The organism is Lysinibacillus sp. Y5S-8, assembly GCF_036894365.1.
In the GTDB taxonomy this organism is placed as follows: Bacteria; Bacillota; Bacilli; order Bacillales_A; family Planococcaceae; genus Lysinibacillus; species Lysinibacillus fusiformis_D.
This window is the reverse complement of record NZ_CP145889.1, coordinates 177,672-235,342: the sequence shown is the minus strand read 5'-3', so window position 1 is coordinate 235,342 and position 57,671 is coordinate 177,672. Positions and strand designations below refer to the sequence as shown.

Sequence of the window (57,671 nt, the reverse complement as noted above, 5' to 3'; positions counted from 1 at the left end):
AGGACCGAAAATCTAGCTCACCCCAACAAATAAAGAAAGGCCGAATCCAAAATATTTTTTTGGATCCGGCCATGAATGTAAAGGTCTAGTAATTGCACACGACATATGATGCAATAGCTTCTTAACTTTCCCACGCTGGTATGAGCCAGATCAGGTCCAAAGGGTCAAGAAACTTCTAAGCGTTTCCCTCTCAGCCTGACTCATCAGACTCCCCTAGTTAATACTATTTAGTTTGATGCTAGTGTAGCAGATATTTCTAAGAGATGGAAGTTTTCCATTCAATATTTTAAAATTTTCATCCAACTAAGTAAATAATACTTCCGCAAGATAAATCACGATCGTTACTGTTAGACAGCTCACAATGGTTGAAAATAAAACAGTTTGAGCAGCTGTAGCTGATTCCACATCGTATTCTAATGCTAGACTAGAGCTATTGCGAGATGTTGGGAAGGCACTGGCTATAAACAGAGATTGTGCGACAACTCCATCTAACCCCAATACATAAATAATGACCAATGCTACAGCTGGTCCAATAACTAATCTTGTAAAACAGCTAACAAAAACAGTTTTATTAAACATAGATTTGATTTCAAGCTGTGATAATTGTGCGCCTAACGTAATTAAGGCTACAGCAATAAATCCATCTGCGACATGCTCTACAGGTATTTTGATAAACTGCGGTATACCAATATTAAAATAGTTCATAGCGACACCAATAATCAGCGCATGAATAATGGGCATTTTAAAGAAATCTTTGATGATTGTCATACCCGATTTCGTAGAGGAAATTAAATTGTACAAACCATATGTATAAGTTGTCATATTTTGAAATATAACGAGCATGACCTGAATAGCTACACCAATAGGTTGTGTTACAAAAATCATTTGGGCCACTGGAATACCATAATTTCCAGAGTTAATGAGCACAACACTATTTTTAAAGACGGCTGCCTCCGTTTTGGCTAAACCAAGCCCTTTCGCTAAAAAATGACTGAGTATCATTTGACTCCCAATAAAAAGCACAATAAATAACCCGACTTCTCCCAGAACAGACAGCTCTACACGTGTTTCATATAAATTAACAAAAACAGCAGCTGGCATAAAGCAATATGTAATAAGCTGAGACAATGCTTTTAAGTTAAAACGAAATTTCTTTTGTAGTATAGCGCCAAGTACAAGCAACACTAAAATAGGTGCAACAATTTGAAAGAAAATCATTCCGAGATACATCATATTGATGCCCCCCTTCCCTTCATTATAGTAGTGCTGAATGGCTAACAGGTCAATGTCTCTTCCCTTCACCATTAAGAAAGACTGCCTATATATTTTAGGCAGCCTTTTTCTTTACGCTAGCTTAAATCGATTTACGACTTCTTGCAGTTCATTTGATATATCATTCATATTTTGAATAGACTCTGCTACTTTTTGTAACTCTGCTTGTTGATCCATTGCAGAAGCACTTACTTGTTCAGCAGAGGCAGCTGTTTCCTCTGAAATAGCAGAAATACTTTGAATGGCCATAATTGCTTGATTTTTATGCTCTAACATACTAGATAGCTTACTCATTAGTTCACTAATGGAAGCTGCAATTGAACGTGACAAGTCACTACTATCTTTAAAGGCCATTTGTGTGCTTTGTACGGACTCATTTTGAGAATGCATTAAATCTGCATTCGAAGCAATAACAGCTACTGTTTGCTGGGAATTTTCGAGAATACTTTCTACCGTACTCTTAATAATTTCTGTTTCATTTTTAGATTGCTCTGCTAGCTTTCTTACTTCCTCTGCTACTACTGCAAACCCTTTTCCATGTTCGCCAGCACGAGCTGCCTCAATGCTTGCATTTAAAGCTAACAGATTCGTTTGCTCTGTAATACTTTGAATCGAAGCGATGATCTGATTAATATTGGCAATGTTAGAAGCTAATGATTCCATTTGCTGTTGAATACGCCCATTCATCTCATTTGTTTCTATATTATGTTCTCGTAAACTATTAACCTCATGCAATCCCTTTTCTGTCGTTGCACTTGTTTTATGAGATAGCTCATCCATCTCATTGGATAGTGACGTAATGGCATCAATCTGATTAGATAGATCCATCATTCGATAATTGGTTTCTTCAGTATCCTCTGATTGCTTCGATGCACCTTGTGCAATTTCATTGATTGCTACTGAAACCTCTTGACTTGAAGCTACTATTTCATTAAAGACCTCATGTACTTGATTAGAAGATTGGTTCAATAATGTTGTAGAATTTAGCACTGTTTGTATTGCACTATTGGTTTTATCCAGCATATTATTATAAGCCAGTGCAACTGCACCAATCTCATCAGACTTAATATATTTCTCCTCTACTCTTTGTGTTAAATCCCCTTTTGCAGCTGTTTCAATGGACGCACGCAAAAATTGGAGTGGCTTTAACTGTTTGTAAATGAATAGCACACTTGCAACTGTCATCAAAACAACCATAATAATAGAAGAAATAATTGTAAATACAAAGACGTGGTTGTATGTCTCTAAAATTTTTGATTCAGGCAATACAATTTGAACAGTCCACGTCTCGTCAATATCCTCTAAAATCATTGGAGCAAATACATTAAATGCCTTTTCCTTAAACTGTTTAGAATCAACGTACATACTTGTAAGCTCATCATTTTCCATGGTCTTACTAATGCTTGTCCAAGCCGGGTCCTCTTGCATATTGCGCCCATCTAGCTCTTCACCAAAACTGTTGGCTGTCAGTACACCCTTATTCGTAATAATGCCCGCATAACCACCCTCTGGTGCAACAGATTCTGTTAATCCATTTAAAAAATCTATCGATACATCCGCCGTCAATACACCAAAAAACGATCCAGAAGCATTGACTAACGGCACTGAAATGGTTGTCATTAAAACGTTCTTTCCATTTACATTGTAATCATACGGCTCCGTTAAAACTGCGCGTCCGTCTTCTTTTGGCACCCAGTACCATTCAGAAACACTTTTATCATCGACCCCTTCAATTAAAGTGGTGCTGATCTTATTATCATCTTTGCTTAGGTATGGTCCAAAACGTTTTTTGGAATCAACTAAAGTAGCCTCTGCATTTGCATCTAACATAATAGAACCCTGCTCAAAGATAGCTCCAACACCAAGTAAATCATCATTGTTAGCTAGATTATTTTCCATAATGTCTAAGACACCCTTGGAAGATAAAGCATTATTCTTCTGCATGCTTTCAATGATTTGCTTTGTTGTTTGCAATGCCGTATTTGCTTTCTTGAAACGTTCACTCATAATAGCAGCCGAAGATTCAGCAGCCTGCACCGTTGCATATTCTGAGTCTTCCACACTTTGATTTTTTATAATAATTCCCGTTGTCACTGTATAGGATAAAAATAAGACTAGAAATAACCCTATAATTAGGGAAGATAGTTTTAATGCAATACCTTTAGATTTTTTCATAACTAACACCCCCACTTTTATAATAATGATAAAGGATGAAAGGTTGTATCACAATAAAATATTTAGCGAATAAAGTAGAATTTTACAGAGTTATAGAGAAAAATACGTACAAATCTACAACCAATATAAATTTCATAATAAGGGTCTTATGAACTATTAAAAACAAAAAGCTCTGTCTATGACAGAGCCCCTCATAACAAAATCATATAGTTGAACTAAAGGTTTGAGCATGAGGCACAGCATTTGCTTGTTTCCAGCTTTCATACCAACTCTCAATTTCCTCGCTTGGTTCCACTGCCAAATGCTCCTGAAGCATTTTTTTTAATAACCAGTATTGCTCCTCAACGGCAGCTGTATTATTTAGAAGATCGTATAGCTTCATTAAAGTGAAGTAGTTTTCCTCTGCATCAGAAAAAAGTACCTGGACTTTTTCCTGTACCTTTACTGCAGCCATGTAGTTCTCATTTTTTATATAAAACTCGCTTAGCTGATGAGCATGGTGTAACCACAATCTCCTCAAGCGCTCTCGCTCACTTTCCGCCCATAGATAATCGCAATCTCCTAAATAATCTCCTGTATACATTTGGAATACTTTTTCATGTTCATCAACTGATGTCTCTTGCAATGGGGGTAATGATTTTAAACAGGACAGCCACTGTTCTACATCCACTACAACATTTTCAACTAAGAGCTTATAGCCAGAATTCAGCAAAGGACTTGAAATTTGCACACCATCCATTCCATACTGTTTTAATGTTTGACGGATTGTATAAATAGCTGTATAAAGCTGTTTAGATGCTTTATCGATATCAGACTCTGGCCAAAATAACTCTAAAATCGTATCACGATAAATCATTTCATCACGGTGATTTAGCATGAAGGCAAATAGCTCTTTGGCTTTAGATGTACGCCATTTCATGAGCTGTGTATGACCATCTGGTGTAACAACATTAAGACCGCCAAAAAGCTTAATAATTGTATGTTTAGGTGGAACTTTTTTATGTTTATTATTTATGTGTTCTAGACGTTCTAAGGTCTTTTCTAAACGGACATTTTGTACAGGCTTTAATAAGTAATCAATAGCATGTAGATTAAATGCATCTATTGCGTATTGATCAAACCCTGTTGTAAAAACGATTTCTACATCGGGCAATAACTCTTGAATTTTTTCCCCTAATGCTAAACCATCCAAATCGGGCATCACGATGTCTAAAAATACAACATTTGGCTGTAGCGTTTGGATCTCTTCAATTGCTTTTAGAGAATCGGTGTATTCTCCTACTATTTCAATTTCCGGGACATTACTTTTTTCAAGTAAGGTTTTTAGTCTCGTTAATGGTAAAATTTCATCATCTACTAGCACGATTCTCACATTGACCCCTCCTAAAAAACTATTCCTTTACTTATTATCGTATAATTATTAAAAGAATTGATAGAAAAACCATTACTTTTGAAGGAGAAATAACCCTATTTGTCGAAATCTATTATTTATGATGAAAAAGAAAATACTTTCCAAAAATTTTACTATTTTTCTAATTGCCGGGTTATTCTTTTGTTTTCTAACTTTTATACGCTTCACTTGGATGAATTTCACAAATATTTCAACAGGAATCGATGCTATCCAAGGGACTGTTAATTTAAGAAATATTGATACAAGCCATAATTTTATAATTAAGTTACAAAAAGAATGGGAATTCTACCCTAATATCCTTCTTGCTTCAGAAAATACCCAATCAGTGGAACAACATAAAGTTTATACAAATCAACCAGAATCTTGGGATCAGTATTTTCAACATAATGATGGGGTTCATTATGGTTCTTATCGTTTAAAAATTCTCAGAGAACACACTGCACCTCAGATGTATGGCATTACGATTCCTGAAGGTTTAGCACCCTATGAGCTTTACATAGATGGTCAATTCATTGGTGGGCTAGGGAATCTTACAGCGGATTATACTCAAACTGCTCCTATTGGCAGACCTGTAACCCATTATTTTATGCTTAATAATAATGAAAGTGAAATTATTATCCAAGGTGCTCAAACAAACCCATATGTACAAGGCGGGTTTCAAAAAGAAATTATTTTTGGCGATTTGCACTCTATGGAACAATCAAAAACCTTTTCCATTACAACTCAAATGGCGGTTTGCTTAGTCTTTATTTTTTATCTTTTATTTACGATTCTAATTTGGATTATCGGTATTCGGGATAAATCTCTTCTTTATTTTGCCTTCATTATTATTTCAACCTGTGTAACCGTACTCGTTTCTAGCAATAAAATTTTATTTAGCTACATACCTATCAATTGGATTTGGGCAAACAAATTATTTTATTTTTCTTATATTAACAATATGATGTTTTTTGTTTTGTTCCTACGTGAATTGATGAAGGAATACGCTAAGCCCAAAATATTAACGATTGTTCCTTTGCTATGTGCTACCTATTTATTATTTATTGTAGTAACCCCGATAGAATACATTTTTAAAGCAAAAATGATATTCACAATACTTTTCATCGTCTCGCCTATTATTATAACGATTTTCACATTGTCTATCGTGATAAAAGGTCAAAAAGGCGTAATATTTTTATTATTAACGGGGACAGCAGTAGTCACAAATTCATTATTTTTTTCTATAAGACAAAATGCTACATTACCTTATAGTCATTATCCTTTTGATTTATTAATTGGTATAACGGCATTATCCGCATTTTGGTTTACACGCTATTTTCAATCAACCTTACAAACTGAAAAGCTTTCTGTGAAATTACAAAAAGAAATAAGTACAAAGGATGATTTTCTAGCAAATACCTCTCATGAGCTGCGAAACCCTTTGCATGGCATGATGAGCATCGCCCAAACTTTGTTAGCAAAACAGGAAACTAAAGAAGATCAAAGTGATTTAAAACTATTGGTAAGAATCGGCAATCACATGACTCATATGCTAGATGATTTATTAGATCTAGTAAAGCTAAAAGAAAAAACGCTTCGACTGCAGCCCAAACCTTTGAATGCTTATAATCTCGCAAGTGGGGTTAGCAATATGTTTCGTTTTATGCTGAAAGGAAAACCAATTGAGCTTATCATACGGATACCTACTAATTCACCATTTGTGTTAGCAGATGAGACACGATTAATTCAAATTTTTGCCAACCTAATTCATAATGCCATTAAATTTACAGAGCAGGGCTCCATTACAATTGATGCCGAAGTGATTGGTAAAAAATTATATATTTCCGTTACAGATACAGGAATTGGCATTGAAAAGGATATGCAAGAAAGAATATTCGACCCTTATGAGCAAGTTGATTCAACAATGACGTCGGTAAGTGGGGGACTCGGATTAGGCTTAAGTATTTGCCAAGAGCTTATATCTTTGCACGGTGGGACAATATCGTTGACTTCCACTCTTGGGAAAGGCTCATCCTTTACGTTCTCCTTACCCATAGCGAAGACACAAACAGTGGAATACAGTGACTCAAATACTGAGATGGATACAACATCATTAAAATTTACGTCATTGTTAAATGATTTATCACAAATGAAAGAAAGCTTTGCCGCTTCCACTGAAGAAACTACTTTGGTGACCAGTCAGGCAAGAATTCTTGTCGTGGATGATGATGCTGTAAACTTACAAGTTCTCGTTAATGCATTTTCAACTGAACCCTTTGAAATTGAAACAGCTTTAAGTGGGAACGAAGCTCTTAGAAAACTACAAGAGAGTAGCTTTGATTTAGTTATTTCCGACATTATGATGCCGCATATGTCTGGCTATGAATTGGCAAAGTACATTCGTGAAAAATTCTCAATTTCAGAGCTGCCCATATTATTTTTAACAGCTCGACAGCAAAGTGAAGATATTCGACTCGCCTTTTTAAGTGGAGCAAATGACTACATTAGGAAACCAATGGAATACATGGAGCTTAAATCACGTGTTCAAGCACTCATTCAGATGAAGCAATCTAGTGAGGAACGTCTTCGCATTGAAGCTGCATGGCTCCAAGCACAAATTCAACCTCACTTTTTCTTCAATACACTGAATTCTATTATTTCTTTAAATGGAGTAGATGATGAAAAAATGGAGGAATTACTACTGGCCTTTAGTGATTACCTACAAATGAGTTTCGATTTCCAAAATGTCGATTTAGTCGTGCCTATCGACTATGAATTAAAGCTTGTACGCGCCTATATTGCAATTGAACAAATTCGCTTTGGTGACAGGATACGAGTTGTGTGGAATATTCCTAATCAGATGAGTCTGTTTGTTCCTCCACTGTCGTTACAAACCTTGGTCGAAAATGCTATCCAGCATGGTATTTTACCTCGTCGGGAGGGTGGCACTGTGACCATCTGCATCAAAGAGACGGAGAAGCTTTTTACAATAATCATTTCTGATAACGGTGTTGGCTTTGAACATAGGATACCTGAAAAGAAAACAAGCGTAGGTCTTGTCAATACGGAACAACGTCTAAAGCAATTATTTGGCGTGGAATTAACGATAAACAGTGTCATTGATCAAGGCACAACCATCTCCTTCTCCATTCCAAAAACTTAAAGGCGAATGATGTCGTTCTAACCGCCAGTTTGGAAGGTGAATCCGTCACTTTATGAGCTCTATTCATTTCTTCCAGAAATCCTATCCATTGCACGAACAAAAAAGACTAGGCTTACAAAAGAAGCCTAGTCTTTCTTGGTTTGCTTAAAGTTTAAGACATTGACAAGATTACATAAAATAGCTTACTACATGGTACTGAACAAATCCTGAACATCCTTGAATTATTCAGGTATCACATCCGTAACTTTTGACAGTTCAGCTGCTTTAATTTTCTTTTCTGCTTATTTTGCCTCTATTTTGCTTGTAACCGTTCACTTCTTGGCTCTCCATCTACTGTTAATCTGTTCAATGTCTACATACCACCCAAATTAATACTTCATCACATCATGAATATTTTCAGCGATTTGTCGATTTTCTTATGTACCTGCTACAACATAATACTTTGATGAATTGTTCATTTTCTTCTTTTGAACAGTACCTAGTGATGCATTTTTAACCTTCGGGATCAATTGTAACCAATTGACTCACCATGCTCTCTACTCAACATCACCTGTTTTTCTCATTAAATTTCTATTATCTTTACAAATATAACTTCCTCTATAGGTACTGAAGTTATATGATGCTCACATAAATTTTATAACCAATCTACCTAATCATCTAAAAAATGCATAAAAAGATCCTAGGCTATGATAAAATTGATTTAACACCAAATCTTGGATAGATTCCCACTGCATCTACCATGAAAAATAAAATAGGAGGCTTCTCTTAGTATGAAAAACAAAAAAAGATTGGCTTTGCTGTCTTTAGTTGCTATCCCTTCACTTCTTTACAGTGCACCAGCATCAGCAGCTGAAGTTACAGAGCCATCAAAAATAGCCTACACATACAATAATAACTACTACTACAATTCTAATGTCTGGAATGTTGTTCAGCTCATATCAATCATTGATGATCGATATTCCTCATTCCAAACAAGATTGGAATCGGCTCTCAAAGCTTATAACAACTTGACTGAAACAGAAAAACAGTATGTTACTAATTATGACGTACTTTCCAATCATCAACATACTAGAATTTTATATCGTAAACTCGCTTCACAAATTGAAGAAAAACTAGCTTCTGTTGAACCTACCGCAGTTAATTATTATGAAAATGTTTTGGCTACAAGGGAGTGGTTCAATTCTTTAAACGCTGCACAGAAAACATTTGTTAATGCTGAAACACAGAGAATACTATCATCATATATAAGTCCAAATACGACAATTGACAAAGTAGTAACGAAAATACAATTATTAAATTCTTCACGCTTAAGCTTCCATCAAGAAGTTGAGGCAGCACGTGCTGAATATAATGCATTACGAAAATTTACAAATGCTTATTTACCATATGGTACAGAGCAACTATTATTAGAGGCTGAACGACTTGTCGTAAAGGATAAAACTGCTGCCAAAGATGTAGAAAATGCCATTGCTGCTCTATCACCTAAAACATCTACAATTAAGGATGTACAAAAGGTTAAAACTGCGTTTGAAGCGCTAACACCTGTGCAGCAACAAATAGTTCCAAATGTGTCTATTTTAATTGATTTTGTAAATGGTAAATATAAACTTCCAACACAATCAGTTGAAAATACGAAGCCTAATTTTTCCAATATCGCCGCATTGCCTGGTAAAACAACGGCTATGTCTAGAAATAGAAATGATTATAGTGCAAAAATAAATGTCACTGACCCAGGAGTTCACACAGAAAGATTTATCTTAACTACCAAATCCAATATGACATTAATTATTCCATCTCTCTCAACTTTAGTGGATAAGGATACTACTGGTGTCATAGAAATTCAGCTTAAAAGAAAATTAAATAACATTACATTCAAGGTGACACTCAATAATAAACCTATAGAATTCGAGGAAAACATCGAATTAATTATTAACAATTTGCCTAAAAATGCTTCCATTATTCAAAGGAACGATCTAGGTGAGAAGTTGCATACTAACTTTTATGTTGATGGAAATCGCCATATTGTTCAAGCAACTACGTCTGGCACATTCCAAATTATAAGAAAATAAGCATGACGCTTCTGAAAGAAGAAACAACTAAATTCAAGTTAGTTGTTCTTCTTTTTTCTATCTGGTATCGATGGAGACTTATGATGAATTGACTAGCACATATTCTACAAGATTGGATTATCAACAGATACTACATCATTATTTCTCATAAAGAAGTGATGTCAACGGCAGAAACAGCTATTTTGAAAGGCAATGGGTTAATCAGCGTTCTTTCCAGGGAGCGTCCGATGAGCGGCTTCACTCACTATGTTCGCTCTGATCAACCATGTGCTAAAGTGTCTTTTCCTTATCTTTCATACGAGCCGTAGCCCATTATTTGTATGATTAGAGTAAGGATAGCCTCTTATTTTCAATGTGGAGAAGTGATCATGACAATACCCCTTCATAAAGAGTAGTGAATACCTTCACTTTATTTGAAAACCTTTGCTAAAAAGAAACATCTTTATGGAGTGGAAGGCTATGGGATAGGGAGTCAGGTGAGCCCTGCACGAAGCGGCTCAGCGCTCTCTCACAGGAAAGCAAGTAGCCTGCAACAAATTCCATTTCCATCTTTCACAAAAATTCTATGTTTTCAACACTATGAAGTGCCCCATAAACGATATTTATGGGGCACTCTCTAATGTTTATACTATTTTGTCGTAGCTACTAGGTTGTCCACGATGAAATCTAGCTGCTTTGTTAATGAATAAATGTCGTTGTAGTAACAAAAACCAAAATCCATTTCAATCAGTCTTCCTTCTTTAATGGCTGGAATATTAGACCAAACTGGATGATCTGTTAAATCCACCATTCCTTCGTAGGATGAACGGAACACAAAATCACCTGCATAATCTGTTAGTACTTCTAAAGAAACATTGATTGCCTCATCCGTGTTGTTTTTGTCATCAATTTTCTTTTGAATAATATCAGGTGCTTTCAAACCTAAATACTCATAAATAGCTTGGGAACCACGTCCATAGGTATAGCTTGTCACTACGGACATTTGTCCTTTGCCACCTTCCATAATACTAACTGTTTTATCTAAAATACCTGCCTCTTTCAGCTTCTCTTGACTGTTCTCTACTTTTGTATAGAAATTAGCTAAAAGCTCTTTTGCTTCTTTCTCTTTCCCTAATACTTCACCAATCTTCGTTAAACGGTCATCCAGTGATGTAGAGAAATCGATCATGACAGTAGGTGCAATTTTTTGCATTTGCTCATATAGCTCATCCTTACTTGGGATAATGATGACGTCAGGTTTTAATTGGATTACTGCCTCCACATTTGGTTCGAACCACTCACCTAAACTTTCAACTGTTTTTAATTCTTCCTCAAATGCTGCTCCCTCTTGTATTTTAGAGGAGCCCACTGGTGTCACATCAAAAGCTAGTACATCACCTGTATAATACATCACCACTACTCGCTCAGGATTTACAGGTATTTCTACATCTCCTTTCATAGTGGATACAATTTTTGTTTGTGATTCGCTGACTGCTTGTGCCGTAGAGGCCTGTTTTTCCCCGCTTCCAGTATTTGTTGTTGCTCCACTACTGCAAGCACTTAATAAAAGTGTCAGACATAGAAAGAGTGTTGCAATAGCTGATAATCCTCTTTTATTCATTGGTTCATACTTCCTTTCATTATATTGATAACCATTCTCAATATAATCTTGGAAGCTCCAATCGACAATGGAGTATCTTTCAGACATTGTAGGACTATCTTTTACTAGACGATTCAACTGTTCCCTTTGACGAAATTTTGTGGGGGAAACGCCTACTCTCTTTTTGAATAGTCTACTAAAATAATAAACATCGTTATAACCGACACCCATTGCGATATCGCGTAAGCTAGCATTTGTCTGCTCAAGCAAAATAGAAGCTTTTTCAATGCGGAGCTGAATTAAATACTCAATCGGACTACAACCTATTTGTTGCTTGAATTGAATGGATAAATGGGATGGACTATAGCGTAATGCCTTCGCAATTGATTCTAAAGTCAATGGCTGTGCATAATTTTCTTCTAGATAGGCTTTAATTTGATTAGAGACATTCAGCTTTTGAATGTCGATACTATCTTGTTCTAACTGCTTGAAAATCTCATTTAATAATTGATAGAATAGCGATTTAATGGTAAATTTGCTGAGATTATTAGCATTTCCCCATTCTATATACATATAATGTATTTTTTTAAACATAGTAATAGGTGAGTTAGGTATAAGACTGTATTGATAGTTGAAAGGATTATTGCTTTGCATGGCTCTTGCTATCATTTTATTAAGGGTTAAAGGAATGGAAGCTCGATAAAATACCATGTAGTATTCAAACCCTTTGTCTGTTGCCACGATTTGCAAAGTGGAGCCTTTTCCACCGTGAATAAGATGAAAGCCCTCTAGTGTATAGTTTGTTAAATCGATCTGGATTTCTGCACCTCCACCTGTGGCATAAAGAAACATATTAGCAGGCAATTTATATAATTTCCCAATCTCTTCAGGTTTAAATAGTTCATATCGTATATCGAGTACTTTAATCGTTGCATGATTCCAAAGAAAAAAAAACTCCTCTTTTGGCAGCATCCTACATCATTCCTTCCAATTATCACTATCTCCCAGTTTATTATAATTGATAATCGTTCTCAATATAATTTTCTACAATCATGCATGAAACATAGAAAAAATCACTCAAACATCCAATGCTTGAGTGATTTTATGAAATCCCATTTATTTTGCTTTTGCATGCTGTACTAGTATTTCTGTCACTTCTTCAATCTGACCTCGGATTGAAATAGGATCTGAAAACCAGAAACTCCAGCCATCAATTTCAAAAATTTGATCATTTTGCACAGCATCTAGCGTTTTCCAAACTGGTTCGTTTTTATAATCATATGTTTCTGTCGCTTTATCAACAGCCACAAAAATATAATCACCTGCATAATTTGGAAGTAATTCAGGTGATAATTCCAGCCACGGCTTTTTAGGATCAATTTCCTCTACTACTTTTGCGGGTGGCGTTAGCCCAAGCCCATCATAAAATGATCGCCCTGTATAACCATTACCGTATAATGTTATATTCTTTGTTGCTCCACCATCAAAAACCGTCACCGTTTGATCCTTACCAATGATATCTTGAACTGTTTGTCTCGCTTTTGCTACCATTTGATTATAGTCATCTAACCAAGCCTTCACTTCTTCCTCTTTATCTAAAATTTTACTAAACTCCTCCAATGTTGCATCCATTTCTAAATTAACAGGTATTAAGACTGTTGGCGCTATTTTTGCATATTCTTCGTATTTCTTATCATCCCCAGTAATGATAAGGTCAGGCTTCAAATCAACTACTGCTTCAAGGGATTCTTCAAAATAAGTAATCCCTTCATTATGCTCCTTCAGGTAAGGGCTTTTCATATAAAGCTCCTGTGTTCCTACTGGTTTAATGCCCATAGTTAATAAAAAACCTGGGTAATAATCGGTTACGATACGTTCTGGGTCAACAGGAATTTCGACATCCCCCTTCACAGTGGATACAATTTTTGTTGTCGACTGTACTTCCGTTGACTCATTAGCTGGTGCTTTTGTTTCTCCATTATTAGAAGCTGTGATAGCAGTACCAGAGCATGCACTAAGCAATAAAGTCAAGCATAGCAATAAAGTCGCCATCATAGAGGGCTTTGTTTTTTTATTCATCGATAAATCTCCTTTTGTTTTATATTGATAATAATTATCATTATCAATATAATGTCGTATCCACTTTTTATCATTAGACAAAGAAAGCCGATACATAGGACGATACGATTTATGCTTATCTGGCTGTTGTTTAAATTGCATTGGCGTTTGCCCACTGTACTTTTTAAAGATACGGATAAAATAAGAGACATCTTCATAGCCAACACTCGACGCAATCTCCTGTAAGCTCGAAGTCGTATGTAATAATAACTGCTGTGCTTTTTGTATTCTTATCTGGATAAGATAATCAATAATACTTCTACCCGTCTTCTGCTTAAATTGCTTAGCTATATAGGGCACACTATAATTCAACATTTGGGCAAGCGATTCTCGTGTAATCGGTTGATTGTAATATTCTTCTATATAATTTTGAATTTGCTCCACAAGGTCCGGCTGTTGAACAATGACCTGCTGTTGATGTAATTGCTGCAAAAGCTCATAAATGAATTGATAAAAAAGGGCTTTGACATGAAAATGGGCTAGATTGCCCTGTTTGAGCCACTCTCGGTGCATAGTTTCGATTTTTTCCTGTAATGTGAGCGCATTCGAAATTTGAAAAACATATTGAAGCTGAAAAGGTTTTTCACGTTCCCACAACGCTAGCAAATTTTTTCTATGAGGAAGAGGTAACGTCGCTTTGTAGAGAATTAAATAGTACTCCAAACTATCTTCTACAGCACTAATATGCAGACAGCTCCCTTTACCAACATGCACTATATAAAAATTTTCTATCTTATAGGCTTTACTGTCTAATAATACTTTAGCCTTTCCCTTTATTGCGTACAAAAAACCGCTTGCTGGCACACGATAGGAGCTAAGCTGTTCATCACTTTGCATCCTTGTATAACGAATATCAAACAATTGAATGGAAGCCGCTTTCCACAAAAGGATATGATCATCTATGTTCACTGTTTGTTTTCACACCTTTCTAATCAAAGCATAGAATGGTACCTCATGTGAATATTATAAATGATAAACATTCTCAATAATATATTAAAATGAAACAACAAAAAAGAAGCACCTTTATTGCTAAAGTTGCTTCCTTTTTTTACTTGCTATAAACCATCGTACTAATAAATTATCAGCACAACGTACCCTGTTATTTTTTAGTCGTTAGCCATTTGGTTAATTCCTCAACCTGAGCCAACACTGCTGTAGGGTCATAGTACCACGAACGTTCCTCAGGCCAAACATAAAGATGATCATTTTTTACAGCTGGTAGGCTGCCCCATATTGGATCATTTTTAAAATCTTCAACTGTGCGACCATCTGCAGTTAAAATGATGTAGTCTCCTGTATAATCTGCTAGCACCTCTTTTGAAATTTCAACCCACTGCTTTTCCATAATTTCGTCTGCAACTTTAGCAGGTGGCTTACGACCAAGCGACTGATAAACTGGCTGTCCACCACGTCCAAAGTTATCGCCATAAGCATAATAAGATTTGCCTGCATCTTCAATAATAGAAAAGCTTGCATCCTCTGGAATAATCGCATCTACTAGTGCCTTTGCATCGGCAATCTTTTGATCGTATTGTGCGAGCCAATCCTTCGCTTCCTGCTCTTTATCAAGCAATTCACCAAAATATGTAAGCTCTTCATGTGCATTCTTTAATTCACCATAAGGGATGACAACTGTAGGTGCAATTTTACTTAAAGCATCGTAATTTTCCCCATTGCCCGTAATAATTAAATCTGGTTTGAGTGATATAACTTTTTCAATCGATGGTTTTCCATAATCACCGATTTCTTCTACATCCTTTAATCCATCCTTTAAATAATAGTTTTCAAGAGCCAGCCCAGGAGCTCCCACTGGTTTCACGTCCAATACAAGCAAACTAGCAATATATTCCTCTGCTACAATACGCTGTGGATTAGTCGGAATAACAATTTCGCCATTTGTCGTCTGAACCGTTTTTGTCTCTGCTTCCTTTGTATCTTGTTCTGTAGTTGAACTAGTGGTTTTTTCATTTTCCCCACAAGCCGTTAACAAAAGAAGTAATAGAAGAAACAGTGGTGCTATGAATTTTCTATTTTGTCTAAGCATTTTTCCCCTCCATACACATTAGTTGATAATCATTCTCAATAATTGTAGAAGAAAGTAAAATAACTGTCTATGCATGGAAGTGATTTGTTCCCTTGTACTTTTATGATGTTAGTACTTCCATTAATTTTTGTAATTGAGCCGCTGTAGATAATGGGTCATAGCCATAAAATAATTCATATTGATTCATAAAGTACATCTGCTTCTTTTGCACTGCCGTAAGTGACCGCCATTTTTCTGAGCGCAATACTGTTAAGAGACACTCCTTTCCAAAATCTTTTGTAGGAAGAGCCGTAACAAATATATAATCAGCTGGAAAGTACACAATATCTTCAATATCTACTGTTAAGTAACCTGTTTGTTCAATGTTTTTCGTGACAATCGCATCTGGTCGACTAAAGCCTAAATCCTCATATAGTATATGACTTCCTCTCCCATGGCTACTATTTAAACAATATGCTTGATGACTACCTAGTTCCCAAACAATAGCAGTACCTCTTCTTGACCCAAGTTGTTGATCAAGAATATTGTTACAACGCGCTATTTGTTCATCATATTGCTGAAGCCAGCTCTTACACACTTCTCGCCTATCAACTATATTGGCAATCAGCCCAAATTGCTCTCGCCAACTCAATTGTCTACACGGTAGCTCGAATACAGGGGCTACTGACAGTAATGCTTGTTTCTCTTTGCCACCACTATAGTTAACAATGACATCTGGACATGCTGCGGATATCTCCTGATAATTTGACGTAATAGCATACTCATAGCCTTTGAGCTTCTGCAAAGGGGGGACTTGCTCGATGCCCTCCAGAAATGGAGAATACACCCCCAACACGGGCGTAATGCCGAGAGCAAGTAAGCAGGCTGTATGATTGGTATTAAGCGCAATGACACGCTTCGATTTTTGATAATAAACTGTCGGTGACACACCCACTAATTCTTTAAATTTTCGACTTAAATAAGTACCCTCACGATAGCCAACCTCCTGGGCAAGATCATCTAATTTCGGCATCGCTAACAAAAGCTTTTTCTGGGATTCTCGTATTCTTAGCAACGCTAAATATTCACTATATGTATGACCAGTATGCTTGTGGAAGGTACGTGAAAAATGCTCAGGACTTACTTGTGCGTTTTCAGCCAACTGCTCCCTTGTTAATTCTTCATGAAAATGTAGGTTGATATAATGAAGTACCTTATCAATCCATTGTTGTTGTTGTTTATTATCATGTAAATGGTTGTATAACACTTCAAGCATTTCACCAAATAATTTTTGTAAGCGAAACGGATTACTACCTTGGGCATCCGCTTCCTTTTCTATTTCTTTAGCTAGATTCATGAGCCGATAGGAGCCATGTTCAATTAAAATAGCATCTTGTAATAAATGATCCGTTTTAGAGCCATATGCAAGGTATTGGATGACGATTCCGCTACTTTCACCTGTTTCAAGTAGATGAAGATCGTCAGTATCGTTCAACAGCATAACAGAATTTGAACTAAGCTGAATCTTCTTACCTTGGTGGGTACACTCTACATGTCCTTCATAAATGATGACAATAATAGGATGTGTGAAATGTGCTGCTTTGTCATTTAACATTTCTTGTAATGTCACTATTTGAATAGGTTGATAAAAAATATGGGACAGTAACTGACGATCTTTGTTCATTTCGTTTTATCTCCTAAACATCAAATTGATATTGATTATCATTTTCATTATAATGAAGTAGCATGATAGAAATCAATTGAATTAGGAGGCTTATCGTTTTGACAAAATATATAAAACAGAATGTCTTGTTAACGGGCATTTTTATTATTTCCATCCTATTAGCTGCATGTGGAAATCAACCATCTTCCTCATCCGATACAACAAATGAAAAGAGCGCTAATCGAGTTTTAACAGATGCCATCGGTCATGAGGTGACCATTCCCAAAAATCCTCAGCATGTCATTGCACCCTATTTAGAAGATCACCTTGTAGCATTAGGTATCAAGCCAGTTGCACAATGGTCAGTCAAAGGAGGTACCTCTATCCAAGGCTACCTTCAAGAATCATTAAAAGACATCCCAACGATTGAATTTGATCTTCCTTACGAAGCTGTTACAAGCTTTAATCCGGATTTAATTGTAGTTGGTTCACCTGAAATTGCCGAAGGTGAAAAATACGAGCAATATAGCAAAATTGCACCTACTTATGTCATGGGAGCAGAGGATAATAATTGGCGCAATAAGCTCTTAACAATGGGCGAAATTTTTGGTCAAACAGATAAGGCAAAAAAAGTCCTTGCAGATTATGATCAATTTGCTAAAGAAGCTAAAGAAGATATTCACAACAAAGTCGGGAGCCCTTCTGCCACTGTCATCTGGAATATTAAAAATACAATTTATATGGTAAGTGACACAGCTTCTAGCGGTGTTGTTCTTTATGAGGATCTCGGACTACAAACACCAACCTTAGTAAAAGAGATATCAGCTTCTGCTGCTGGTGATTGGTCACAGGTTTCTTTAGAAAAATTTATACAAATAGATGCTGACTATCTTTTTGTTATTAACAGTGATCGTACAGGCAGCACTGAATTATTAAGTGATCCACTCTTAGCAAATATACCTGCTATTAAAAATGGTCATGTTTATGAATTTGACCAAAATTCAAGTTGGTTATATTCAGGGGCTATTGCTAATCGACAAATCATTCAAAATGTCGTAGATAGCATTGCTAAGTAAGAAAACCCCCTCCAGCGTCAACATAACGCTGGAGGGGGTTTTAGTGTGAAGTATATTTTACAAATTCTCGAGGACTCAGCCCATACCTCTCCTTAAAAACCTCAGCAAAATGACTTGAATTTGAATACCCGACAGCATTTGCCACTTCCATGACATTCATTGTTCCATTTTGTAGTAAATAACAAGCCTTTTCTAATCGTTGCTCACGTAAGTAGCCAAATACTGTTGTACCATACATTTCTTTAAATCCTTTTTTCAACTTATAATCATTTAAGCCAATTAAACGCGACAGCTCCATGAGTGAAGGAGGATTCACTATATTTCCTGCCATGATGGCTTTTGCTTGAGATAGTTTAGATCTATCGTCCTGTGAAAATTCCATTGAATTAGTAGGATGAGAGAAAAAAGTTTGAAATGTTCTTGTTAAAAGCTGTAAAGCCATGCTTTCTAACTCCAAATTAGTCATCCGATTAGCTGCTATCCCTTCTAGCAGCTGTTTTACCATAAACAAATCAAGCGAATCTATCTTCTCTTGAAACAAACGATAGGGATATCCTTGAAGAACCTTAGAAAACTTGGTAGCACCGCCATTGCCATTGATTTTTTCCATGTAATGATTAAAAGTTGTTACAGGAATACCGATGCCAACCATCTGATAAGACTCATCTTTATTAAATAAAAAATTTGCCTCTACTTGCTCCATTAATTGCAAAGTACATGTTCCTGCCGTTACTTCATATTCACAATTAGAAATATGAACGCCACGTGTCCCCTGCAAGCAGTAGCTAACTTCCACCATTGGCTTCGCTGTAGAGATATTCATTCGATGTTCTTGATGAAATGAATAATCCGATACAACCACCTCTAAATCTGCACGAGGCATAAAACGATGTATTGCCCCTTCCTTTATCGATGATTGGAATGTCATATATTGTGTTGCATTTTCCTGTGGTTTTAGTATCTCTAATGCATGAAAAAATTGAGTAAAATTTTGATGAAAGTCGATATTCATAGCGTTCACCATCCCTCAGTATTTTATTGAGAATGATTATCAATAATTAACCAAAGTATAGCAAAGGTACATCTTTTCCGCTATGAAATTTAGAATTCTTCTGTTGTTGCAGTAGTCATTGTAAATGCTAGCAGGATACATATAAAGAAAACTATCGCTCCAAAGCCATAAGCAACTGGAAATCCTCCAACATGCTCAATTAACCAACCTGCTAAACCGGGCCCTATCATTTGACCAACTGCATAAAAAATGGAAATAAATCCGATAGCAGACGCAACATATGGAGGTGGCACTTGCTGGCTTGCCTTCATCTGAATCAAGACAAGAACACCACCGAGTGATGAACCCCAAATAATAGAGGATAATATAAACCCTCCAATATTTTCAAACATTATTGGTAGTAAATCTCCGACAACGGATAATAGTAATGCCGCTGTTAATGCCTTTTTAACACCCATTTTATCTGCTAACATTCCCCAGAATGGAGCGCCTCCAATCGACACGATTCCCGCAATGGCATAAATGGAACCTGCTAGTCCATTGGATAGCCCAAGGCTTTTCATATAGCTTGTTTGGTATAGATTAGGAATAAGATAGACTAGACCAACAGCAAAATAAATACCTGCAATGATATATAGCTGCTTATTGCGCCATGCTGTTATTTTTTCCTGTATTGTATCCTTCTTAACAGGATTTGGTTGCTTTATCGTCCAGAACGCTAACAACATGACGATCAGTGTCAAAATCGCAAATACTAACCACGCCCCTCGCCATCCTAACGTAGGAAATTGTTGCAGCATAAAAGGGACGAGTAAGCCTGATAAAAGCATCCCAATTCCAGCTCCACTCATTAACAGCCCCATGACAGTCCCCCGTTTCTTAGGGTATAGGCTAATAGCTATAGATAGTAGTGGTGTATACACAAGTGCACTACCAGCGCCTGCAAAAAACAGTGTGATAGCAGCCTCCCAGAAGTTAGTGACGAAAACCAGACCCATCAATCCTAAAACAACACAGACTCCTCCAACTAACAGAACATTTTTTGCACCAATGCGTATTGTGAGTACTCCTAAAAGTCCAACTGTTAGTAAATAGCCTAAAAACAGCATTGTACCTAAGTAACCCGACTGAGAGGTCGTAAAGCTCAACCCCTCCTGCATAAACGGTAAAATAATGCCATAGGCCATACGTGCAAATCCTGTCGTTGTAACAATTAATAGCATACCTGTTAAGACAAACACCCAAAATTTTTTCATTTGTATACTCCTTTCATTACATGCATCTTAGTTCAATGAAAGGCCCATTTTCCACCTATGGAAGGATGCTTATACGGTTAAACGGATTTTATTTTCTGCCATTTAAAATAGAAGAAATAGGCTTTTTGGATAAACCTCAATGACCCATCTTTTGTTTGTCCATTGTCCTTGGACAATGACTAAATTATGCTAATCTATATCGATAATGATTATCATTTACGGAGGAATAGACATGAAAAAATTAAATCGACATATGCTCATTTGTAGCCTATTACTACTGGTGGGGATATTTATGGCTGCTTGTGGTTCAAGCAATGAAGAGACAAATAAAAAAGGGACAACAACAACTGAAGCAACAACTCGTGTGTATAAGGATTATTTAGATCATGAGGTTGAAATCCCAGTAAATCCACAGAGAGTGGTTTATCATGGAGAAGGATACGGTGATTTGCTTGCATTGAATATCAAAACAGTTGGTGCAGGCTTCTCCTGGATTACAAATTATGCTTGGGAAGATCGTGTAAAAGATGTAGAGGACGTTGGTTTTCCTATTAATGTTGAGAAAACATTGTCATTAAAACCAGACCTTATCATTATTGGTACTTCTGATGATAAGACATATTCACAGCTTTCTAAAATCGCTCCAACTATAGTGTTTGATACTTTCGCGCCTTTGGACCAACGTTTGACAGAGCTAGGCGATATACTTAATAAAAAAGATGAAGCAGCTCAATGGATAGATGACTATACAGAAAAGGCAGATAAAATGTGGAACTCACTTGTAGCTGATGGCAGCGTTAAACCAGATGAAACGGCATCGGTTTTAACCTATTATCCAGGAGACCGATTATTTGTAATGGCACGTGCTGGACTTTCTCAAGTTTTATACGATTCAAATGTTCTTAAGCCTGGTGACAAAATACAAAAAATACTTGATGATGGAACAGGCTTTGCTGAAATCTCCACAGAACTTCTCCCTGAATATGCTGGTGATCGAATTTTCATCCTAACACCAGTAGATGATGAGGCGAAACAATCGACAAAAGAAATGATGGAAAGCCCAATCTGGAAGAACCTACCTGCTGTGAAAAATGGACATGTTTACACAATTGATATTCAAAAAAGTGATAGCGATGCCTCAACTAGAGAATGGCTGTTAACACAAATACCTACTATGCTAAAAAAATAAATAGCAAGAGACATTTCATCTTTGTTGAAATGTCTCTTTACTTTTTATACAATATAGTTAATTGATAATCATTTTCATTTAGCAAGGAAGTGACCAGATGGAAGACAATATTTCATCTTCCTTTAACAATAATTTACTCTTTCATTTAGAAGATATCGACTATATTTCACAGAGCTATCCGTTTATCTCAACCTCTCACCATACGATGATACTTTTTATGGATGGCTGTGGAACATTAACGATTGATGATATTCCCTATTTGGTGACGAAAGGGAAGATTTTTCTTATACAACCTCATTCTATGATAGATTTATCGGATCTAACGAAGCAATTCCATTTCTATAAAATAACTTTTACAGCTTTTCAGCTAAAACATGAGTACCCTTCTCCATATTTAGGAGCCATTTTTTCTGATGAAGTGGAGTATACTATTTACCCAAATACGCGCTTTATTCGTCTTACCGAAGATCTATATCATTTAAAACCTAAATCAGATTATCTTAAACAACAAGGAATCTTGTATGAACTATTCAATTTATTATTTGAACATCAGCTTCATGTGAATTACCAATTAACAATGACAAAGGCGGTTGAAGAAACGATTAACTATATACATAGCTACTATCAACAGCCTTTAACCGTGAAAAAGCTGTCAGAGCTAGCTCATATCGCTCAATGGCAATATAGTGCAATCTTTCAAACTTTAACAGGGAAGAAACCGCTAGATTATATTACAGATTTACGTCTCACCAATGCAAAGGAATTATTGCTACAAACAAATGAGCCATTAAAGGATATTGCACAGCAAGTTGGATTTGATGATGAATATTATTTTAATCGCCGCTTCCGACAAGTGATTGGGATTCCCCCAAAGCAGTTTGCACGGCAGTATAAGCAAAGAACAATTGTAAAAGATTGGACTGGACATGAGGTAGTCATCCCTTCCTCTCCTCATCGTATTATTTATCATGGAGAAACATTTGGCGATATGTTGATTTTTGATGTACAGCCAATAGGTGGTGACAAAAACTCTATTAGTAAATCTTTTTATAAAAACCATGTTCCGTACATTCAAGATGTAGCATTCCCAATCAATCTAGAAAAATCTTCAAAGCTTAATCCAGATTTAATCATTTTTACAAATAACGACGAACGGCAATATCAGGCATTATCGTCAATTGCTCCAACTATTACCCTAAATTCTTGGGATTCATTAGAAGAACGCATCCGTCTATTAGGACAATGGCTAAGCCAACAACAACGTGCAGAAAATTGGCTAACACGCTTTAAAATCCAAGAACAAACTATGTGGCAGCAGCTACAAACCGTTGTAGAGCCTGGTGAAACGGCATCAGTTTTGACCTTTGATCATGGTAAACGCCTTTATGTCATGGGCTGCACAGGTCTATCCCCTGCCCTTTTTCATCCAGATGGATTTCAGCCTCACCCGCAAGTTAAAAAATTACTTCAAGCAAGCATGGGGTATAAGGAAATACCGATAGACCACTTGCCTCAATACGCTGGTGATCGAATCTTTATGCTTTTATCTGATAAACCAGAATCGCAAAAGGCAACGATGGAATTGATGCAAAGTGATATTTGGAAAAGCCTCACTGCCGTACAAAATAACCACGTTTATTTAGTGGATGCAACAAAGTGGAATTATAGTGATGCCTTTACAAGGGAGAAGTTACTCGGTGCATTACCAAAGTTATTGGTTACTGCAAAGTAATTCCCATAATTATATACAAGGGGTGACATGTTACATGAAAACGGAAAGCATAACAGATAGGATGACAACTCAAATTTCATTAAAGGATATTCGAGATTATATTGCTAAAAACCATCATCAACCACTCACGATGGAGCATCTGGCCCTCATTTCTGGTCTAAGTTCTAGCTACTTTGGTGAGGCATTTAAAAAGGCATTCGGTCAAAGTGCCACTGATTATTTAACGGAGCTGCGTATTGGACATGCTAAGCAGCTATTGCGTGATACAGATCTATTGCTTCGTGAAATCGCTAGAAAAGTTGGATACAGTGATGAATTTTATTTTAGTCGGAAGTTTAAAAAGGAAGTGGGGGTTTCACCTTCTGCTTTTAATAAAATAGCTCGTCAGCGAATCTCTACTTTTTCTGTTTCAGCTACCGGGAATTTATTAGCACTTGGCATCATACCTGTTGCAGCTCCATTGAATGCTAAATGGAGTCCTTATTATTACAACCATTACCAAGACAAAATTCAAGTGCATGTCAATATTTTTGATGCAGAGTCCGAAGACAACTTTAGAAAATTAGCCTCTGCTAAGCCAGACATTCACATTTTCCAAGAGGAACCCTCCCTCTCCATGCTTGATTGGCTTCAAACAATGGGTATTAAAAATGTCTATATACAAGCTAAGGACTGGCGAACACAGCTAAGAGAGATAGCTGTTGCTGTCAAAAAACAAAGCGTGGGTGAACATTACATTGAAACATATGAACAAAAGGTATTACAGGCTAAACAAGATATCAAAGGAGTGACTGGGGAGGATACTTTTGCTGTTCTCCGTTTATGTGGCGACCAATTATTTTTATATTGTAATAAAGGCATTCAGGATGTGCTCTTTACGGATTTGCAGCTTCGTCTTGTTGATGCGCAACAACAAACATGTAACGAACCTATTACACTTGAACAGCTAGTAGACATAAATCCAGACCGTCTACTATTTATCATTTGCCCAGATTCGCCCACTCGGAATTATTGGCTCACTTTACAATACCTCGATCATTGGAAAGAGCTCCAAGCCGTAAAAAATGGACATGTCTATGTTTTGCCATCAAATCCTTGGTTCGAATACTCTGCTATTGCTATAAACCGAATGCTAGATGAAATGTTGCTGATGTTAACCGGAAAAAATCCAAACCCTTTTCCTGTTTCCGTCCATGGTTTCCTATCAGACAGTGATTTATAATTCCATTTGAGAATGATTATCAATGGAAGGAGACTTTGATGAACAATGAAACAAAATTGTCGTAATCACTGTCAAACGATTTTAAAATCTGCCTATATATTAGCGATGTTATTGCTTGCTATTGGAATACTTTCGGCATGCAATGACCAATCAAGTAATAAAGAAGAACAGGCAGGCACAGAAAATACGAAGGAGCAAAGTGTTTATCCATTAACAATAAAAGATGAGGTTGGCAATGATGTGACACTACCTGCTAAGCCTACAAAAATATTTGCACCTGTTATGGAGGATTCGTTATTAGCTTTTGGCATCAAGCCTATTATGCAATGGTCGAATGGTGTTAAACCACAGCTCTATTTACAAGATCAGCTACAAGGGGTACCTGAAATTAGCTTTGCAAGTGGTCCCCCTTCAGCCGAATCGATTATGGCTAATAAACCAGATTTAATTATTTTGCACAATTCATTTTATGTGGAAAATGGCACATACGAAAAATATGCCAAAATTGCTCCAACCTATGTATTTAATAATGCTGCAAGCGATTTAGAAGGCTCTATTAAAATTCTAGGGCAATTACTTGATGAACCAGACAAGGCTGAGCAAGCTTTACAAGGCTATCAAGAAAAGGTGGATGCAGCAAAAACAAAGCTAGCCTCCATCACAGAAGGTAAAAAGGTTGCGTTAATTCGCTTTAATGCAAAAGGAATGTTTTTCATGACTGATGAGTATTTCAGTGGGTATGTCTTAACACATGAATTAGGATTTGAACAAAGCAGCTACGTGAAAAATGGTGCCTTTGAAGTATCATTAGAAATTCTACCTGAACTTGATGCCGATTATATTTTCCTAATCAATGATGGCAATCTTGGAGATGAATTTATAAATGAGTTGAAGGACAGTAAAATTTGGCAAAGTACAGCTGCCTTCAAACATAATCAAGTATTTGAAACATCCGAGGATTATTGGCTAAATGGTGGTATTCATGCACAAGGAAAAGTGATAGAGGATGTATTGGAGTTTTTAGCGCCATGACAACAATGACAAAGAAACCTTATACATCAGATAACTACTTTGAAGTTGCCATGACATCTCGTCAACAGCTTGACTATCGAATTTTAATTGCTGCCCCAACAGAAGCACCACCAGCAGATGGCTATACTGTTATATATGCCTTAGATGGGGACGCTCTTTTTCCAACGCTCGCTGAGGCAGTAAAATTACAAACACGTAAACCAAAAGGCTATGACCCAATTCTTGTTATTGGGATTGGCTATCCCTCAAAAGAACCCTTTGATATGGAACGACGCTGCAATGATTTTACACTACCTGTTAGTGAAGCTCAGCTACCACCACGTCCAGATGGAACGCCTTGGCCTCCTAATGGCAAAGCCAATGAATTCCTAGACTTTATTGAGCATGAGCTAATGCCTACTATCGCAAAGGAATGGCCTGTCAATAAGAAGAAACAAGCGGTTGTTGGTCATTCATTAGGCGGTCTTTTCACACTGTATGCTCTATGTGCTAGACCAAATTTATTTAGTCATGTAGTAGTCGGAAGCCCCTCTGTTTGGTGGGCTAACAATGCCGTACTAAAAGAAATAGACAAATTTGCTGAAACTTGGAACAGTCAGCATACTATTAATCTCCTACTTACAATCGGCGCTAACGAGTTGCCAGATATGCTTGAAGGAGCTGATCAAGCTGCTGAACAAATGAAGCGTTTAAGCGACAAAAACATTCTTACTGATTATGTAAAATTTGATGAGGAGGACCATGTGAGCGTCCTTCCTTGTATGCTTAGTCGTCTTCCCCGTTTTTTGGATTCCTAGTAGAAGACCCAAGTGGTAATTTATACACTTGGGCTTTTTTGTAGCATTTACTTCTCTTGCTCTAAATGGTTCTTTAGCATTTTAGCAATTTCTTCAACCTGCGATTCCACTGCAATTGGATCATATGGCCAGAAACGTTCAGGATTTAAGTAGAATACTTTATTATTTTTAACTGCATCAATCGTTGACCATACAGGATCATTCTCATCAAATTCCGCTTCTCCTGAAATGTCTAAAAAGATATAGTCACCTGCATAATCTGCAATCTTTTCCTGTGAAATACTAAGTGCATTAATTTTTGGCTCAATTAAATCCTTGCGTACTAATTTTGGTGGTGTTAAACCTAGCTGCTGATAAATTGCTTGTCCACCGCGATTTACACCATCACCATAGATATAAAAATCCTTTCCAAACGGACCCATAAGAGAAAAAGTCGTTCCTTCTCTAATTAACCCTTTAATAGAATCCTTTGCCTTCGCTACTTTTTTATCAAATTCTTTTAGCCATTCTTCCGCTTCCTTCTCTTTTCCTAAAATCTCCCCAAAAGCTCTCATTTCGTCATGAACCTCATGATATGTACCATAAGGGATGACCAATGTTGGGGCAATCTTACGGTATTGCTCATTTAATTTTTCATCTCCTCCAACCGTAACTATTAAATCTGGTTTAAGTGACAAAATTTTTTCAACCGAGCCTCCATCAATTTGACCAATGTCTGTGATCCCTTCACTAAATTCCATAGTATAAGGGCTTTCTATTTCCCAATATGGTGCACCGACTGGTTTAACATCAAAAACTAAAAAATTTGCTAAATACCCTTGCGTAACGATTCTTTGAGGATTGGCAGGTATTTCAACATCACCATCAACTGTTTTAATAACTTTTGTATCTGTTTCTGAATTACTATTTGACTCTGACTGAGGGCTTCCTGAATTGCTTTCTGTCGCTTTGCTACAGCCACCTAAAACAATCAAAATCAACAGTAGCATCATTAACCCTATCCAAATTCTTTGCCTAGCCTTGACCATTTTTTCACTCCTATCGATAATGATAATCTTTCTCAATCAATATCCTTATCGTAATGCTCTCTTCTTCAATCGTCTATTTCAAAATGTGAGAACTTGCATATGGACAAAAGTGACATAGGCTTCATAATTAATGATTATATAGCTTTTCTAGCATAATACTAAGTTGTTTTTCTAGCGTTAATCCATCATTGCACCAAAAATCATTAAGCTTAATCGGATAAATACTCCTTGTTGGATCTTCAAATAGCTGCTTCCAAGCTTTATGCTTTAATAGCTTATTTGGAAAATCTTGATAGTAATCTTCTGTGAGGACAACAAACATATGGTTAGCAGCGTAGTCAGATAATATATTTCCCTCTATAAAAAGATGACTGTTTACTTCTAGCACCTCTTGCTGAATACGTGGAGGAGGAGTTAACTTTAAGCCATTATATAAATTATAGGTAGCTCTTGCAGTGGTATTCCAAATACATATTGTATGATCCTCCCATACCTCATATAAACCTACTGTTTCATGAGGTTGTATAATGAATTCGAGCTTAGCAGCTGCTGTATGTGTAATGGATTGATAATGCTCAACCCACATCTTTGCCTCTTGCTCACATCCAAGAATTTTTCCTATAAGCTTAACTTCTTCAAGTCGATCTAATTGATTCCATGGCAAAACCAAAATGGGTGCAAGTTGCTCCAATTTTTCTAACTTGCCTGGGCAATAATATAAATATTCAGGCACAATGATTAGGTCGATGTCCATTTTCTCCAGTTGATGAGTTCTATCTTGCTCCAAATCAATCGTACCACTAAGCTCACGATGTATAAGCGGTGATACTTCCCATGGTGTAAAAGGAGCAGCAATTGGCTGTATGCCTAAAGCAAGTAAATCACCACTATATTGGAATGCTACAATACGTCTCGGCTTCGGTCTATACCGATACTCACTTGGCGATACACCAACAATTTGTTTAAACTTTCGGCTTAAATAGAGTCCATCTGTATAGCCAACTTTTCTCGCAATCTCGTTCAATGTGGCATTCGTTGAAAGAAGATACATTTTGGCTTTGTCTATTCTCACTCTCATCAAATGGTTCGAGAAACTACGCCCTATTTGTTGTTGAAACAATCTTGAAAAATAACTTGGGTTAAAACCCATAAGCTCTGCTAATTGTGAACGATTTAGATTTTGATCATAATGGCGATTGATATATGCTAGAGCTTCTCGCATAATCAAATCTACTTTCTCTTTATACGGCTTTAAAGCTTGGATAAATAAATGTAATATTTCCTCCAACAAAAAATTTTGTCTACTATGAAAATGCTGTTCACCTACGTCTAACTCACCTACAAGCTCTTGAAGGAGAGTAACAGCACGATACGATAATGTTTCTACACTAGCAATTGAGCCATGAGCAGGCAATTGTTTATGATCGACACGATAAAGCAATAAATCAGCATTTTCTTCAGTAAGACTGTACATTTGAAAAGATACAATATATAAATGAACAACTTGGTGATTTGCTTTTTCTAGCCTTACGATTTCCCCTGCACTAAGATATATCATTTCATTTTTATCTAGACGTAACCATTCTCCATCTAAAGAAATTTTGATAGAAACATCACAAGCTAGTAATGTTGGAAATTTTGTATGAAGTGTATATGTATTAACCTTTTCCTGCCATTCGATTATTGCTGTGTCCATTAATCTGTACATTTTACATCCACCTCAATATAATTGAAACATTCATCATAGAAATCATTATAATTGATAAACATTCTCATTAAAAGACAAGTAAGTATAGTAATAGTTAATGGTACCTAATTCTTATTTTAGTTCTTCAAAAAAGCCTGCTATTTCTCTAACAGCTTTGAAAATCTAAGAAGTTTTTCTAATGAAAGCTTATAACAGTCCTCTTTACTATTGATTGCTCACTGTAGAATAATTCCAGGCGACTTGTAAGTTAAGTTACTTATTGATATAGCAGTTGCATTCACTGATGATGATTAAATAAAAAAAGGCTAAGGTTTTCCCCTAGCCCTTCCTATCTACTTATTTTGTTAGCATATTTGGAAATTCCTCTAGTAGCATATTACTCGTTGTCATATCATCATAATTCCATTTATCTTCAATGAAATGTACTTTATTGTTTTTTACGGCTGGTAAGGAGCTCCACAGCGGCTCTTGCTTCAGTTCCTCAAAAGCTTGTTGCGCCTTTTTATCCGCAGAAAGGACAACAAATAAGTGATCACCAATAAGTGTTTCATGCAGCACTTCTGGAGTGATTTCAATATACGGGCCACTATTTGGTTGCAGTGCTTGTACCTTTTCGTCCATAGCAAATCCTTTTGGTTGATACAGTAAATCTGCTACCCCACCTGTTTTCATCACATACATAGCCTTGTTCCAATAAAATTGGAATACTACTGCCGTTTCACCCTCAGCTACCTTACCATCTGCACGAAGCTGCTCCCACATTGCATCGACATCTTCATTATATTTATTCAGTAGCTGCTCTCCCTCTTCCTTTTTACCAACAATATCAGCAACGACTGGTAATCGATCCTTTAATGGCAGCATACCATCGAAAACAACGGTTGGTGCAATTTTAGAAGCTTCTTCGACCTCATTATCCATAATATATGACAGCATAATCAAATCTGGCTTTAATGTCAAAACCTTCTCTAAGTTGGTTGGAAAGCCGATATCTGTTGAACTAATTTTCCTATTATTTTCTAAAACACCGCTCTCGATAAAACGACGATCTACCCCAACAGGCTCTATACCTAATGCAATTAAATCACCGATTGCATTGCCTTGAAGCACAATTCGTTCTGGATTTGTAGGAATTTCTACTTCTGTCCCTTGAAGGTCTTTATAAACCCTTGTCTCAGACGAGTTAGCTGACTGATTTTCTACTACAGTCTGATTTTGCCCAGTAGTTTCATTGTTCAGATTAGCAGTACCTCCCGTACATGCTGATAATAATAACGTAATACAGAGTAGTGCCATTGCCGTGAATGGAGCTCTTGAACCTCTATGCATATGTATAACTTCCTCTCGCTTATATTGATAATGATTATCACTATCAATATATCGCCATATTGGTCGCCAAACAATGGACGATTCAATGCTATTTTGAGGACAATGTATAGCATTTTTTCTTTCTTGTTTTCTAAAGCGTAATGGCGTAACACCCTTATGCTTTTTAAAAAGACGGCTCACATAATAAGGGTCCTTATAGCCCACATTTTCGGCAATTTCCTTCAATGTGGCATCCGTTTCTACTAATAAATTTGCCGCTATATCAAGGCGAGTCTGAATCAAATAGTCAATTACACTATAACCTGTTTTCTTTTTAAAAATGGACGATAAATAAGGAACGCTATAATTCAAATTGGCTGCAATAGATTCTAGTGTCAAAGCCTGTGCATAATGCTCTTGTAAATACTTCATTACCTGTCCTACAAGGTCTGGCTTAATCATATCTATACCTTGGCTATGCAGTTGCTGTAGCAGATTATGAACAAACTGATAGAATAATGATTTGACATGAAAGCGATCTATCCCACCAGACTTCCTCCACTCCTGCTCCATCAATTTAACTTTGTGAAAAATAAAAATGGGGTAACTGGGTATATAGCTATATTGCAGTTGAAATGGATTACTTTTATCCATCAGGCGTAATACTTCTTGGCGCATAGGAATAGGCATGGTCGCTTTATAAAAAATCAAATAATACTCCAACTCATCCTCCGTTAGAAAAATATCTAAAAAAGTTCCTTTGCTACCATGTATGACTTGAAACTGCTGAATAATATACTCAATTTGATTGAGCTGGACTTGCGCTCTTCCTCGAGAAACAAAAATAAAGCCATTAGCTGGCATTTTATAAGACTGTAATGTTTCTCCCATTCTCATAATCTGATGCCGAACGTCCAGCACTTTGATAGCAGCATGATCCCACAGGTATATATGGTCATCAACATTCATAATGCACATAATTCCTCCTATCTATCTTCTTTACTACTACCATTATAATTGAAAATGATTCTCAAATAAAAGCCAAACTACATTGATGGTAGTTTGGACTTTCATTGATGGTAGTTTGGACTTTCATTGATTATTTAAAAGAAGAAACTCTTCAACTAAATGTAAAGAGTTTCTTCCTTAAAATTAAGCTTATTTTGTTATTTTATCTCGAACTTTAAACATATTTCCGTATTTGTCTACAATGACAATTACAATATAATCTCCTTCAATGAAAGAAACAGTTGGATGGGTAATAGGTTGTTCAGTTCGTCCTTTTGAAAGCTCTGTTTGACCATTGCCACTACTTAAACTAATTAGTGCTCCTGGAGCATCAGGTTGAATAACTTCTACAGGCGTAACGTTTTCAATCTGTGTATCAGAATAAGTTTTACTATATGCTTTATAGTAGAATTTAGCCTTTTCCCCTGGTTGAACAGAAGGATCTGAGAATGTAAAGTCAAATGTAGCTAAAATATTTCTACTTCTATCTGTAGTAATTGGTGGCTGTAATTTAGCACTTTCAATATTTGTTGTTAAGGTTCTATAAATGAATGAAGCTGTTGGCTTACTAAATTCCCACTCACCTTTATCCTTAACAGTAGCATTTAGTGTAATATCAAAGCTCTGTGTTACTTCGTTAGCAAATTTGATAATCAGCTTTCGAGGTTCCCATTCTTTAGCTGTTGTATTCTCCCACTCCCATGATGCGTAAGTAGGAGAAATAGCTGTTGTTGTTCCTGGTTTAACTAAAGTAAAATCTCCATTTTTTAAATCGATGGCCTCTGAGAAAGTGACCTCAAATGTTTTACCATCTAGTTGTTTAAAGATCGGATCCTCTACCTTTGGTGGTGTACCATCTGAGAAGAATTTATATGCCATTACACCTTTGTCAGTTTCGCCTGGTGTCAAAGTAATTGTTTTATTTTGCTGTTCATCAAAAGTATATACTTTTGACTCTGTACCTACTTGAAGCATTGTTGCATTTTTATATCTATCTTTTACCGCAACATAAAGCTCATAATTCTGATGGGGTTCTAAAGTGGCAAAATTAATTTCATTAGTACCCTTTCTCATATTGCTAGCTCTTCCTCTTTCAATAACCTCCTCAGCACTTGAAGGTACTGGAACTGTTGTATCGCCAGCTTTTCTAAGAATATAGTGATACGTACCATCTTCATCTGACATAAATTTGAAGGTAGCATTCTTATCTCCTTGAGCTATCTTTATCGATGTATTTTCAATTTTCGGTGGTGTTTGGTCATCGATTACATGTCTAGTCTCAATATCTGAAACATTTCCTGAACGATCGCGCAATACCATATAGATAGAGTAGCTCTTAAACGGATTTAAATTTGCTGTTGGTAATGGAATTACTACCTTTTGTTTTCCTAGTTGAGCTGGTTTATTACCTCCGCTCCCCACAATATCGATTTCTTCTGTTCCAACCTTAAATTTTGTTTCATTTAATTGGACAGCTTCAATTAAACGTAAGCGGTCATCACGTGTAAGAGTTATATCTGACTCCATAATTAGATAATGATACGTTCCTGCTTTTGAAGCATTAAACTCAAGAAGTGTTTGGTCCTTTGTATTATTAATTACTGGTTCTCCTATAATTGTGAGGACTGGTAATTCTATATCGTTATGAATGTATTCGGCTGTGTTTCGCGGAACAGTATTATTTGGAATGTTATTGATATTTTCAAATTCGATATCAGCCAAATCTTTAACTTTCGGTGATATTGTAACAACTAGATTATCCCCGTTTACAAAGCCTGTTAATGATGGAATGGTGAAAATTAATCTTTTCTGAGCTTTATTATAGACAACCTTTGTAGGATGTATCGGTTGCTGTGCTCCTTGATTGACTATCCCTGTACCTGAAAGATCATAGTTCTCTATTTTTTCAGCAGAAATGGGATCTAAATCCTCACTCACGGTTAGATAAAATTCATTTTTAATCTCATCTAGTAATACTAGTTGTCCGCCAACAACATATGGTGGAATATTATCAAGCTCACCAGTTTTAAACTCTTTTACCGCCTCTTTAGGTATTGGATCTACCGAGAAGTTGCCTGAATCATCCTTCATGACAACATAAAGCTGATATTCGGTTTCAGCATCTAATTCTGTTAAAATTCCTGTTATTCCAAGTTCACCAGCTTTTGCCTTCCCTTTACCTGTTGGGTTTGCGACGATATCTGCCGTCGTCGGGTCAGCTGCTGTTGTTTTCTTACGTACATAATAGTAATAATCTCCAGGCTCACTTGCTGCAAACTTGAATTCAGCACGTGTTCCTCCATGTAAAGGCGTAACTTGTAGAGATTTAACTACTGGTGGAGTTGCATCTTTCATTTGGAATGCTTGAGAGACAATATCAGATGCATTTTTCGAGCCGTCTACAACCATGATGTAGATGACATATTCTTTTTTCTCACCTAGATTTGAAACTTTTATTGAGTTTGTACCTTTGATTGCCGCACTACTTCCGTATGCAACGTTTTCAATTGAAAGATGGTTTACCATTTCACGTTTATTAGGTGCCTCTGCTCCCTTTTCACGCACAATATAGTAGTACGTACCTACCTCATCAGATGTGAAATCTGCTTGAATCTCACTGCCATTGAGCACTTTGACATTTGTAATACTTACAATAGGCTTTGTTTTATCATCTGGATTCTGATTCTCGTTTTCGTCTTTATCGATTGGTTTGCCATCTGGATCTGTGATATTTCCGATATTGTCTTTATCATCTAGGAAATCATCAAAGATATTATTTGGAGATTCATCTTTAGGTAAAATGACTTTGTCGATATACGTATAGTCCCCAATGTCAACCTTGCCGTATGAATTATCAACATATAGAGTACCGATACGGCCATCTATATACAGCTCTAAATCTGTATAACTGTTGTAGTTTATCCAATCAATATTGCCATCTCCATAGATCGTTAACTTTGTTTCGGTATCCAGATTTAATGTTCCAATATAGCCTTGAATTTCAAATTCGCGAACACTTCCGATGATGTCTACACGTGGTAGTTTCATATTGGATTCGATTTTTGTCCCTGTTTGTGATACTACTAGTCTCGAAACAGTGCTGTTATAAAATTCAAGATGCTTTTCAACATTTTTCATTTCTTGTTTTTCTTTTGACCAGTTGACAAATGGCTTATCTTTATCAGGATTTTGGTTCGTCCAATTTTGAAGATCGTTTGTTGAATTGTTATTAGATGAACCATCGCCTTTAGTATTATCTGGATTCGACCAGTTGATAAAAGAAATATTATTGCTCGCCACACGCCCAATGGATAATGGTTGATTGTTAGTAGCACCTAAATGCAATGGTGGTCGAACTGTTTCATTGACAAACATAGTACCTGTCATCTTAAGATTCGAAAATTCAATATAGTTGCCATTAACTACAATGGTTGCACCTAATGAACCATAATCACCATCAAAATCAAGGAAGCTTGAGCTTGTTCCACTTGCATTTAATGTTAGTTTAGAGATGGATCGAACCTTCTTACCAGAAAGATCACCCTCAATATAAGCACCCTTTAAGACAGGTGCATTATCGTCATTAAAAATATGTGAAAGGCTTTCTGGAACTGCATAGGCTTCACCATTTATATAAACGGCATCATCATCTACATCTATAATTTTGAAAGATGTTTCATTGTTCTTTTTCTCTTGTGAACGAACCACAAAAGAAGCAAATTGTCCGCGATTTACAGCATCAAACGGAGAGAATGTCACAGGTGTTGTGCCTTCAGTAATATTTAAATCGATTAGTGTTTGAATATAGATAGCATTGCTTGATTGGCTATCTACATCTTTAAAAATATTGTTGTAACTAGGAGATACCTCCAAATGGAATGCTAATACTAATATTTTTGCTAATTCGCCACGAGTCATCACTTCGTTTGGCATAAATGTGCCATTAGAATACCCAGACATAATGCCTGCGTTTTGCAATGCTGCGACAAATTTATAAAATTCGCTACCCTTCGGTACATCTTTATAATAAGGATTTTGGACATTTCTCGTATCCAATTTTAATGCCGTTGCAATCATTTTTGCTGCTTGTCCACGTGTTACATTGACATCCGGATGGAAGGTTTTATCGGCAAACCCGTTAATCACACCCTGAGAATATAATTTTAATATATCGTTATAATGAACTGAGTATTGGTCGATGTCTGTAAAGGGAGAAGTAGCCGCTGCCGCTTTTTGTGGTGGAGGTACTACAACGGCAATCCCACTTGTAGCAAATACTGTTGCTATCAAGGCTTTATTTACTTTTTGGATTTTAGATTTATCCATCCCACTCTTCCTTTCACTTATGTATTTTGATACGTACAAATATCATTTCCTCATACTCTTTATATCGGCTTGTAGCTAACGAACCTTCATAGATAAATCTAAATTAGTCAGGTAAATTTCTTGATTAATCAAATGACCTTTCTCTTTCTGAAATGGTGATTAATTTTTCAGTTTGCTAACTGAGTGATTCGCAATTTTTACTCACCTTTCTATTTCTTTTGGAATGATAGCCCTTCTTAATGAGTATCTTTTCCCACTTTTAGAACGGGCTCTCCACTTTGATGAGCTCTTCCATGTGATATCACCACTTCTCTCCTCTTCAAACAATTGTGGCCACGTTTGACCTTCACTAATAACAAAATAAATTCCCTTCATCCACACAACAAAAAAGCCAAGGAGCATCGGTGCTCGCTTGGCTTTTCACGATATATAGGCATACATCTAGTCGTCCTTGGGGTGTCATAAGGGAAAGGGGGATAACCTTACGTCTTGTCAAGTCGATCAAGAGATGTGACCCGAGTTACATATCATTTGAACATGGTTTAGGAAGTCATATGGCGGATGACTTACAAGTAGCTTGCCCAAATGATGTTTGCATTAATCAATTACCCCAAAATTCAAAATTGTAAGCACCTTTGTTTCATTTTTTACTGCATCTATATTTCCGCAACCTTTACTTGATTGCGCCCCTCTTGTTTCGCAAGGTATAGTGCATCGTCAGCTGCTTTAATTAGTTCCTCTGTTGAATCTGCCATTGCTGGATAGACAGCTATTCCTGCAGATAATGTTATCGGTCTGCCACATGGACTTTCTGTTGTTGCCAAAATTTCTCGTAGTTGTTCAGCCACTTGTGCTGCCTCTTCTACTGCCGTATTTGGTAGCAGTATGACAAATTCCTCGCCACCATATCGACAGCATACATCTCCTTCACGAGCCACAGCTTCCATATGACTGGCTAAAAATTGCAAAACTTTATCTCCTACTGCATGACCATATGTGTCATTCACACTTTTAAAGTGATCTAAATCTAGTAAAATAATTGCATGTGGTACATTGTTCGTTAACCATTCGGCAAGCATCGAATCCATTGTACGTCGATTCGTAACCCCCGTCAGTGGATCAACAGTAGATTGATCCTTGAAAAACGAGACCTGTCCATGCAAAAATGATAAACTCCGAACCAAGGCATTCTTCAAAGAATAAGCTTCAAAGTACCATCCACTTACAGATTTTAAACCTTCTACATTTTTCTTATCTAAACTTTCCTCCGTTAAATTTGCTAGTTGTTGCAAAGGGTTGGCAATGCGTGCTGCCGCCCAAAGTACAATGATAATAGATAGAATCATAAGGGGTACAGATTTAATAATGACTTCCTGTACACGATCAAAGGAAGGGGCTAGTGCTACGTCTAAAGGTTTCTGAGCGACAACGCCCCATCCTGTTGATGGGACTGTACTATAGCCAGCAAGCATTTTCACTCTTTCTGTGTTCTCAACAAGTTGAGCACCACTCTTTCCTGATATCACCGATTGAACGACTTTATTTTTCGTTACCACATCATTAATCCGACTTGGGTCTTGATGATAGATAACACGCCCATCTGAATCAACTACATATACGTAAGAGCCGTCCTTACTATAATGCTCTCCCAATAAAGTTTTAAAGGCATTTGTTTCCTTTAAATAAATAGTCCCTGCTATCATTCCTAAATACTCATTGGAGTCGGAAAAAATAGGATGAGAAATAAAAATGATGAGACGTCCTGTCATCGCCTCATATGGTTTAGAGATAAGTGGTGTCCTTTTGGATAACGCCTCTTTAGCACCAATTGATGTTAAAATTTCTCCCTTTATTTCAATAGATGGTGGAGAGACGGATAAAACCAATCCTTCTGCATTTGTTATTACTACAGAATTAAACATTTGATTTTGCAATCTCAAACGCTCCGTTTCCTGATTCAATGCTTGCGCATCATCCATCTTTGCTTGTATTTGAGTTGCGCTATAACCTAATATTTGGAAAGATTCATGTAGATAAGAATCAGCAGTAGATGCCAATTTTTGAGCATAAACCCTATTCGTTTCTAGTGTATTTTCCTTTATCGAGTCAATATTCATTCTGTATCCGCCCCAAACACTACCAAGGCTTGTGAAAAAGAATGCTGCCATCGCAACTCCCATAATTAAATGCTTTAGTTTTAATTGATGTGATTTCATTTCTTCTCTCCTATTTACGTTAATTTTATATGTATTTTTTGAGAGATACTCTATTAATAAATGAGGTAATAGTATCATTTCCGAATTGCGTAAGAAGAATCCAATACACCACTAGGATTGTATCAATAAAAAGGGTTGTATCATATAGCTAGCTAGTAAACAAAATTCTACACTTTATTTTCTTAGATTAAATATTCTAACAGCTGACAACTATTGTCTGAAATTTGATAAAAAATCTAAATTCTAAATTTTTTTACTTTTATTGTTATTCTGACATATAAAAGTTGGAATGTTTATCTTATAATGAAAAATAGCATAGGCAAGTTAAGGTTTATTCTGTTATAATACTCTTTAAAATAAAATAAACTGTATTAATACAGAATCGAACGTTACGCTTTTCACAAAATGGGGATTATGAGAAAAGCGCTACGCTTCCATCGATGGGATGGTCGTGTAGCCTACACAAAAAGGGGTTGGAAGATTTGGGCATTTTACAGGGGTTAAAAATTCTCGATTTTTCTGCATTACTACCAGGGCCAATGGCGACAATGATTTTTGCTGATTTAGGAGCAGATGTCATCCATGTTGAATCTTCAAAGCGCGTTGATATAACACGAATTATGCCTCCCTATGATGAAGATCATGAGGCTTACATTCATCAACATTTAAATCGATCTAAAAAATCAATTACATTAAATCTTAAATCACCAGAGGCTATAGACATTGTAAAATCACTGGTGCAAGAGTATGACGTTATTATCGAAGGTTTTCGGCCTGGTGTCATGCAACGCCTTGGCATCGGCTATGAAGCTCTAAAGGAAATAAATCCAAAGGTTATCTATTGTGCGATTACTGGTTACGGACAAACTGGACCTTATAGCAATCGACCTGGACACGATAATAACTATTTATCTTTAGCAGGCTTACTCGATTATTCACGCCATAAGGATAAAAAGCCTGTATCCATGGGGGTTCAACTAGCTGATATAGCTGGAGGGACAATGCATGCAGCAATTGGGGTACTGGCTGCTGCCCTCCATCGTGAAAAAACAGGCGAAGGACAATTCATAGATATTAGTATGACAGATGCTGTCTTTTCGCTGAATACTATGTATGGTGCTGCGTTTATTGGGGGTGGTCGTGTACCACAGCCAGAGCAAGAAATTTTAAATGGAGGCAGTTACTATGATTTTTACAAAACAAAAGATGGACGCTTCTTCTCTGTCGGTAGTTTAGAACCTCAATTTCGTAAACTGCTCTGTGAAGCACTCGACATTCCTGAGTTGATTGATAATACCTTTAATGATTCTTACTATACGCAAATACGCTTTAAAGAGGCTGTTCATGATGCCTTTCTATCAAAGACATATGAGGAATGGCTTGAGGTATTTAACGAGGATTTTGAAGGTTGTGTAGAGCCTGTACTCACTTTTCCAGAAGCATGTGAGCATCCACAGCTGAAGGCTCGCGGCATGATTGTCGATATTCCAAAAAGCGATGGCACCATGCAACAGCAAATTGCTTCTGCCTTTAAATTTGATGGCACTGAGCCTGAGTACAAGTATGTCGGTGCCAAGCTTGGAGAGCATAATGAGGAAGTATTGACTGCACTTGGCTATAGTGATGAACAAATTGCTAGTTTACGGGAAAAGGGCGTTTTAGAATAACGGAAAGGTTCAATTTGGAAGTAGGCAATTTTCAAATTGAACCTTTTTTATGGCTGCCTGCTCATTGACATCCTCAGTAACATAAGCATAAATTATTTCACTAGAAAAAACGTGGCTACCAATGTACCCCTGCTGTTATTACAGTAAATGAATTTATTTTTCTAATAAAACTTTTTAAAAGAAATGTTGACATATAATTCATCAAGCATTATAGTATTGTTTAAATCTTAACAGACAATTAAATACGATAATTTCTTCTTATCCAGAGAGACTGAGGGACAGGCCCAATGAAGTCTCGGCAGCGGGTTATTAACATAATACCGTGCCAATTCCTGCAAATGTACTTACATTTGAAAGATGAGAAGGAAGTAGTTTCTTCAATAGTGAGGACCTTCCTTTTTTTCTTAATCGATAAGAACAAAAGGAAGGTCCTTTTTGTTCTTTATATTTAAATAGGGAGTTGAGCAAGTAAATGATTGAATTTCAAAATGTAGCGAAAACCTTTAAATTTGGTGATCGTGAAGTGAATGCAGTGAAAGATGTATCTCTTTCAATTCAGCAGGGAGAGATTTTTGGAATTATTGGATTTAGTGGTGCAGGAAAGAGCACATTATTGCGGCTTGTGAATCTATTAGAGAGTCCAACCCATGGCGCTGTTCAAGTACAAGGTGTTGATATTAATTCGCTCACACCAAAAGAGGTAAGAAAGCTGAGAAGAAGAATCGGCATGATTTTTCAAAATTTCAACTTATTTTCCTCAAGAACGGTAGCTGGAAATGTAGCCTATCCACTTAAGCTGGCGGGCGTGCCTAAAAAAGAAATTAATGAAAGAGTTGCAGAACTTCTTAGCTTTGTTGGTCTTACAGAAAAAGCGAACGATTACCCTGAGCAATTATCTGGAGGCCAAAAACAGCGGGTTGGAATTGCGAGGGCGCTTGCTACCTCCCCTGATATATTAATTTGTGATGAAGCAACGTCAGCGCTCGACCCGGATACAACTGGGGAAATTCTTCGCCTTCTCAAAAAAGTAAACAAGGATTTAGGAATCACTATTTTGCTAATCACACATGAGATGAATGTCATCCAACAAATATGTGACAGAGTAGCAGTCATGGAAAATGGAGCAGTAATTGAATCTAATTCAGTTTTTGATATTTTTACAAATCCACAGCATTTAACAACTCAACGGTTTATTCAATCGGTTCAGCAAGATCGACCATCTGCATCTCTATTAGAGGAATGGAGAAAAAAAGGCGGCAAAAATTTATACCGTGTTATTTTTAAAGGTGATATTGCTAGCGATCCTATCCTTTCTCGCGTAACAAGAAAATTTGACGTGGATGTTAATATCGTCTATGGCTCTGTCCGAGAAATTCAAGAGAAGTTCTATGGGAACTTGCTCGTCTCATTTGAGGGCCGTAGCGATAAAATACCTAGTGTTCTTACTGAATTACAAGATATTGTAACTGTTGAGGAGGTAAAATTCAATGAAGGTTGATTGGACGACTTTTTGGCCCCGTATTTTTGAATCTACGGGTGAAACGATTTTAATGGTTATTATAACCCTTATCTTTGGTTCTATTCTCGGTATAACAATAGGTTTACTACTATATGTGACACGAAAAGGAAATATTTTAGAGAACAAATTCGTGTTCCAATTGTTAAATTTTTTAATTAATATTATTCGCCCAGTTCCATTTATTATTTTTCTAGTGGCCATTAGCCCATTAACAAGAATGGTTGTTGGAACAACGATTGGTACGTGGGCAGCGATCTTTCCGATGACGATTGCCTCATCATTTGGTATTGCGAGAGTAGTAGAGAATAACTTAGTTAGCATAGACCCAGGGGTAATTGAAGCCGCAAAGGCAATGGGAGCAAGTCCTCTACAAATTATTTTTACTGTATTAATTCCAGAGGCACTTGGACCGTTAATTTTAGGCTTAACGTTTGTGACAGTCGGTTTAATAGATTTCTCTGCAATGGCTGGTACAGTTGGCGGAGGCGGTTTAGGTCATATTGCAATGACATATGGTTATCAACGCTTTGATGGAAGTGTCATGCTTGTGACCGTTATTATTCTTATTATTCTTGTACAAATTGCGCAGTGGATTGGGAATAAGCTATCAAGAAAAATTATGCGACGGTAAGAAGGACATTTTTCATTTGAATAAAACAACGAAAGAGGAGATCAATAATGAAAAAGTGGTTTAGTATTTTATTAGTTTTAACAGCCGTATTAGCATTGGCTGCCTGTGGGTCTGATTCAGCTACAGATAATGCTAAAAAAGAAGAAAAAGTAAAGATTGGTGTAACTGGAACAGATGGTGAAGTATGGCCGATTTTAAAAGAGAAAGCTAAAAAGGAAGGGATTGAAATTGAGCTTGTTGAGTTCTCTGACTATACATTGCCGAATCAGGCATTAGCAAATAAAGAAATTGATATTAATTCCTTTCAGCATATCGCATTTCTAACACAATTTACTAAAGAAAATAATGTCGATTTAGTTCCAATTGGTGCTACTGTTATTGCTCCAATGGGAATATATTCAGAAAAAGTGAAGGATGTTAACGAAATTAAAAAAGGTGACAAAATTGCCATCCCTGATGACCCTTCCAACCAAGCTCGTGCATTAAGATTATTAGAATCAGCTGGCTTAATTAAATTGGCAGATGATTTTGGTCTCTTCGGTGACCCAAGTAAAATCGTCGACAACCCGAAAGATTTAGACATTTTACCGATTGTAGCTCAACAAACACCACGTGTATTACCAGATGTAGTTGCATCCGTTATTAATAATGGAGTTGCTGGACAAGCTGGGTTTGATCCCGTAAAGGACCCCATTTATCTTGAAGATGCCAACGATCCAAACGCCTTACCTTATGTGAACATTTTTGCTGCACGAGCAGATGATCAAGATAATAAAACATATCAGAGAATTGTCGAGCTGTATCATGAGGAAGACGTAATGAAGGCAGTCGAGGCAGAAACAAATGGAGGATCTATTGTTGTTGATTTATCAAAAGATGAGTTAATAAAACAAAGCAAAGGACTATAGGGGGAGATAAATATGAGCAAAACTTTATCGGGAATTGAACTAATCCAGGAATCCATTGAAACAAATCAAGCATTGTATATTGAAACTAGCCAGGCAATCCATGCCAATCCAGAGATAGGGAATCAGGAGTTTTTCGCAAGTCAAAAGCATGTAGAAATCTTGACGAATGCAGGATTTAAAGTAGACACAGCCGTTGCTGGACATGAAACCTCCTTTTATGCAGTGAAAGACAGTGGAAAACCTGGTTCAACAATTGCCTTTCTTGCTGAATATGACGCTCTTCCAGGTTTAGGGCATGCCTGTGGTCATAATATTATCGGAACAACGAGTGTAGCAGCCGGAATTGCTCTTTCTAAAACATTAGATGAAACCGGTGGAAGTGTCGTCGTCTTAGGAACACCTGCTGAAGAAGGTGGTCCAAACGGCAGTGCAAAGGGAAGCTTTGTAGCACATGGCTATTTAAAGGAAGTAGATGTCGCTTTAATGATTCATCCAGCAGGAAAAACATCTCTAACAAGCGAAACACTTGCCGTTGATCCACTTGATTTTCATTTTTACGGGAAAGCCGCACATGCATCAGGAGCTCCTGAGGAAGGAATTAATGCATTAGATGCAGTGATCCAGCTTTTTGTTGGGATTAATGCTTTACGCCAGCAGCTTCCTACAGATGTTCGAATTCATGGAATTATTACACATGGTGGGGATGCACCAAACATTATTCCTGAATATGCAGCAGCAAGATTCTTCATTCGTGCGGAATCATGGAAAAAAACTGAGGAGGTATCAGTAAAGGTACGTGCAATTGCTGAAGGTGCTGCACTAGCAACCGGGGCAACGGTAAAAATTGAACGATTCCAAAATGAAGTAAAGGATTTTGTGCTAAATCCTTTACTAGATAATATTTTACAAGAGGAGTTAGAGGCTTTAGGAGAAAAGGTTTGGACAATTCGAGGACAAGGCAAAGGTTCAACAGATGCTGGGAATATTAGCTACGAGGTTCCAACAGCACATCCATATATAAAAATTGGCCCAGACGATCTAATTGGGCATACAAATGAATTTAAAGAAGCTGCTAAATCCCCTGAAGGTGATGCAGCTTTGATAAAAGGAGCAAAAGCACTTGCTTCAGCTGGCTATCGCTTATTAAAAGATAGTGATCTTTTAAGTGAAATAAAAGCTTCTTTTGAGACAGCGAAGGCACAGAAAGAAAACTTCTAAAACTCATTCTAGAATTATTTGCATATGGAACAGGGCTGTACCAGAAAGTTGCCGAAGATCAACTTTTTGGACAGCCCTACTTTTATACATATGCACTTATAAATACTCGTAGCTTTTCAAAATGATCGTCAATCAATAAATACTTTTTGTAGATTTCCATTAATTTCTCAAAAAGCTCATAGTGCTCTGTTACAAATAAAATCTTTAAAATATTTAATAGATGGAGAGAGGCACTTTGAGCTACAAAATAATAAGGAGCCTCTGAATGGCGATAATGTTGACGCCATTCTTCCACAGATAACCCAATATGCTGTAATGAATTATTAACGTGTAATGCAATATCCTGCTGAACATATGCCTCAATTGCAATCAATTGTTCATTGCTACAACTCCCCTCCACCAATGCTGCATGTATTTTTTTATTGGATGCTAGTACATGCTCTTTTAAAAGGACTAACCCCTCTTGATAACGTCCCATTCTTACGTAATGATCCAGCAATATAGCATACAAATTCTCTAAAAAATTTAGTTCATAGTTTTTAATAATTGCAGGAGGAGTCGGCTTACGATTTGGTAGTAACTCTTTATATTCAAGCATTATCTCGATTGCATAATTATTAAGTCGCTCATCCTCTAATAAATATTCCCCATATTGAATAACTAATTCATTATCCTTCTCCTGATGTGCTATATGAAATAGTAGATAGGCTATTAACACTTTTTCCTTCTCCGTTAATGCATACATTGAATAACGCCAATCCGCCTCAAAGGACGTAATAAGTGCCTTCACACAGTTATTATCTCCCTCAGCCAATCGGTAGTGTACAACAATTTGGTAAAGACGTAACTGTTTTTTTGCCAAACAGCTAGCATTGTGCTTATCCACATGAGTTATACACTTATCCAGTATCGTTTTATAGTTATTCACAAAGTTATCCACATGTTCACAATTTTCTTTCATAGATTGCTCAAAATGTCCCATTATTTCATAAAGAAATGTGAATTGCTCTAAGGATCTGTGGATAAGCAGTGAATAAACCTTTTTTGTAAAAAGCCAATGCCAAAAAGATGCATGCTCTTTATACATCATATGCACTAAATATTCATCTTGAAATTTATATAAAATAATTGTTTGTAGTTCATTAACTGGCATTGCTATTTGCATTCGTTTCCCAAAAACTAGCCAAATTAGTCGTTCTAAGTCTATTGTGTGTTGTGCAAAGAGTTGCTCAAAAAAAGTTTCTTTTCCTTTTTGTGTATAAAAAAAAGCATTGAGCCGTTCATTCACAAATTTTGCATCTAAGCCATATTTGTCAAAATACATTTGCATTTCTGTTGATACACGACCCCAATATTTACGAGCTGTGGAAAAGGCAATATTCTTAGCCGTTTCTTCATTTACTAAAAATAGCTTTGGTGAAAGCGAAGTACCAAGTATTTTTGGATCTTCCTGCAGATTTGACTCTGCCTCCAGCCATGTTGCTAGTAAATTTTCAGCACCCTTTTCACTTTTTTGTTTATAAGCCATGAATAATTGCTCATCACAGTCCAACAGCATAAAATTGGAGCCTCCCATCAAATTCGACCAACAAAGATCTTCCCCTATCATTCAAATACATGTTTTTAACACTCTTTCTTCAATATAACAAATCTTAAGTAAAATATGCTAAAAAATTAGTGATATGCCTAGCTAAAATGTTCTCAAACAAAAAAGAACCACCTATCAAGTGAATACACTTCATAGATGGAAATCTCCATCACCAAAATAGTGGATATTTTCTTTTTTCACGTAAATTATTTATCAACAAGCCGAAAAATACAATAATGATAGCGCCAATTAACACAGGTGTTACTAAATAACTCCAACCATAGCCTCCTAAAATAATAATTATAGGATTGGCACCTGCCGGCGGATGGATAATGCCCAGGAAGGCCATAAAAAATATTGTTAGCCCTACGCCTAAACTAATAGACAGCATACTCGAGCCCAATAGTGCATACATAGCCAAACCAATAAAGGCGGAAATGAAATGGCCACCAATAATATTTCGAGGCTGAGATAACGGTGCATTCCAGACGACAAATACAAGTACACAGCTACCACCAAGTGAAGCCATTAGCCAAGGTGCCTCTGTAAAATTTGTTAGCCATAGCAAAACAAAAATACATATTAAGCCGCCTATTGCCCCCGTGATGGCATCAGCAAAATTTGTTCGAGAGGGAGCATGTCCCCCTCCTCTCATTTTTAATATAAAAGGTTTTATACTATTCTTTTTCTCTATTTTATTTTCCACACCAAAAAACTCTGTCATTCGACACCAACTTTTCTATGCTACGTTCTATTTAAATTCGGTTAGGCTAATCATTTTTAAACTTTACCTATTATATCAACACAACATTAGAATTCAATCTAAACTTCATATTTCAGACAAATTCTTACTTTGCCACCCCATAACCCATACAAAAAAGCAAACCTTTAACAGTTTGCTTTAGAATGAATTCATCTATTAATCATATTGCTTTTTCACTGTCTTATAAATTCGTACCTTTTTCAATATCGTTTTAGGTACTTGGAAGGTTGCTGTGACAACTCCTGGATGACGTCCAATTTCAATGGAACCTGTTATCGTCGCTCTATTTAACACTTCTGGCTCGCTCATCTCAAATAACTTTGCGGCTCTCTGGACTGCATTATCCGTAGCCTCATTTAGCGTTTTTCCAGAACCAATCATAGATACAGGGAATGCCTCCTCCACCTGTTTCACACCGAATTCCTCTGCTAGCTCTCGTGCACGGCGCTTTTCTTCCTTCGTAAAGGGCTTAGCTGTATAAGGTAAATCTTCTTCGTTTGGTAATAACACTGGGCCTTCCAATGCTACTTTTTTCAAGACACTAACTTGTAGCTGTACAATACCAGCTACATCTGTTGTATGCCCCGCAATCTCCCCATCTCCCTGCATAGCATGCATATCCCCAATATAGACACCGCCACCTGGAACCTTTACAGGACAAATAATCGTTGCCCCTTCGCGTACTCTACTTATATCCATATGACCATCGGTACGATGTAAATCCAATTCATCTTGTGTAAAGGCATATTCATGCGGTGCTCCAATTAAGAACGAACCAAAATCACCAGCATTATGAGAATCCGGCATTGCTTTTGAAGGGGTTGTACCAAGCTGTCCTAAAAAAGGTCGCATTCTCGCCATTACACCTACTAGGTCGCTTGGTGCTAATGCAACAACTGGATTTTGTACAGAATTTTCAGGTGTTCTCATGTAATTTTTAGCATCAAGGGCGATACGGCGAGCACCCTCTCTTCCAACAGTGACACCCATTTGGCCTTTTTGATCAAGGGCCATTGTATAGCCGTTTATCATTTTAAATGGTGCCGTTTCTGTATCACAGGTTGAACAGCGAATCGCTTGTGGACCTATCCCTTTGACAATTGTGCTTGGATGTAGCTTGCCACAACCTGGGCATTTGACAGAAACGAACGGATCGCCAATGAAACGATCTATAATCGCCTCATCGTAACCTGACGAGGTTGCCAGAGATGTGACCTGAATAGATTTAATTTTAATGGCGATGGCGTCGCCCACCTCAGCGCCTTCTACAAAAACAGGCTTCGTTACTTCGTGTCCTCCACGAATAATAGGTGTAAGCATTGGTCCCCAGCATCCAGGTGCTGTATTCGCAATGATCGTTCCACCGTCTTTAACTGGCCCTAACATCTTCTTTGAGGGATCTAAAATACCATCAATGAACTCATTTACGAACAATGTCTCAGCGGCTTGCGGTTGCTGTATAAAGTCATCATTTTCTAAGCCTTCCTTTTCAAGCACATGCAATTCGTTTGTCATTTTTTGTCACGCTCCTGGTTCTGATTTTTATGTAAGTGTTATATGTTAAAAACGCTCTCCACATTTGCAGAGAGCTATTTTTATCAATTGTTCATGTATAAATCAAAAATATGTGAGAAGTCTTCTTTTTTGTACTTTTCTTTATGGTCGATCATCCAAGTACTCGCAAAGCGTGTGATTTCCTCGAAAGACGTAGATGGAGAGATGTTATCATTGCCCATCCGTCCAAGTGATGAAGAAGCAATGTTTAAGCTTTTTTCTGCTACCTCTAGCTTATAGACATTGTGTTTTTGCTCATAGCTAATAGCATGTAGTGCTTTATAGAGGTCTTTAATGTCATCAATAAAGCGTTTATGGATGTCGATGGATAGTGGAGAATTGCCAATTGTAAACTTAATTTCGACATCAAGGTCAATTGTTCCTGCTGTTTCTAGAAAAACATCTGTAATGGCATACATAGAATAGTCATAGCGTCGCAATAATCTTTTTTTACTCATGGCACTCTCGCCATCTACATGAATAATGGCACGATTCGTAAAGCAATACTCATCTGCCTTCGTTTTAATTAAAAAATATATTTTTTCGTCAATTTCATGTAGGATAAAATCATCTGCATCTGTTTTATCATAATCCACTTGTGGCACAACTACTCCAATATCTGAAAGTCCAAGTGCATCTGCTGCTATTTTTTTGAACACCGTCATTCCTCCTAAATCGTCATACTCCTTTTACGCTTTAGAAACTGTAAAAGTTTCATAACATTCCCCTACTGTATACAAATTTTCATATAATTAATACTTCATTTCCTCTTTCATGTATATTTCATTTATAATGATTGTCAGAAAAGGATTCTTCCAAATCGAAAGGTCGTGTGAACAAGTGCAAGAACCAACTATATTAGTAGTGGATGATGAGGCTGATTTAGCTAACCTGCTAAAAGTAAGCTTACAAAAAGAGGGCTACAAGCAAATTTATACAGCTGGCTCCATTCATGATGCTTGGACAAGCTTTCAACTAACAAAACCAGATATTGTACTGCTAGATGTCATGCTTCCAGATGGTGAGGGCTACGATTTATGTAGACGTATCCGTGAAGTCTCACATGTGCCTGTACTTTTCATGTCTGCTAAAAACGAGGAAATTGATAAAATTTTAGGGCTAGCCATTGGTGGAGACGATTACATTACAAAGCCTTTTAGCCCTAAAGAAGTTGCCTATCGTGTAAAGGCCCAATTACGAAGAGCTGGCTACCAAATTCAAGATACTGCTCCGAGCCTTACCAAGAAAGCACTACAGCTTGGACCATTCCAGCTGAATACCGATGAAACTGAAGTTCATAAAGATGGCGTTTTATTGGAGTTAACGGCAAAGGAAATTGGTTTAATGGCGTGCTTTATGCACAATCCTAATCGAATTTTAAGTAAAGAAACGCTGTTTGAACGTGTCTGGGGAGAGGATTTTTTCGGTTCAGATAATACAGTCATGGTGCATATCCGCCGTTTGCGTGAAAAAATCGAGCAGGATGCCTCAAAACCTCTGTATATCACCACTGTTAAAGGCCTTGGTTATAAATTCGTCGTACCAAAAGAGGCACAAGAATGAAGTGGAGATTAACAGCGCGTTTCCTCCTTTCTGTACTTTCTATTGTCATCATCGTTATTTTTGTCAATACTGCCATTCTAGTAGGTCTGCTCACTTATCGGTTAGCTACTGATTCTGATGGTGCTTCTGCAACTAAAGAAGAAAACTTTGTACGCGAATTCCAAAAATATATCGAAATTAAAAATGGGGTACCCTCAATAAGTGCAGATGGGCTTGAACATTTGCATCTGCGAAATGCTTGGATTCAATTACTTGATGTAAATGGTCAAGTTATTGACGCCCATTTTGTACCAGAAAAAGCACTCTCGCACTATACACCCATCGACTTAATTCAGGTATATAAATATAAAGAATTTGATTCTAATACTACGGTTTATATTGGCAATAAGGATGATTTTAGTTATTTAATTGGCATTCAAGGTAGTGGTGTTACAAGATATATTATGCATTTTTCTGGCACATCAATCTTACAGTTTATCGGGAAATTCGGCTTGTTCATCGTTATTGCGGACTTGTTAGTAGCAACATTGGTAGGCTGGTTTTTTGGGCGCACATTAACGAAGCCTCTTTATGCGATGATAGAACGAATTCACCATTTAAAGAATCATGAGCATTCATCCGCTAAAGCTCCTGGTGGGGTTTATAAGCCTGTTTTTGAAAATTTAAATGAAGTTTCGCGGGAATTAGCAGCCCATGAACAGGAGAGAAAGAGACTAGAAGTAATGCGTGAGGAATGGATTAGTAATGTCTCCCACGATATGAAAACACCTCTTGCCTCTATTCGTGGCTACGCAGAGCTATTGAATGATGAAAAAATACCACTTAGTGAGCAAACTGAGTATGCAAAAATTATAGAAAAACAATCATTGCATATGCAAGATCTATTAGATGATTTAAATTTAACGATGCGTTTAAGACATCAACGGCTCCCTCTCACATTAAAAAAAGTGAATATGGTGCCATTTATTCGTGAAATTGTAATCGATACATTGAACACACCACAATATGAGCTGGCTAATCTTGAGTTTGAGACAGCCACCGAAAACAGTCCGCATCAAATTGACGAGCACTTTATGCGCAGAGCCATTATGAACTTTTTACACAATGCCATCCTTCATAATGCTCCTGATGTTTCCGTCCTTGTGTCAGTTGATGAAGATTCTATTACGATTTCCGATAATGGTAGAGGGATCGCAGCAGAGGATCTAGAACATATTTTTGAACGCTATTACCGAGGTACAAATACGGAAAAAACAACTGGCACTGGCTTAGGTACAGCTATTGCTAGAGATATTATCGAGGCCCATGGTGGAACCGTAAGTATCAACTCTGAAGAAGGGAAAGGTACAAGCGTTAACATTCATTTAAAAAGGAATACCTAATAAATGAGAACCCAAAATTTAACTAGTAGCATTCTTTGAAAAACAATAAATTTCAAACATACTTTTGACACTGACGCTTCGTTACACGTCGCTTTCGTGCAGAAAAGGGGTGTCTCAAATAACTTTTGAGACACCCCTCAGAGTGTTGAAAAACAAAACTATCCATAGCATTTTTGTGAAAGGTGAAAATGGATTTCCGCTGCAGGCTACTTGCTTTCCTGTGGGCGAGCGCCGAGTCGCTTCCTCCGCTACCGCTCCGTGCAGGAGATCGCCAGTCTCGCTCTCCCTCGGGAGTCAAGTAGCCCTCCACTCCAATCCATAAAAATGTTTCTTTTTAGCAAAGATCTTCAAATAAAGTGAAGGTATTCACTACTCTTTATGGAGGGTGTTGTCACTCATCACTTCTCCACATTGAAAATAAGAGGCTATCCTTTCTCTAATCATACAAATACGGCTCGTATGAAAGATAAGGAAAAGACGTTTTGCAGAATGGTTGATTGGAGTGGAGCCAGCGTCACTCCTAGGGGATTAGCGTCATAGCTGAGTCCCTGGAGCGAACGCAGTGAGTGAAGCGGCTCATCGGACGCCCCCTGGAAAGGACACTGGTGGAACGGAAATCAACCTCTCGTCTTGCTAAAGGTTCGTTTTCTGCTATTGACATCACCTTTTTGCTATTTCATTTGATCTTGCACCTTTGCAGGTAATTCGTGGAATTTTACTTCATCAAATGAAGAGACTTCCGTTTCCTTTTTCACGTAAAGCTTTAAATAAGCATCCTGGCGTAAATTTTTGTGAGCTGAAAACTTTAATGTTTTTTCTTCGCCATTTTTATTGTAAGAAGGTAGTTCATACCAGTACATTTTAAAGATTTCACCGCTATCTATCTTATACTCCTCTACTTTTCCCTCAGCTGTAATATGGACATAGTATGTGTCTTTATTTAACCGATTAAAGTCTACAGTCATCAATACAACCAATCCTGCCACGAATAAGATGAACAATGCACCTATTCCGAAAAATACTTTTTTCATATTAATTCCCCTGTCTCACTATTTTATAGAACGAACGCACGGTAAAGATATAATAAATAAAGTAAATAGCTGAATATGCAACAATCCACAAGACGACTGGTTTTGTAATATTCATACCAAATAGCTGTGAAAATGCTAGTAACGCAAAAGCACTATGCACAATGCCAACGATAAGTGGAGCACTAAAGATCACAGCCACCTGTCCTGCAACTGTCTTTAAGATTTGCTTACTATTCACACCAATTTTATTTAATATAGCGTATTTCGCCTGATCTTCCTCAGCTTCCGTTAAAATTTTGAAATAGATAATACTACCTGTTGCCGCTAGGAAAACAAGACCTAAGAAGCTTCCCACAAACAATAGTGCGCCAACTGTTGCTAAACCATCCTCATAGCTTTGTGGAACACTAGAGAAGGTTTCTTGTTGTTCAGTAGGCAATTGTTTATAAATATCTTGTGAAACGTCCTGTTGTTTCAAATCATTGTCCAATCCAACAACCTGCATGATGATCTCTTCGGCATTTGTAGCCGTAAACTCCTGATCATTCACAACGAGTACTGTTCCCGCTGCTATAAAGTTTAGCACGCTTTCCGTGTACATTTTCTCTACATGGAAGGAATCTCCGTTTTGTAGCTTAAAGTCCTTACCCGTAAAATCCTGTGAAAATCGTTCATCATAGGCTGCATCAAGTAAAACTGTAGAGCCATCTGCAATGTGCAGTTCTTCATCCTTACCTTGTAATTTCGCTAAACGATTATAATCAGATTCCTTCAGTAATGTATATTCAAAAAACGAGAATTCATTATCAACACGTAAATTTTTCACAGCCACTGCTTCATTATATAAGACATCTTTTTGAGAAAATTCTACGGTCTCGCCTTTCCACATAAATGTATTTGGCAGCATCTGACGCACACTTGCTTCTGCATTGTAATACATGCCGAACACACCGCCACCTGCTGTAATCGTTGTTGCACTTAAAATTGCAATGATCGACAGCGATTTAGCATTAGCTCGAATACGATATAATAACTGAGAAACACCGATTAAATTTAAGCCTTTCCATGACCATGAAGTGGCTTTTTTTAATGCTGTTAACACAAAGACACTCACACTATGGAATAAAAGATATGTTCCTACAATCGTTACACCTATGACCATTAATGGCGTACCTAATATAGTGAAGAATTCCCATATTTCACTCGTAAACATATCAGAGGCAGCTGTATAATATCCAAATGCAATTAGCGCAGTGCCGAGTAAAGCAGCTACTAAAGAGACACGTGGAATTTGCTCACCCTGTTTGTCAGCGTGAAATAAATCAATTAGCTTAAATTGATAAATAACACGATAGCCTTGCAATGATGTGAATAAAAACAGTAGTGTAAATATGCCAGTCGTATTAATTAATGCCTCCATCGAAAATGTCAGACTACCAACCACTTCATAACCCATTAAGCGTACTAAGATCATTAACAGCCCTTGTGACATAAAGAACCCTAGAATGATACCAAGTATTAAAGAAACAAGCCCTATAACTAAATTCTCAAAAAAGAGCATTAAGCCAATTTTTTGCTTACGCACACCTAGCAATGAATAGAGGGCTACTTCCTTTTTCCGCTTCTTCATAAAAAATGAATTGGAATAGGCCATAAAGATGACAATAAAGAATAATAGCACTACTGACGATGCACTCATCAATCCTTTTATTTGTTGTGATGATTGTTTTAAGGCCGAAAGATCATCATTATATTTGAGCGTCACAAATGTAAAGTAAATAACGATACTAAATACCATTGAGGCAATATATAAAAAGTAATTCGACAAATTGCGTTGAATATTTTTGCGCGCTAAACTAAATAACGTCATTTACTCCACCCCCGATGCTAGACAGCACCTGCAAGATCTCTTGGAAAAATTGTTTCCTTGTTAGAGTCCCACGTTGAATTTCCTTAGAAAGCTGTCCATCTTGAATAAATAGTATGCGCTGGCAGAAGCTAGCTGCAAAAGCATCATGGGTAACCATCATAATCGTTGCGGCTTGAGATTGATTTAAATCGCTTAAGCTTTCTAGTAAATCTGTTGCAGATTTTGAATCAAGTGCACCTGTAGGCTCATCGGCAAAGATTAGCTTTGGCTCTGTCACTAATGCTCGTGACGACGCAGTACGCTGCTTTTGTCCCCCTGAAATTTGATAAGGATATTTATCAAGCAAGTCACTTATACCAAATAATGCAGCAATCCGATCAACCCTTGCGTTGATAGCCTTTGTTGGCATCTTCGCAATAGCTAGTGGTAAAACAATATTTTCTCGCACTGTCAAAGAATCGAGTAAATTATAATCTTGGAAAATAAATCCTAAATTATCGCGACGAAAATCCGCTAATTCGGCATCCTTCATACGTGCTAAATTAGTATTCCCAATAATTATTTCACCAGTCGTTGGCGTATCAATCGTTGCTAATACATTTAAAAGGGTAGATTTCCCGGCCCCAGAAGGACCCATTACACCAACAAACTCTCCTTTTTCTACTTCAAATGATATATTCGATAGCGCTGTAAAAGTATTTGCGCCTTTGCCGTAAGTTTTTCCAACGTTTTGTACCTTTAATAATGGCGTCATATACGCTCACCTCTTCTTTCTGACTTTAGTATACGACCTCAAACTTACAACAAATTTGTCGCAAGCTTACAGCAACCTTAAATCAATCGCTAGTTATCGATTAATTCATACGTTTTATCGAAGCCATTCCCTTTTGTATTCCCCAACTTTTAAAATTGATTGACATAAAAAAAGATTCATACACAAATAACTGTGCATGAACCATTTTAATCTATTGTCCTAAAACCTTTTGAATATCGTCCTCAAAGCTACTTGGCTTATCTGCTGAGGCGTAGCGCCCTACAACCTCACCATTGCGATTTACAAGGAATTTTGTAAAATTCCACTTCACGCTACTGCCTAAAAATCCTTTGGAGTGAGAAGTTAGATAATCGAAAATAGGATGTGCTTCTTTTCCATTTACCTTAACTATCTCATGCATCGGGAAAGTCACTCCATATGTCAGACGACACTGTGATGCAGCTTCTTCAGCAGTCGCTAGCTCTTGTTTAAATTGATTTGAAGGGAAACCAAGTACCACAAGACCTTCCTCCTGATATTTTTCATAAAGACCTTCTAATTCTTCAAATTGCGGTGTAAAGCCACATTTGGAAGCTGTATTGACAATTAGCAAAGGCTTTCCCTTATAACGTTCGAGGCTATAGACAGTACCATCTTCTAAAGTTACGTTAATATCATAAATGCTCATCTCTCTACCTCCTATTATAAACGTCCATTCATTCGTGCCACCTGCTGTAATGGGTCCCAAACACCATTGAACGGTGGTGCATAGGCTAAATCTAAATCTAGCAAATCAGGCAATGTCATTTTACTATACAATGCCGTAGCAAATACATCGATACGCTTATCAACTCCTGCTGGACCTACAATTTGTGCGCCTAATAGCAGCTGGTCCCGTTTGCGAACAACCACCTTAATATACATACGTTGTGCACCTGGATAATAGCCAGCAATATGACGTGCAGATAGTTTAAATGCCTCATAGTCAAAGCCAAGCTCTTTCGCCTTACGCTCATTGATGCCTGTCGTAGCAATGGTTAAATTGAAAAACTTTAAGATAGAAGTTCCCACGATTCCTTTAAACGGTGCAAACTTGCCTGACATATTAAGGCCTGCTAAACGACCTTGCTTATTAGCAGTCGTTCCTAAAGGTACGTAATCTAAACGCTCCTTCACAATATTAAAATGGGTTGCACAATCTCCTGCTGCATAAACATTTTCAATAGAAGTCTCTAAATGGCGATTCACAATAATTGCTCCATTTTTTGCAAGTGCTATTCCAGTATTCTTTAAAAACTGCGTATTTGGTTGAATGCCTGAAGCGACAATCACTAAATCTGTTTCTAAAACACTGTTATCTGTGACGACACGCTCGACCCGTTTACTCCCTTCAAATGCTTCCACACTTGTATTTAATAAGAGTTCCACATCGTTCTTTTTTGCTTCCTCATGAACATGTTGGGCAAGCTCTTCATCTAAAATTCGTGCTACATGGCTTCCTCGTTGAACTAGCCTTACTTTTTTCCCGCAGGCGTGTAGCGTTTCAGCCATTTCTAATCCAATATAGCCACCACCTATGATGGTTACCTGTTCAATATCTGGCGTTAAATCAGCCAGTAAATCCTCCAACTGAGGAATCGTTTTTACCGTGTGGATACCTTCTAATTCAATCCCCTCTTGCACAGGTACTACTGGACTAGCTCCCGTAGCAATAAGAAGCTTATCATAGGGAATCTCAAATGCTTCACCACTCGCCTGTGTCCCCGTAATAAATTTCTTCTCTATATCTACATTTTCTACCTCGTAGCCAACTCTTGCATCAATGCCATACTTATCTCGAAAGGTCTCGACATCTCGTGCAATTAAACGTTTGGTTGATGAAATACGTCCATCTACAACATAAGGCAATCCACATTGCCCATATGAATAAATAAAACCACGTTCTAAAGTAGTTATTTCTGCCTCTGGCACATTACGATAGATTTCCATTGCTGCAGACATACCTGCAGCATCTCCCCCAATGATGACGTATTTCATTCTACAAGCCCCCTTATTTTTTCCTTGTTGCCATTAAATCTGCATATTGATCGATATACAAACGTCGTTTTCCTCCACTTACGATAACACGTATTATATGGATGGCTATAATCATTGTAAGTGCAAAACCTGCTGTTGTGGCTAGTAGAGAAATGACAATTTGCAGAACATAAAATGGTGAACCCATATTTAATTGAATACGACCAAACGTTGAAATGACTTCAAATAGACTAGCCGTAGTGACAATAGCAATACAGCGACGCCACGATTGCTTTACTATACTTTTGCCATTCTTATTGACCATTGTAAAACGCATAATCTTCATACCTAGCGTTGCACCATTCATCATACTTGGAATCAAGCCAAAGAGGATCATGTACAAGACCATGTTCACCAAGAACTCGAATGTACCACTATACCCTGTCAGACCCCCAATCATAACCCAAATCATTTGCGCGATACATAAATCAATGACGAGTGCCAGCAAAATAGAAATGGGCTTAACAATATCCATTTTTTCCATTTCAGCACCTTTTGCCTCAACCTCTTCATGCGAAGGGAATAGTGCCCATATGATTGGTGCTAAAAAGAATCCGAGTAACGCGCCTACACTGTTCAGTAATAAATCATCCACATCAAAGATGCGGTAGGCACAATTAAAGATGCCATAAATACCTGTTCTTTGTGTGACCTCATAAAACAATGTTAGCAAAAAGCTAATTAAAAATGCACGTTTCCAGTACCTTCTTTCTTTAAGAAAATATCGCAAGTAAACGCCAAACGGCATCAGTAGCAAGAAATTAAAGAATGCTTGAAAAAATGCC

39 protein-coding genes and 2 riboswitches (1 of these 41 only partly in view) are annotated in these 57,671 nt (G+C 37.1%); of the genes, 15 read left to right on the top strand and 24 right to left on the bottom strand.

The window, feature by feature from the left end:
• Positions 1 to 110: 110 nt before the first annotated feature.
• A riboswitch (TPP riboswitch) is annotated at positions 111 to 225 on the bottom strand.
• A 78-nt stretch (positions 226 to 303) separates the two neighbouring features.
• The 3 genes from V6670_RS01090 to V6670_RS01080 all read right to left on the bottom strand — a co-directional run bounded on the left by V6670_RS01090 (position 304) and on the right by V6670_RS01080 (position 4,819).
• On the bottom strand, positions 304 to 1,233 hold the full coding sequence (locus V6670_RS01090; protein WP_036125640.1) for an AEC family transporter: 930 nt from the start codon (positions 1,231 to 1,233) through the stop codon (positions 304 to 306).
• A 111-nt stretch (positions 1,234 to 1,344) separates the two neighbouring features.
• Positions 1,345 to 3,447: a methyl-accepting chemotaxis protein gene (locus tag V6670_RS01085; RefSeq protein ID WP_338652268.1), complete on the bottom strand. Its 2,103-nt coding sequence runs from the start codon at positions 3,445 to 3,447 to the stop codon at positions 1,345 to 1,347.
• 202 nt (positions 3,448 to 3,649) lie between these two features.
• Entirely contained in the window at positions 3,650 to 4,819 is a 1,170-nt protein-coding gene (locus V6670_RS01080) for a response regulator (RefSeq protein ID WP_338652267.1), read from the bottom strand.
• 211 nt (positions 4,820 to 5,030) lie between these two features.
• Here V6670_RS01080 and V6670_RS01075 point away from each other — a divergent pair, with 211 nt between their 5' ends.
• Both V6670_RS01075 and V6670_RS01070 read left to right on the top strand, forming a co-directional pair.
• Complete coding sequence (locus V6670_RS01075) at positions 5,031 to 8,000, top strand: ATP-binding protein (RefSeq protein WP_338652266.1); 2,970 nt, start codon at positions 5,031 to 5,033, stop codon at positions 7,998 to 8,000.
• 770 nt (positions 8,001 to 8,770) lie between these two features.
• Positions 8,771 to 10,069, top strand: coding sequence for a hypothetical protein (locus V6670_RS01070; protein WP_338652265.1), 1,299 nt, complete (start codon positions 8,771 to 8,773; stop codon positions 10,067 to 10,069).
• Positions 10,070 to 10,697: 628 nt separating this feature from the next.
• Here the strand turns inward: V6670_RS01070 and V6670_RS01065 are convergent.
• From V6670_RS01065 to V6670_RS01050, 4 genes are all read right to left on the bottom strand, one after another.
• Positions 10,698 to 12,620, bottom strand: a complete 1,923-nt coding sequence (locus V6670_RS01065) for an AraC family transcriptional regulator (protein WP_338652264.1) — start codon at positions 12,618 to 12,620, stop codon at positions 10,698 to 10,700.
• Between the two features lie 144 nt (positions 12,621 to 12,764).
• Entirely contained in the window at positions 12,765 to 14,675 is a 1,911-nt protein-coding gene (locus V6670_RS01060) for an AraC family transcriptional regulator (protein ID WP_338652263.1), read from the bottom strand.
• A gap of 190 nt (positions 14,676 to 14,865) precedes the next feature.
• The gene (locus V6670_RS01055) at positions 14,866 to 15,810 is read right to left on the bottom strand and encodes an ABC transporter substrate-binding protein (protein WP_141905288.1); all 945 of its coding nucleotides are present in this window, start codon (positions 15,808 to 15,810) and stop codon (positions 14,866 to 14,868) included.
• Between the two features lie 100 nt (positions 15,811 to 15,910).
• Positions 15,911 to 17,473 (bottom strand): AraC family transcriptional regulator, encoded by a 1,563-nt coding sequence (locus tag V6670_RS01050; protein ID WP_141905287.1) that lies wholly within the window; start codon positions 17,471 to 17,473, stop codon positions 15,911 to 15,913.
• A gap of 98 nt (positions 17,474 to 17,571) precedes the next feature.
• Here V6670_RS01050 and V6670_RS01045 point away from each other — a divergent pair, with 98 nt between their 5' ends.
• On the top strand, positions 17,572 to 18,528 hold the full coding sequence (locus tag V6670_RS01045; protein WP_338652262.1) for an ABC transporter substrate-binding protein: 957 nt from the start codon (positions 17,572 to 17,574) through the stop codon (positions 18,526 to 18,528).
• A gap of 40 nt (positions 18,529 to 18,568) precedes the next feature.
• On the opposite strand, the gene V6670_RS01040 is transcribed toward V6670_RS01045, so the two are convergent.
• Both V6670_RS01040 and V6670_RS01035 read right to left on the bottom strand, forming a co-directional pair.
• Positions 18,569 to 19,540 (bottom strand): AraC family transcriptional regulator, encoded by a 972-nt coding sequence (locus V6670_RS01040; RefSeq protein WP_338652261.1) that lies wholly within the window; start codon positions 19,538 to 19,540, stop codon positions 18,569 to 18,571.
• An 89-nt stretch (positions 19,541 to 19,629) separates the two neighbouring features.
• Positions 19,630 to 20,796, bottom strand: coding sequence for an MFS transporter (locus V6670_RS01035; protein WP_338652260.1), 1,167 nt, complete (start codon positions 20,794 to 20,796; stop codon positions 19,630 to 19,632).
• Positions 20,797 to 21,028: 232 nt separating this feature from the next.
• On the opposite strand from V6670_RS01035, the gene V6670_RS01030 reads away from it, so the two are divergent.
• From V6670_RS01030 to V6670_RS01010, 5 genes are all read left to right on the top strand, one after another.
• A complete protein-coding gene (locus V6670_RS01030) occupies positions 21,029 to 21,985 on the top strand; it encodes an ABC transporter substrate-binding protein (protein ID WP_338652259.1) in 957 nt (318 codons plus the stop codon).
• Positions 21,986 to 22,082: 97 nt separating this feature from the next.
• Entirely contained in the window at positions 22,083 to 23,717 is a 1,635-nt protein-coding gene (locus V6670_RS01025) for an AraC family transcriptional regulator (RefSeq protein WP_338652258.1), read from the top strand.
• A gap of 34 nt (positions 23,718 to 23,751) precedes the next feature.
• Entirely contained in the window at positions 23,752 to 24,939 is a 1,188-nt protein-coding gene (locus V6670_RS01020; RefSeq protein ID WP_338652257.1) for a helix-turn-helix domain-containing protein, read from the top strand.
• 45 nt (positions 24,940 to 24,984) lie between these two features.
• Positions 24,985 to 25,971 carry an ABC transporter substrate-binding protein gene (locus tag V6670_RS01015; RefSeq protein ID WP_141905281.1) on the top strand — a complete coding sequence of 329 codons (987 nt, stop codon included), beginning with the start codon at positions 24,985 to 24,987 and terminating at the stop codon, positions 25,969 to 25,971.
• Positions 25,968 to 26,768, top strand: coding sequence for an alpha/beta hydrolase-fold protein (locus tag V6670_RS01010; protein WP_338652256.1), 801 nt, complete (start codon positions 25,968 to 25,970; stop codon positions 26,766 to 26,768). The genes V6670_RS01015 and V6670_RS01010 overlap by 4 nt, the downstream gene beginning before the upstream one ends.
• A 47-nt stretch (positions 26,769 to 26,815) precedes the next feature.
• Here V6670_RS01010 and V6670_RS01005 read toward each other — a convergent pair whose 3' ends face one another.
• From V6670_RS01005 to V6670_RS00985, 5 genes are all read right to left on the bottom strand, one after another.
• Positions 26,816 to 27,796: an ABC transporter substrate-binding protein gene (locus V6670_RS01005; RefSeq protein ID WP_338652255.1), complete on the bottom strand. Its 981-nt coding sequence runs from the start codon at positions 27,794 to 27,796 to the stop codon at positions 26,816 to 26,818.
• Between the two features lie 127 nt (positions 27,797 to 27,923).
• Positions 27,924 to 29,492, bottom strand: coding sequence for a helix-turn-helix domain-containing protein (locus V6670_RS01000; RefSeq protein WP_338652254.1), 1,569 nt, complete (start codon positions 29,490 to 29,492; stop codon positions 27,924 to 27,926).
• 348 nt (positions 29,493 to 29,840) lie between these two features.
• Positions 29,841 to 31,781 (bottom strand): AraC family transcriptional regulator, encoded by a 1,941-nt coding sequence (locus V6670_RS00995; protein WP_338652253.1) that lies wholly within the window; start codon positions 31,779 to 31,781, stop codon positions 29,841 to 29,843.
• Positions 31,782 to 31,970: 189 nt separating this feature from the next.
• The gene (locus tag V6670_RS00990; RefSeq protein ID WP_338652252.1) at positions 31,971 to 36,146 is read right to left on the bottom strand and encodes an S-layer homology domain-containing protein; all 4,176 of its coding nucleotides are present in this window, start codon (positions 36,144 to 36,146) and stop codon (positions 31,971 to 31,973) included.
• A gap of 656 nt (positions 36,147 to 36,802) precedes the next feature.
• Entirely contained in the window at positions 36,803 to 38,362 is a 1,560-nt protein-coding gene (locus V6670_RS00985; protein WP_338652251.1) for a sensor domain-containing diguanylate cyclase, read from the bottom strand.
• A gap of 482 nt (positions 38,363 to 38,844) precedes the next feature.
• Between V6670_RS00985 and V6670_RS00980 the strand changes: the two genes are divergently transcribed.
• The 5 genes from V6670_RS00980 (at position 38,845) to V6670_RS00960 (ending at position 44,305) form a co-directional block, all read left to right on the top strand.
• Entirely contained in the window at positions 38,845 to 40,029 is a 1,185-nt protein-coding gene (locus V6670_RS00980; protein WP_338652250.1) for a CaiB/BaiF CoA-transferase family protein, read from the top strand.
• 255 nt (positions 40,030 to 40,284) lie between these two features.
• Positions 40,285 to 40,393: riboswitch (SAM riboswitch) on the top strand.
• A 108-nt stretch (positions 40,394 to 40,501) separates the two neighbouring features.
• Positions 40,502 to 41,527 carry an ATP-binding cassette domain-containing protein gene (locus V6670_RS00975; protein ID WP_141905273.1) on the top strand — a complete coding sequence of 342 codons (1,026 nt, stop codon included), beginning with the start codon at positions 40,502 to 40,504 and terminating at the stop codon, positions 41,525 to 41,527.
• Entirely contained in the window at positions 41,517 to 42,179 is a 663-nt protein-coding gene (locus V6670_RS00970) for a methionine ABC transporter permease (RefSeq protein ID WP_036124987.1), read from the top strand. The genes V6670_RS00975 and V6670_RS00970 overlap by 11 nt, the downstream gene beginning before the upstream one ends.
• A 47-nt stretch (positions 42,180 to 42,226) precedes the next feature.
• A complete protein-coding gene (locus V6670_RS00965) occupies positions 42,227 to 43,087 on the top strand; it encodes a MetQ/NlpA family ABC transporter substrate-binding protein (protein WP_058845259.1) in 861 nt (286 codons plus the stop codon).
• A 12-nt stretch (positions 43,088 to 43,099) separates the two neighbouring features.
• On the top strand, positions 43,100 to 44,305 hold the full coding sequence (locus V6670_RS00960) for a M20 family metallopeptidase (protein WP_338652249.1): 1,206 nt from the start codon (positions 43,100 to 43,102) through the stop codon (positions 44,303 to 44,305).
• An 82-nt stretch (positions 44,306 to 44,387) separates the two neighbouring features.
• Here V6670_RS00960 and V6670_RS00955 read toward each other — a convergent pair whose 3' ends face one another.
• The 4 genes from V6670_RS00955 to V6670_RS00940 all read right to left on the bottom strand — a co-directional run bounded on the left by V6670_RS00955 (position 44,388) and on the right by V6670_RS00940 (position 48,869).
• On the bottom strand, positions 44,388 to 45,914 hold the full coding sequence (locus V6670_RS00955; protein WP_338652248.1) for a hypothetical protein: 1,527 nt from the start codon (positions 45,912 to 45,914) through the stop codon (positions 44,388 to 44,390).
• A 148-nt stretch (positions 45,915 to 46,062) separates the two neighbouring features.
• A complete protein-coding gene (locus V6670_RS00950; protein WP_141905271.1) occupies positions 46,063 to 46,617 on the bottom strand; it encodes an HPP family protein in 555 nt (184 codons plus the stop codon).
• A gap of 195 nt (positions 46,618 to 46,812) precedes the next feature.
• A complete protein-coding gene (locus V6670_RS00945) occupies positions 46,813 to 48,171 on the bottom strand; it encodes an acetamidase/formamidase family protein (protein WP_141905270.1) in 1,359 nt (452 codons plus the stop codon).
• An 83-nt stretch (positions 48,172 to 48,254) separates the two neighbouring features.
• Entirely contained in the window at positions 48,255 to 48,869 is a 615-nt protein-coding gene (locus tag V6670_RS00940; RefSeq protein WP_141905269.1) for a PH domain-containing protein, read from the bottom strand.
• 181 nt (positions 48,870 to 49,050) lie between these two features.
• On the opposite strand from V6670_RS00940, the gene V6670_RS00935 reads away from it, so the two are divergent.
• Together V6670_RS00935 and V6670_RS00930 are read left to right on the top strand one after the other, a co-directional pair.
• Positions 49,051 to 49,773, top strand: a complete 723-nt coding sequence (locus tag V6670_RS00935; RefSeq protein WP_141905268.1) for a response regulator transcription factor — start codon at positions 49,051 to 49,053, stop codon at positions 49,771 to 49,773.
• A complete protein-coding gene (locus V6670_RS00930; RefSeq protein WP_141905267.1) occupies positions 49,770 to 51,155 on the top strand; it encodes a HAMP domain-containing sensor histidine kinase in 1,386 nt (461 codons plus the stop codon). The genes V6670_RS00935 and V6670_RS00930 overlap by 4 nt, the downstream gene beginning before the upstream one ends.
• A gap of 671 nt (positions 51,156 to 51,826) precedes the next feature.
• Here the strand turns inward: V6670_RS00930 and V6670_RS00925 are convergent.
• From V6670_RS00925 to V6670_RS00900, 6 genes are all read right to left on the bottom strand, one after another.
• Positions 51,827 to 52,186 carry a YxeA family protein gene (locus V6670_RS00925; RefSeq protein ID WP_141905265.1) on the bottom strand — a complete coding sequence of 120 codons (360 nt, stop codon included), beginning with the start codon at positions 52,184 to 52,186 and terminating at the stop codon, positions 51,827 to 51,829.
• Between the two features lies 1 nt (position 52,187).
• A complete protein-coding gene (locus V6670_RS00920; RefSeq protein ID WP_338652247.1) occupies positions 52,188 to 54,056 on the bottom strand; it encodes an ABC transporter permease in 1,869 nt (622 codons plus the stop codon).
• Positions 54,043 to 54,810 carry an ABC transporter ATP-binding protein gene (locus tag V6670_RS00915; protein WP_249646093.1) on the bottom strand — a complete coding sequence of 256 codons (768 nt, stop codon included), beginning with the start codon at positions 54,808 to 54,810 and terminating at the stop codon, positions 54,043 to 54,045. The genes V6670_RS00920 and V6670_RS00915 overlap by 14 nt, the downstream gene beginning before the upstream one ends.
• 211 nt (positions 54,811 to 55,021) lie before the next feature.
• Positions 55,022 to 55,498 (bottom strand): glutathione peroxidase, encoded by a 477-nt coding sequence (locus V6670_RS00910; protein ID WP_036125788.1) that lies wholly within the window; start codon positions 55,496 to 55,498, stop codon positions 55,022 to 55,024.
• 14 nt (positions 55,499 to 55,512) lie between these two features.
• Complete coding sequence (locus V6670_RS00905; protein WP_338652246.1) at positions 55,513 to 56,847, bottom strand: FAD-dependent oxidoreductase; 1,335 nt, start codon at positions 56,845 to 56,847, stop codon at positions 55,513 to 55,515.
• A gap of 13 nt (positions 56,848 to 56,860) precedes the next feature.
• Positions 56,861 to 57,671, bottom strand: partial view of a VanZ family protein gene (locus V6670_RS00900; RefSeq protein ID WP_338652245.1) — the 3' portion only. It continues 335 nt past the right edge of the window; the window shows 811 of its 1,146 coding nt (coding positions 336-1,146); its start codon lies off the right edge, out of view; it ends in the stop codon at positions 56,861 to 56,863.

Bases quoted from the DNA above. Each gene is read 5' to 3' on its own strand.
- V6670_RS01090 (WP_036125640.1), bottom strand. From the start codon at position 1,233: ATGATGTATCTCGGAATGATTTTCTTTCAAATTGTTGCACCTATTTTA.
- V6670_RS01085 (WP_338652268.1), bottom strand. From the start codon at position 3,447: ATGAAAAAATCTAAAGGTATTGCATTAAAACTATCTTCCCTAATTATA.
- V6670_RS01075 (WP_338652266.1), top strand. From the start codon at position 5,031: ATGAATTTCACAAATATTTCAACAGGAATCGATGCTATCCAAGGGACT.
- V6670_RS01070 (WP_338652265.1), top strand. From the start codon at position 8,771: ATGAAAAACAAAAAAAGATTGGCTTTGCTGTCTTTAGTTGCTATCCCT.
- V6670_RS01065 (WP_338652264.1), bottom strand. From the start codon at position 12,620: ATGCTGCCAAAAGAGGAGTTTTTTTTTCTTTGGAATCATGCAACGATT.
- V6670_RS01055 (WP_141905288.1), bottom strand. From the start codon at position 15,810: ATGCTTAGACAAAATAGAAAATTCATAGCACCACTGTTTCTTCTATTA.
- V6670_RS01050 (WP_141905287.1), bottom strand. From the start codon at position 17,473: ATGAACAAAGATCGTCAGTTACTGTCCCATATTTTTTATCAACCTATT.
- V6670_RS01040 (WP_338652261.1), bottom strand. From the start codon at position 19,540: ATGAATATCGACTTTCATCAAAATTTTACTCAATTTTTTCATGCATTA.
- V6670_RS01035 (WP_338652260.1), bottom strand. From the start codon at position 20,796: ATGAAAAAATTTTGGGTGTTTGTCTTAACAGGTATGCTATTAATTGTT.
- V6670_RS01030 (WP_338652259.1), top strand. From the start codon at position 21,029: ATGAAAAAATTAAATCGACATATGCTCATTTGTAGCCTATTACTACTG.
- V6670_RS01025 (WP_338652258.1), top strand. From the start codon at position 22,083: ATGGAAGACAATATTTCATCTTCCTTTAACAATAATTTACTCTTTCAT.
- V6670_RS01020 (WP_338652257.1), top strand. From the start codon at position 23,752: ATGAAAACGGAAAGCATAACAGATAGGATGACAACTCAAATTTCATTA.
- V6670_RS01015 (WP_141905281.1), top strand. From the start codon at position 24,985: ATGAAACAAAATTGTCGTAATCACTGTCAAACGATTTTAAAATCTGCC.
- V6670_RS01010 (WP_338652256.1), top strand. From the start codon at position 25,968: ATGACAACAATGACAAAGAAACCTTATACATCAGATAACTACTTTGAA.
- V6670_RS01005 (WP_338652255.1), bottom strand. From the start codon at position 27,796: ATGGTCAAGGCTAGGCAAAGAATTTGGATAGGGTTAATGATGCTACTG.
- V6670_RS01000 (WP_338652254.1), bottom strand. From the start codon at position 29,492: ATGGACACAGCAATAATCGAATGGCAGGAAAAGGTTAATACATATACA.
- V6670_RS00995 (WP_338652253.1), bottom strand. From the start codon at position 31,781: ATGAATGTTGATGACCATATATACCTGTGGGATCATGCTGCTATCAAA.
- V6670_RS00990 (WP_338652252.1), bottom strand. From the start codon at position 36,146: ATGGATAAATCTAAAATCCAAAAAGTAAATAAAGCCTTGATAGCAACA.
- V6670_RS00985 (WP_338652251.1), bottom strand. From the start codon at position 38,362: ATGAAATCACATCAATTAAAACTAAAGCATTTAATTATGGGAGTTGCG.
- V6670_RS00975 (WP_141905273.1), top strand. From the start codon at position 40,502: ATGATTGAATTTCAAAATGTAGCGAAAACCTTTAAATTTGGTGATCGT.
- V6670_RS00970 (WP_036124987.1), top strand. From the start codon at position 41,517: ATGAAGGTTGATTGGACGACTTTTTGGCCCCGTATTTTTGAATCTACG.
- V6670_RS00965 (WP_058845259.1), top strand. From the start codon at position 42,227: ATGAAAAAGTGGTTTAGTATTTTATTAGTTTTAACAGCCGTATTAGCA.
- V6670_RS00960 (WP_338652249.1), top strand. From the start codon at position 43,100: ATGAGCAAAACTTTATCGGGAATTGAACTAATCCAGGAATCCATTGAA.
- V6670_RS00955 (WP_338652248.1), bottom strand. From the start codon at position 45,914: ATGATAGGGGAAGATCTTTGTTGGTCGAATTTGATGGGAGGCTCCAAT.
- V6670_RS00950 (WP_141905271.1), bottom strand. From the start codon at position 46,617: ATGACAGAGTTTTTTGGTGTGGAAAATAAAATAGAGAAAAAGAATAGT.
- V6670_RS00945 (WP_141905270.1), bottom strand. From the start codon at position 48,171: ATGACAAACGAATTGCATGTGCTTGAAAAGGAAGGCTTAGAAAATGAT.
- V6670_RS00930 (WP_141905267.1), top strand. From the start codon at position 49,770: ATGAAGTGGAGATTAACAGCGCGTTTCCTCCTTTCTGTACTTTCTATT.
- V6670_RS00925 (WP_141905265.1), bottom strand. From the start codon at position 52,186: ATGAAAAAAGTATTTTTCGGAATAGGTGCATTGTTCATCTTATTCGTG.
- V6670_RS00920 (WP_338652247.1), bottom strand. From the start codon at position 54,056: ATGACGTTATTTAGTTTAGCGCGCAAAAATATTCAACGCAATTTGTCG.
- V6670_RS00915 (WP_249646093.1), bottom strand. From the start codon at position 54,810: ATGACGCCATTATTAAAGGTACAAAACGTTGGAAAAACTTACGGCAAA.
- V6670_RS00910 (WP_036125788.1), bottom strand. From the start codon at position 55,498: ATGAGCATTTATGATATTAACGTAACTTTAGAAGATGGTACTGTCTAT.
- V6670_RS00905 (WP_338652246.1), bottom strand. From the start codon at position 56,847: ATGAAATACGTCATCATTGGGGGAGATGCTGCAGGTATGTCTGCAGCA.